The organism is Ferroplasma sp. Type II, assembly GCF_000496155.1.
Genome location: NZ_KI542722.1, coordinates 1825 through 45563, shown reverse-complemented (window position 1 = coordinate 45563; position 43739 = coordinate 1825). Strand labels below are relative to the sequence as shown.

General features: G+C 38.7%; 52 protein-coding genes and 1 tRNA gene. 18 read left to right on the top strand and 35 right to left on the bottom strand.

What is annotated here, in order from left to right:
- The 7 genes from AMDU4_RS07210 to AMDU4_RS07180 form a co-directional block, all read right to left on the bottom strand.
- Window positions 1–772, bottom strand: a 772-nt coding sequence (locus tag AMDU4_RS07210; protein WP_021787323.1) for a DNA methyltransferase, incomplete at its 3' end; no start/stop codon positions are given.
- A 57-nt stretch (window positions 773–829) separates the two neighbouring features.
- Window positions 830–1915 carry an AAA family ATPase gene (locus AMDU4_RS07205; RefSeq protein ID WP_021787322.1) on the bottom strand — a complete coding sequence of 362 codons (1086 nt, stop codon included), beginning with the start codon at window positions 1913–1915 and terminating at the stop codon, window positions 830–832.
- Window positions 1916–2178: 263 nt separating this feature from the next.
- Window positions 2179–2784 (bottom strand): recombinase family protein, encoded by a 606-nt coding sequence (locus AMDU4_RS07200; protein WP_021787321.1) that lies wholly within the window; start codon window positions 2782–2784, stop codon window positions 2179–2181.
- Window positions 2785–2871: 87 nt separating this feature from the next.
- Window positions 2872–3084, bottom strand: coding sequence for a hypothetical protein (locus AMDU4_RS07195; RefSeq protein WP_290704521.1), 213 nt, complete (start codon window positions 3082–3084; stop codon window positions 2872–2874).
- Window positions 3085–3250: 166 nt separating this feature from the next.
- Window positions 3251–3649 (bottom strand): hypothetical protein, encoded by a 399-nt coding sequence (locus tag AMDU4_RS07190; RefSeq protein WP_290704518.1) that lies wholly within the window; start codon window positions 3647–3649, stop codon window positions 3251–3253.
- A 122-nt stretch (window positions 3650–3771) separates the two neighbouring features.
- Window positions 3772–4044 carry a hypothetical protein gene (locus AMDU4_RS07185; protein WP_021787318.1) on the bottom strand — a complete coding sequence of 91 codons (273 nt, stop codon included), beginning with the start codon at window positions 4042–4044 and terminating at the stop codon, window positions 3772–3774.
- Window positions 4044–4796, bottom strand: a complete 753-nt coding sequence (locus AMDU4_RS07180; RefSeq protein ID WP_021787317.1) for a ParA family protein — start codon at window positions 4794–4796, stop codon at window positions 4044–4046. The genes AMDU4_RS07185 and AMDU4_RS07180 overlap by 1 nt, the downstream gene beginning before the upstream one ends.
- A 184-nt stretch (window positions 4797–4980) precedes the next feature.
- On the opposite strand from AMDU4_RS07180, the gene AMDU4_RS07175 reads away from it, so the two are divergent.
- Window positions 4981–5229, top strand: coding sequence for a hypothetical protein (locus AMDU4_RS07175; RefSeq protein ID WP_021792168.1), 249 nt, complete (start codon window positions 4981–4983; stop codon window positions 5227–5229).
- Between the two features lie 149 nt (window positions 5230–5378).
- Here AMDU4_RS07175 and AMDU4_RS07170 read toward each other — a convergent pair whose 3' ends face one another.
- The 10 genes from AMDU4_RS07170 to AMDU4_RS07125 all read right to left on the bottom strand — a co-directional run bounded on the left by AMDU4_RS07170 (window position 5379) and on the right by AMDU4_RS07125 (window position 10933).
- Entirely contained in the window at window positions 5379–5654 is a 276-nt protein-coding gene (locus tag AMDU4_RS07170) for a hypothetical protein (RefSeq protein WP_021787315.1), read from the bottom strand.
- A gap of 69 nt (window positions 5655–5723) precedes the next feature.
- On the bottom strand, window positions 5724–7466 hold the full coding sequence (locus tag AMDU4_RS07165) for a hypothetical protein (RefSeq protein ID WP_290704515.1): 1743 nt from the start codon (window positions 7464–7466) through the stop codon (window positions 5724–5726).
- 39 nt (window positions 7467–7505) lie between these two features.
- The gene (locus tag AMDU4_RS07160; RefSeq protein WP_021787313.1) at window positions 7506–7910 is read right to left on the bottom strand and encodes a hypothetical protein; all 405 of its coding nucleotides are present in this window, start codon (window positions 7908–7910) and stop codon (window positions 7506–7508) included.
- Between the two features lie 2 nt (window positions 7911–7912).
- Window positions 7913–8272 (bottom strand): hypothetical protein, encoded by a 360-nt coding sequence (locus AMDU4_RS07155; protein WP_021787312.1) that lies wholly within the window; start codon window positions 8270–8272, stop codon window positions 7913–7915.
- Entirely contained in the window at window positions 8265–8444 is a 180-nt protein-coding gene (locus AMDU4_RS07150) for a hypothetical protein (protein WP_021787311.1), read from the bottom strand. The genes AMDU4_RS07155 and AMDU4_RS07150 overlap by 8 nt, the downstream gene beginning before the upstream one ends.
- A 50-nt stretch (window positions 8445–8494) precedes the next feature.
- On the bottom strand, window positions 8495–9205 hold the full coding sequence (locus AMDU4_RS07145; RefSeq protein WP_021787310.1) for a hypothetical protein: 711 nt from the start codon (window positions 9203–9205) through the stop codon (window positions 8495–8497).
- Between the two features lie 18 nt (window positions 9206–9223).
- A complete protein-coding gene (locus AMDU4_RS07140) occupies window positions 9224–9433 on the bottom strand; it encodes a hypothetical protein (RefSeq protein ID WP_021787309.1) in 210 nt (69 codons plus the stop codon).
- A 10-nt stretch (window positions 9434–9443) separates the two neighbouring features.
- Window positions 9444–9656: a hypothetical protein gene (locus AMDU4_RS07135; protein WP_021787308.1), complete on the bottom strand. Its 213-nt coding sequence runs from the start codon at window positions 9654–9656 to the stop codon at window positions 9444–9446.
- Window positions 9631–10026 (bottom strand): hypothetical protein, encoded by a 396-nt coding sequence (locus tag AMDU4_RS07130; RefSeq protein WP_021787307.1) that lies wholly within the window; start codon window positions 10024–10026, stop codon window positions 9631–9633. The genes AMDU4_RS07135 and AMDU4_RS07130 overlap by 26 nt, the downstream gene beginning before the upstream one ends.
- A 25-nt stretch (window positions 10027–10051) precedes the next feature.
- The gene (locus tag AMDU4_RS07125; RefSeq protein WP_010917727.1) at window positions 10052–10933 is read right to left on the bottom strand and encodes a hypothetical protein; all 882 of its coding nucleotides are present in this window, start codon (window positions 10931–10933) and stop codon (window positions 10052–10054) included.
- 514 nt (window positions 10934–11447) lie between these two features.
- Between AMDU4_RS07125 and AMDU4_RS07120 the strand changes: the two genes are divergently transcribed.
- On the top strand, window positions 11448–12827 hold the full coding sequence (locus tag AMDU4_RS07120) for a transposase (RefSeq protein WP_290704512.1): 1380 nt from the start codon (window positions 11448–11450) through the stop codon (window positions 12825–12827).
- 52 nt (window positions 12828–12879) lie between these two features.
- On the opposite strand, the gene AMDU4_RS07115 is transcribed toward AMDU4_RS07120, so the two are convergent.
- The 9 genes from AMDU4_RS07115 to AMDU4_RS07075 form a co-directional block, all read right to left on the bottom strand.
- The gene (locus AMDU4_RS07115; protein WP_010917728.1) at window positions 12880–13089 is read right to left on the bottom strand and encodes a hypothetical protein; all 210 of its coding nucleotides are present in this window, start codon (window positions 13087–13089) and stop codon (window positions 12880–12882) included.
- A 3-nt stretch (window positions 13090–13092) separates the two neighbouring features.
- Window positions 13093–13344 (bottom strand): hypothetical protein, encoded by a 252-nt coding sequence (locus AMDU4_RS07110; protein WP_021787305.1) that lies wholly within the window; start codon window positions 13342–13344, stop codon window positions 13093–13095.
- 20 nt (window positions 13345–13364) lie between these two features.
- Window positions 13365–14012 (bottom strand): halocin C8-like domain-containing protein, encoded by a 648-nt coding sequence (locus AMDU4_RS07105; protein WP_290704510.1) that lies wholly within the window; start codon window positions 14010–14012, stop codon window positions 13365–13367.
- 292 nt (window positions 14013–14304) lie between these two features.
- A complete protein-coding gene (locus AMDU4_RS07100; protein WP_021787302.1) occupies window positions 14305–14559 on the bottom strand; it encodes a hypothetical protein in 255 nt (84 codons plus the stop codon).
- A gap of 9 nt (window positions 14560–14568) precedes the next feature.
- On the bottom strand, window positions 14569–15096 hold the full coding sequence (locus AMDU4_RS07095) for a hypothetical protein (protein WP_021787301.1): 528 nt from the start codon (window positions 15094–15096) through the stop codon (window positions 14569–14571).
- 7 nt (window positions 15097–15103) lie between these two features.
- Window positions 15104–15463 (bottom strand): hypothetical protein, encoded by a 360-nt coding sequence (locus AMDU4_RS07090; protein WP_021787300.1) that lies wholly within the window; start codon window positions 15461–15463, stop codon window positions 15104–15106.
- A gap of 191 nt (window positions 15464–15654) precedes the next feature.
- On the bottom strand, window positions 15655–16938 hold the full coding sequence (locus AMDU4_RS07085) for a site-specific integrase (protein WP_290704507.1): 1284 nt from the start codon (window positions 16936–16938) through the stop codon (window positions 15655–15657).
- A 55-nt stretch (window positions 16939–16993) separates the two neighbouring features.
- A tRNA-Ala gene (locus AMDU4_RS07080) sits at window positions 16994–17065 on the bottom strand.
- A complete protein-coding gene (locus AMDU4_RS07075) occupies window positions 17065–18021 on the bottom strand; it encodes a replication factor C small subunit (RefSeq protein ID WP_021787298.1) in 957 nt (318 codons plus the stop codon). Before AMDU4_RS07075 ends, AMDU4_RS07080 begins: the two co-directional genes overlap by 1 nt.
- Window positions 18022–18257: 236 nt before the next feature.
- Between AMDU4_RS07075 and purN the strand changes: the two genes are divergently transcribed.
- Window positions 18258–18866 (top strand): phosphoribosylglycinamide formyltransferase, encoded by a 609-nt coding sequence (purN, locus tag AMDU4_RS07070; protein WP_021787297.1) that lies wholly within the window; start codon window positions 18258–18260, stop codon window positions 18864–18866.
- Here purN and AMDU4_RS07065 read toward each other — a convergent pair whose 3' ends face one another.
- From AMDU4_RS07065 to AMDU4_RS07055, 3 genes are read right to left on the bottom strand one after another with little or no spacing between them, the layout of a single operon-like run.
- Window positions 18867–19430: a LysE family transporter gene (locus AMDU4_RS07065; protein ID WP_021787296.1), complete on the bottom strand. Its 564-nt coding sequence runs from the start codon at window positions 19428–19430 to the stop codon at window positions 18867–18869. It abuts the gene before it with no gap.
- Between the two features lie 30 nt (window positions 19431–19460).
- A complete protein-coding gene (locus tag AMDU4_RS07060) occupies window positions 19461–19760 on the bottom strand; it encodes a hypothetical protein (protein ID WP_021787295.1) in 300 nt (99 codons plus the stop codon).
- A 44-nt stretch (window positions 19761–19804) separates the two neighbouring features.
- The gene (locus tag AMDU4_RS07055) at window positions 19805–20350 is read right to left on the bottom strand and encodes a hypothetical protein (protein WP_021787294.1); all 546 of its coding nucleotides are present in this window, start codon (window positions 20348–20350) and stop codon (window positions 19805–19807) included.
- Window positions 20351–20434: 84 nt separating this feature from the next.
- Here AMDU4_RS07055 and AMDU4_RS07050 point away from each other — a divergent pair, with 84 nt between their 5' ends.
- From AMDU4_RS07050 to AMDU4_RS07015, 8 genes are all read left to right on the top strand, one after another.
- Window positions 20435–20749 carry a hypothetical protein gene (locus AMDU4_RS07050; RefSeq protein ID WP_290704504.1) on the top strand — a complete coding sequence of 105 codons (315 nt, stop codon included), beginning with the start codon at window positions 20435–20437 and terminating at the stop codon, window positions 20747–20749.
- Between the two features lie 5 nt (window positions 20750–20754).
- On the top strand, window positions 20755–21105 hold the full coding sequence (locus tag AMDU4_RS07045; RefSeq protein ID WP_021787292.1) for a hypothetical protein: 351 nt from the start codon (window positions 20755–20757) through the stop codon (window positions 21103–21105).
- Window positions 21106–21164: 59 nt separating this feature from the next.
- A complete protein-coding gene (locus AMDU4_RS07040; RefSeq protein WP_021787291.1) occupies window positions 21165–22271 on the top strand; it encodes a radical SAM protein in 1107 nt (368 codons plus the stop codon).
- Between the two features lies 1 nt (window position 22272).
- Window positions 22273–23001, top strand: coding sequence for an MqnA/MqnD/SBP family protein (locus AMDU4_RS07035; RefSeq protein WP_021787290.1), 729 nt, complete (start codon window positions 22273–22275; stop codon window positions 22999–23001).
- A gap of 237 nt (window positions 23002–23238) precedes the next feature.
- Window positions 23239–24594, top strand: a complete 1356-nt coding sequence (tcuA, locus tag AMDU4_RS07030) for an FAD-dependent tricarballylate dehydrogenase TcuA (RefSeq protein ID WP_021787289.1) — start codon at window positions 23239–23241, stop codon at window positions 24592–24594.
- Window positions 24587–25633 (top strand): citrate utilization protein B, encoded by a 1047-nt coding sequence (locus AMDU4_RS07025; RefSeq protein WP_021787288.1) that lies wholly within the window; start codon window positions 24587–24589, stop codon window positions 25631–25633. Before tcuA ends, AMDU4_RS07025 begins: the two co-directional genes overlap by 8 nt.
- Before the next feature lie 46 nt (window positions 25634–25679).
- On the top strand, window positions 25680–26777 hold the full coding sequence (locus AMDU4_RS07020; RefSeq protein ID WP_021787287.1) for a CofH family radical SAM protein: 1098 nt from the start codon (window positions 25680–25682) through the stop codon (window positions 26775–26777).
- A gap of 114 nt (window positions 26778–26891) precedes the next feature.
- Window positions 26892–29027, top strand: coding sequence for a helicase-associated domain-containing protein (locus AMDU4_RS07015; protein ID WP_021787286.1), 2136 nt, complete (start codon window positions 26892–26894; stop codon window positions 29025–29027).
- 38 nt (window positions 29028–29065) lie between these two features.
- Here the strand turns inward: AMDU4_RS07015 and AMDU4_RS07010 are convergent, their stop codons facing one another.
- Entirely contained in the window at window positions 29066–30883 is a 1818-nt protein-coding gene (locus AMDU4_RS07010) for a helicase-associated domain-containing protein (protein WP_021787285.1), read from the bottom strand.
- A 261-nt stretch (window positions 30884–31144) separates the two neighbouring features.
- Here AMDU4_RS07010 and AMDU4_RS07005 point away from each other — a divergent pair, with 261 nt between their 5' ends.
- Window positions 31145–32149 carry an aldo/keto reductase gene (locus AMDU4_RS07005; RefSeq protein WP_021787284.1) on the top strand — a complete coding sequence of 335 codons (1005 nt, stop codon included), beginning with the start codon at window positions 31145–31147 and terminating at the stop codon, window positions 32147–32149.
- Between the two features lie 91 nt (window positions 32150–32240).
- On the opposite strand, the gene AMDU4_RS07000 is transcribed toward AMDU4_RS07005, so the two are convergent.
- The gene (locus AMDU4_RS07000) at window positions 32241–32597 is read right to left on the bottom strand and encodes a glycosyl hydrolase-related protein (RefSeq protein WP_021787283.1); all 357 of its coding nucleotides are present in this window, start codon (window positions 32595–32597) and stop codon (window positions 32241–32243) included.
- Between the two features lie 491 nt (window positions 32598–33088).
- Here AMDU4_RS07000 and AMDU4_RS06995 point away from each other — a divergent pair, with 491 nt between their 5' ends.
- Together AMDU4_RS06995 and AMDU4_RS06990 are read left to right on the top strand one after the other, a co-directional pair.
- Window positions 33089–33442: a hypothetical protein gene (locus AMDU4_RS06995; protein ID WP_290704502.1), complete on the top strand. Its 354-nt coding sequence runs from the start codon at window positions 33089–33091 to the stop codon at window positions 33440–33442.
- A 51-nt stretch (window positions 33443–33493) separates the two neighbouring features.
- The gene (locus AMDU4_RS06990) at window positions 33494–35122 is read left to right on the top strand and encodes a S26 family signal peptidase (protein WP_021787281.1); all 1629 of its coding nucleotides are present in this window, start codon (window positions 33494–33496) and stop codon (window positions 35120–35122) included.
- An 87-nt stretch (window positions 35123–35209) separates the two neighbouring features.
- On the opposite strand, the gene glyA is transcribed toward AMDU4_RS06990, so the two are convergent.
- Together glyA and AMDU4_RS06980 are read right to left on the bottom strand one after the other, a co-directional pair.
- Window positions 35210–36511 (bottom strand): serine hydroxymethyltransferase, encoded by a 1302-nt coding sequence (gene glyA / locus AMDU4_RS06985; protein ID WP_021787280.1) that lies wholly within the window; start codon window positions 36509–36511, stop codon window positions 35210–35212.
- Window positions 36512–36562: 51 nt separating this feature from the next.
- Window positions 36563–37891, bottom strand: a complete 1329-nt coding sequence (locus tag AMDU4_RS06980) for a hypothetical protein (RefSeq protein WP_021787279.1) — start codon at window positions 37889–37891, stop codon at window positions 36563–36565.
- 102 nt (window positions 37892–37993) lie between these two features.
- Here AMDU4_RS06980 and AMDU4_RS06975 point away from each other — a divergent pair, with 102 nt between their 5' ends.
- The 4 genes from AMDU4_RS06975 to AMDU4_RS06960 are packed head-to-tail and all read left to right on the top strand — an operon-like array spanning window position 37994 to window position 42242.
- The gene (locus AMDU4_RS06975; RefSeq protein WP_021787278.1) at window positions 37994–38767 is read left to right on the top strand and encodes a D-aminoacyl-tRNA deacylase; all 774 of its coding nucleotides are present in this window, start codon (window positions 37994–37996) and stop codon (window positions 38765–38767) included.
- A 58-nt stretch (window positions 38768–38825) separates the two neighbouring features.
- Window positions 38826–39761 carry a pyridoxal-phosphate dependent enzyme gene (locus AMDU4_RS06970; RefSeq protein ID WP_021787277.1) on the top strand — a complete coding sequence of 312 codons (936 nt, stop codon included), beginning with the start codon at window positions 38826–38828 and terminating at the stop codon, window positions 39759–39761.
- A complete protein-coding gene (locus AMDU4_RS06965; protein ID WP_021787276.1) occupies window positions 39761–40789 on the top strand; it encodes a DUF1611 domain-containing protein in 1029 nt (342 codons plus the stop codon). Before AMDU4_RS06970 ends, AMDU4_RS06965 begins: the two co-directional genes overlap by 1 nt.
- A 37-nt stretch (window positions 40790–40826) precedes the next feature.
- Window positions 40827–42242 carry a hypothetical protein gene (locus AMDU4_RS06960; RefSeq protein WP_021787275.1) on the top strand — a complete coding sequence of 472 codons (1416 nt, stop codon included), beginning with the start codon at window positions 40827–40829 and terminating at the stop codon, window positions 42240–42242.
- Here AMDU4_RS06960 and AMDU4_RS06955 read toward each other — a convergent pair.
- Together AMDU4_RS06955 and AMDU4_RS06950 are read right to left on the bottom strand one after the other, a co-directional pair.
- Window positions 42233–42766 (bottom strand): DUF367 family protein, encoded by a 534-nt coding sequence (locus tag AMDU4_RS06955; RefSeq protein WP_290704500.1) that lies wholly within the window; start codon window positions 42764–42766, stop codon window positions 42233–42235. The two genes, AMDU4_RS06960 and AMDU4_RS06955, sit on opposite strands and share 10 nt — an antisense overlap.
- A gap of 397 nt (window positions 42767–43163) precedes the next feature.
- On the bottom strand, window positions 43164–43739 hold a 576-nt coding region (locus AMDU4_RS06950), incomplete at its 5' end, for a hypothetical protein (protein WP_290704497.1).

Here is a 43739-nt window from a genome sequence, read left to right as displayed (position 1 = left end):
AAGTATCCTCAATTGGATAACCCTCACCTTCGGGTTCAACTCCGTCTCTTCTTTTATACCCCTTGGGATATTTGATATATTGTTTATTAAAAATAAAGTCGTTTGGATTTTTTGTATAATATAAGATAACGTCGTGGTTTCTTATCCAGTTAGAAGCTTTTGACTTGTATCCAGAGATCCATCCAATTCTCCATATTATTTCACGTTGAAATTTTCCAGATCTGAAAACTTCATCTAAAACCACTTTGACGTAATGACTACGTTTTTCGTCAAGATGAATATATATACTACCATTATCTGATAATATTTCTCTCAAAAATATGAGTCTTTTTCTTAGAAATTCAACAAATTCTGCCCCGCTTAATTTATCAGAGTATGCTTTTTCCCCGTTTCTACCAGAGAAGTCTTGAGTCGTTGCAAATGGTGGGTCAATATATACAAGTTTCACACCTTCTGTCCCGTCTTTGTTTTTTAACTTGCCATCATATTTTAGCTTTAGCAAAAATTTCAGTGCTTGAAGATTATCTCCAGAAATAAGCATGTTATTCCAATCTTCATCTGATATTTTTCCGAATTGCATTACGGGCTGGAATGGCATTGCCATCGTGTCTGCTAGGATATCTTCTTCCCTTTCCTTTATGCCGTATTTTAACTCAATCTCTTTTGGCTCTTCTTTTGGCGGAAATAGTAAATTCTTGAAAGTCTCAGGTATCCTCTCGTTTTTCTCAATCCTAGCTATTAACTCTCTCTTTAATTCACCATCAAGCTGCATTTTATCCCTCTTTAAAGATCGGTCATCTATTCCTTATTTGAAATAGATAACCCATACTCATAGCCTCTTTCTTAGCTCTCCAGATACAATAGACTCATCCGATAATAATATTTGTGACTCCATTGTATAATATCTGCCTATCTTCTTCTTGATGAGCGTGATGAGACCAAGATTCTGCAGGTAGTTCACGCTCTGGAAGAACGTTGACTTGCTCACTCCTCTGAGGAGCATGTTGCCTGACGCTGAAACTTCGGAATATGCCCTGTTAGTATCCTGGTTCTTGATCAGGGCTGCCAGTATCAATAAGTCCCGGTCTCCAAGGTTCTTCAGTGTTTCGCCCTCCACTTCCACATAGGCCTGCTTCAGGGCAGTTCTTACGGAATCATCGTCCCACTTGTTCAGCCTGCCGATAATTTCCAGTGCCTTGATGCCTATCCTTGCATCGCTCCTGTAGTCCCTCACAAGCATCGCCGACAATAAACCCAGAGACTCCTTGTCGTATTTGTTAAGGCCCTCGTCAGCCCTCATCTTCAGTATCTCCCTGATCTCATCTGAACTGTATTCATGGAATACGATGTGATCCGGCTGCAAAGAGCTCTTGACGCTCTCATCGTTCATGTCTTTGTACCAGTACACCTTCTGCGTTAAGAGGATAAGATTGGCCCTGGTGTGTCTGGTTAAGTGATACAATATGTCATAGTCCTGGAGAAAATCGACTTCGTCAAGGATAACGATGGATTTTCCGGAAAGCATGGAATCGAACCTGCTCTTCACCTCATCGATGTCGTGGCCTCTGCTGTCAATTCTCGTTAGCTTGCGGTAAATCTTTATGGATGTGGGGTTTTCTCTTGCGTTTACGTAGAAAAACGGTATGGATTTGCTTTCCCTGAACGCAGATGCTATTGTCAGCGCGCTAAGGGTTTTTCCTGAGCCCTTGGAACCATATATGATTATGTGCCTTGGAAGGTTCAGGTTCACATAATCAGCAAGGTCGTTTGTTACCTTGTTCAGTTCACTTCTTATGAGGATTCTTGGCGGCTTGAAGTCCATGTCGAAGATTATTGCACTCTTTATGTTGCTCGTCTCTTTGGCTCTCTCCTTCACCTTCTCCTCCACAAACGATATGGGATCTTTCATGGACATTGGATTACCCTTGCAGCTATTTGATTGGACACGCAAAATTCTTAAGACTTCCGAACGAGCCGAATATCGCAGTGTTGCAAAATGGTAATTTCATATCTTGGAGAGAGAGTGTGAGAAAACGAGTGAGGCTTCCAGATAAGATGATGCTGTTCAAAAAATAACAAAATTCCATTTTTCTGGTATGTTATGTTCATTGTATCAGTTATATAATATATATAAGAAAACCGCTGACGCGTTCGGCGACTCTCTCTCTTTCTGGTCAGTTAGTGGTTTTCCCTCAGAATCCTCAGTATCGGAGTGGTGGAGCATTCAAGGGACTTCGCTATGGCTCTTGCTGATAATCCCTTTTGCTTTAGTTCGATTACTTTTCTTCGGTCTATGAAGGTGCCGCTTCTGGTCTTCAGGGGAGGTCTTCCGAATTTGACACCCCTGATCTGTGCCTGTTCCCTGCCTGCCTTTGTTCTGGAATTGATCATGTTCCTCTCAAATTCAGCGAATGCGCCCAGAATCTGCAGGAGGAGCCTACCATTAGGTGTTGTGGTATCTATGCCTGGGTCATTGACGCTGACGAATCCTACGCCATTCTGGTCAAGGTATTCAAGGGTTTTCAGCAGATCTGATAAAGAGCGGGCAAACCTGTCTATCTTGGAAACAATAACAATCTGGGGCATTCTGTCGAGCGATTTGAGCATCCTCTCGAATTCTGGCCTCAGCGTATTCTTGCCTGACTTCGCCCTGTCTTCAAATATCTCCAATTCGTAGCCTTTCTGGCCTGTATACTTGCTGATTGCCTCCTTCTGCCTCTCATTTGAGCCCTGCCTGACCTCTTCTATGGTGCTTGCCCTGACATAGGCAAAAGCAAGTGTCATTTAAATCATAGAATTTAGGGACGCATATGTTATTAAAATCCAGTGTTTAGTAGCGTTACTAAAATTACAAGTTTAGTGACAGTTATGTTATGAGCTATTGCTTTTCAAGGCTCTTCGTTTTGAGTATCTTCTTAGAAGCGCCAAAACTCCAATAACCCAGAGAGCAGCGTAGAATACAATGTTTACCAGTGAATTAGAGTTCATGTACTTAAACAGGTAGTAAAGGCCAACCGTCAAAGCCACCAGACCCAATACTGCGATGGAAGTGGAAATGACAAAGTATTCTCTCCGGTTTAACATTTGAGGCATAAACCCTCCCTTTCCAGCGACTTTGCGGTTATCTCAAGGTTGCATGAATTGTGTTGGCTGCACCATTCCTGACATTTTTTTACGTCTGACTTATACTTGTAATGAAGTTTGCAAATTTCACATTGGTAGATGCCTGATTGTTGCTCTTTCACAATTATCACTTGCCCATTTTTCCAAGGTTTTCCCTGGTTCCCTTTAGGGCACGAAAAATACGCTCCTCCTTTGGTGTATGCTCGCCTATTATTGAGAAAAATTCATCATCGGTGTCTATCTTTCCTTGGAGATAAAGGTCTGAGGCTTCCTTCAGCTTCTGTTTATATTCGTCAGTGTCGGAATCATCCACTATAGTGCTATAAGTGAACTTAGGTTTGGAGCTGGAAACAAAACTTCTGCCCCAGCCAGTCTTAAACCTGATAGACTGCCAGGTAATTACCACAGCAGCGAAGGTTAAAGCATCAAACAGATAGTAAAGCGGTGTGTAAAATGGTGATGAACTTGGTATGAAGTAGAGAACTGAAAAGAGGACAAAGAAGTCGACAACTGCCACTATTATCAACGGAATCCAGCGTGTAAATCTACCTGAGAATGTCATTATCTCCCCTCTACTCACATAAGGCATATAATGCCTTGATCGTTAAACACTCGATCATTTTAGAACTTTACGTTAGTGGTTAACCATCACTTTGTTAACCGTTTTCGGATTTCAGTTTCTACGATTTCCATGTCTTTGCCCTTCTCCTCAGATATCCTGTTAAGATCGTTGCGCCATTTCTTTATGAGTTCTTCATTCCCGAAGTATTTCGCGAACCTTCTGTACGTTTCATACTGCTTTTCAGTGACTTTAAAGCCTATAGTCTTCGTGTATCTCACCACTGCTTCGCTTGTTTCTGCACCAGAGTGCGTGTTCTGTGATATGAGACTGTCCAATCCTCTCTTCTTGATATCTGCCATCATTTCACCTTGACTATTCTTTCAATTTCCCTTGCAAGTGCAATATATGACTTTGAAGCAGGCGCGGTTTTCCGATATCTCACAACAGGAGAGCCTACCATTGTGGAATCCGTTATCGTCACATTCCTTGGGATAACTGTCTTAAGCAGGTTCTTTGAGTAGTGTTTCTTGACATCTTCAAGAACCTCTTTGGACGACCGCGTCCTTGAATTGAACATCGTAATAACCAAGCCAAGCAGTTTCAGGTTTCTTGATAGCCTCGAATTCACGAGTTCTATGACTCTCATGAGTTGGGTTAATCCCTCCAAAGCGAAGAATTCTGCCTGCACTGGTATAAGCACGTAATCTGATGCAACTAGCGAGTTGATTGTGAATATACCCAAGCTTGGTGGTGTGTCTATGATGATGAAGTCGTATTTTCTGGATATCCTCTTTAGCTCGTTATCAAGGATGTATTCACGGCCAATCTTTCCGGTTAGCTCTACCTCTGCGCCTGCAAGATCGATTGTGCTGGGAACTATATCGATTCCATCCTTTCGGATGATTGCATCCTCAATCCTGCCGTTGAGCATAACATCGTATATTGTGTGCTTTTGGTTCGCTTTGTTGATACCAAAATGAGTGGTTAGATTTCCCTGCGGGTCGATATCAACCAGAAGCACCCTGTGTTTCTTTGCAAGCAAAGCTCCCAGGTTCGCTGCAGTTGTCGTCTTTCCGCAACCTCCCTTCTGGTTGGCAATGGAGATGATCATTGATTGAACTTGGAAGCAAAGAGTTATAAGTTTATGGTTAACCTTTTTGGATTAACGGTTAGCGGTTAATTCATAAAACGAGCTTGTTTTATTCAACAGCATAGGTTCCTAAAATTCCTCACCCCGTTTGTATTTTCTGAATGCCTGGATACCACCTTGAATTACCAATCTGACAAGTCCAGCTATGAAGGAAAGAACTGCAAAGACGATCAATGGACCCCATACCACAAAGGTAGCATCCATAGAAATGGCTACCAAAGCGAGAGGAAAGAAGAACAAAGTTACTGCAAGACTCATAATCCCAGTCCTAAAGAACCATCCATATTCACGCCTCATAAGGAATAATGTGCCAAACATAATGGCAATCATTGAAAATACAATTGGGAAGACCAATGGAAGGCGAGCAATAAAAGAAGAGCTAAAATTTAGATGAATTGAAAGATATATAGATAGGTAAACTAGTCCCAACCCAATCAGATAAGACACCATCGCATAGAAAGGATGAATTTTATTGGTAGGGTGAATTGAAACCACTTAGATCAACTCTATTAACCTGTTTTTGCGTACGGTTACGATACCTGTTTATCTCTTTCCAGGCCTGTTGTTCCAAATGTTGCCTGCTCTTTCCTGCAACTTTCCACTCCTAGCTCCCAGAATTGTACCAACAAAAACTAATATCACGGATATAACGAATGCCAGCAATCCATACAGGAAGAAATTAGCCCAAATAACAGTTGCCAGATTTGAACTTCCATAGTAATTTCTGATTAACCAGCCTGACACCATTACAATCAATGACGCTATGAAGAGAAATGTCCCAACAGTCATTACCCGGTTTATAGGATGAAATCCAACCATTTATTCACCTATTCATGTTAGGTCTTTAGACTATATATATCCATAACTCAAGGAAAAGAGGATAGAAGGCTATGATAACACTCCCTTTTCAGGCTCTGTTAGCATCTCTCTTAATGAATCCATTGTCATTACCATGACTCTTTCTCCAAGTCCCTTATATTTGTCTATAAGCTCCCTGTTGGGAACAACAATTATCACCCTCAAGTTAGTTCCCACTATTCTTTCTTTCAAGTCTTCCATGCTATGCTTCAAGCCCGTCTCGATTTCCACCATGAAGAAATCTGTCTCTATGTCAAATGCTCCTCTTTCTCCGGTGGTCGATATCCTGTTTACGGATACACCAAGCTCGTTTAGGATGTCAACTGCCTGGCTCTGCATTCCTGTGTGGAGATTAGAGAGGTTGGGGCTCTTCGAATAGTACATAACGATTGGTTTGCCATCCCTGAGGTATTTGACCCTGCCAACTTCATTGTTGTTCTTCATTTCTTCAAGAATGGTCTTTATTCCGAGTTTTGCCTGATCCTTGCTGATTCCGTATTTCGCCGATATTTCCTTTCCCATTTCGGTTGCATAGGACATTCTTTCGCTGAGAATCTGCAGAATCTCCTCCTTGTAGTCTATGTCCTTCCCTCTCCCTCCGGCTCCCTCTTCCATCCTTTCTTCCCTGACCGCTGCAAGAATCTTCTGCGTTTCTCTGTATTCATTGCCGTCGGAAATGTATGTCAGCACCGGAGTGAACGCCTGGCTCTCAGGGAATTCTATGTCCGTGAACTGTCTAGGCTGCAGCACTGAGACGGAAAATCTTACAAGCTGGTTGTAGGACAGAATCTGCAGGTCTGCATCTCCCAACTTGAAAGTGAACTTCGTGCCGAAGTTTGCCCTCATCTCCGGCAGTATGTCGATAAGATTCTGCGTTATTATCCACAGCATTCCCTTGTCCCTTATCTCGCGGGACATAACATCAAGGATGGTGTGATATGACTTGGTAAGCCTGTGGGCCTCGTCAATGCATATGAGAGCGTCTTTTCTTTTGCGCTCTTCCATTTCCCTGTATATCTGCCTCAGCATAAGCTCGGCATAAAAGTTCTGGGCCTGCTTTGTCGGCAACGTTGAGAAGTCGAACACGGTGCTCTCATTCGCAAGTTCGACATTCCCCATGTCCTCTATGACCAGTGATTTGACGTTCTGCTCTATGGCGTTGAGCGTTTCAATCTGGTTCTTCGATGCGGATTTCCTCTTCTCGCCGATCGTTTTCATGAAGCTCCTCCAGTCTGAGCTCTGCGACGCTATCTCCTGCAAAAAGGCAGGAGTCTGCTGCAGCTGTATTCCGGAGCTTACTTTCTCACCGAAAAATGCCGTCATATAGGCCTCGGAGAAGGCGTTTATGTCCCTGAATGGATTTGGCAAACACTCTTTTGCATCTATCACTGGTATTCCAAGGTGTACCTCATGGTCATCGGGCTTGAATGAGAATATTATTCTCTGCCTGTCCTCGAATTTAGAGAGCAGGTGCATGGTGAGGTAGCTCTTTCCCTGTCCGGAAACGCCCGTAATTGATACGTTCCTGTTTCCCTTATGCTCAATGTAATCCCTGAGATTTGTCGCTTTTGCTGAGCATTCATCTCGCTTGAACTTGCCTCTTTCCATATCGGGAATGATGATGTATGCAATTGTTGTGTGGCCGGCAAAGCGCTTCAGTCTCCTTGACAGGTCGTAGAACATTCTTTCCTGATTCCTCAGCGGCAGCTCAATGAGGGGTTTGGAAAGCACCCTTCTTGCATTTATTAGCTCAGAGAAGCCATATTCTCTCATAACCCTATTCTGGTCTTCCAAATATTTATTCATATCCGGCTACCTTTTTATTATGTATCGTCTGTGAGGATTGAGCGTAATTGTGTAATGTTCCACCTTTACAGTGCGCGTTTCTACCAGGTATACGAGGGCAATGATCCCTATGATCCCTGCGAGAACTATGGAGTATTCCAGGCCCAGAACAAGGTAGACCAGGCAAGCGGGAATTCCGAATATCACTGCAAAAATGATGACGTATGCGAGGAGTACGAGAGCACAGTACAGCAGGACAAGGGCTCCTATGAAAGCCAAAATAAAGCCTGCTATTCCTATAGTCTCGTAAAACAGGTTTCCCGAAATTGTCATCGCAAGCAGCAAGGACCAGAGACTCTGCCATACCATGCCTGTTACAAATACGGCAACGGCGGTGATCAGGAATCCGAAGGTTGCTGCATCTTCGTCCATGATTACCTCTGCGCCCTGAATCTCCTGTTCGGGGTCAGCGTCGCGGATATTGAGGCTTCTTCGCGTTTAAATATGAGGCCACGTCTCGTTATCACTAGATCCATTCTCAATACAGGATTCGATTCGTATTCCACGTAGCTTATGTCGGGATTCCGCTCCATGAACTCCCTGATGGCTGCGATCTGTCTCCTGTCTTCGAGCTCATACTGGTTTACCGTGTTCCCGATTATGGTCTCCTGCAATCTCTCAAGAGTGCCTTTCTTTTGCGGATTGGCAATCTCATATCTTACTATTTCAGGCTGGGAGCCTTCAAAATATTCAGGCTCACTGCCGTTCACAACCACTCTTCTCATTTTACTCATTTTCATTTCCTCCATGGAAGAAAGCAAGCCATGTCTGCGCCTTTGCCAGGAATTCTTCTTTGGCAAGAATGTCCGGCTCTGAAAGCAGTACCCTGGTCAGCAGATGATCCGGGAATTTCTTTGCGAAGTTTGCCTTCAGTTTTGCAACACTGACTCTTCTGGCATCTTCCATACATATGTATTGAGAAGAGCGGCTTTATCCTCAAAAGATAGGATTAAATACTAGGGAACTGCATCTTTTCTTCTCTTCCCGTAGGCAAAAGGAAAGCCTTTCCAGTCTTTGTACTCGTTGGCATCAAGTTTTCTTCTGAAGAAACCGTAGTAGGTTCCGCAGTTCAGGCAGTAGTATTCAGAGGTTTCCATGAAATTTCTTGCAAAAAACAAGAACTCTGCCTTGTTCATATCCTTAAGGACGTTCTTGAACTTGCATCTTCCACAAAAAAACACAGTTTTCAGTCTTCTGCTTTCATCAGTGCCATAGTAAAGGTTGGCTACCTTAACCCACATTGAGAATAGCTCGGATATCTTCTCCTTTGTAAGGAGATCGTCATGTAGAATGAACTCCCTGTTGACAAAATACACTTTTTTGTTCTTATGGATGTCATACTCAACATTGAGCATTCTCCACTTCTTCGCGAGACCATTGATGTGGTTCCAGTAAAACTTTCTGTCCTTTCCAAATTCTTCCTGAAGTTTATCAATCAGCTTGGCTTGTATTGGTGTAATTCCAAGAAGGTTGAAAATATTGAGGATTCCAATAACCCTGGCATCCCAGATGTCGGGTAGAGTGTAGTAGAATATGCTCCGGAATCCTTCTACAAAATAGTTAGCCCATATCTCGTTCTTAGGAAGCTCTTTCGGTATCTCCAACTTGCTTGTTAAAACGGCATTTTCATTATAGTTTTTACGCTGAGAAACATGCAAAGATTTCATTGTGATCAGCAATCAAAATCAAGTTGACCTCTTTTCATCCTCAGCGCTAATACCACTTGATGAAATGGACAGTGCAACAAAATGAGCACTGTTTCCAACTACATAGGCCATGTCGAAAAAGTAGAGAGAGTCAGAGACGTTCTTTGACATGAATGCCATAATATTGATTATCAAAACAACAAATGATACGGTGATCACAAGAATGATATGATATTTGTAACGATTCATAAGTGCTCTCTTAGTCTTTTGGTCGTTTGTTCCTTTTGACCAAGTATGCATCTAGAAGGAAATATATTCCCGCAAGAATGGAGAACGATGCAATTACCGTTCCAAAAGACTCACTGTTATGAACGATAAATAATGAGGATAAATCTGCAATACCTGAGATAAGGAATATGCCTCCAAGAACTAAAAGAAATACTGCCCTAATTCTTTGCTTTTCTGTAAGCACTTAAACCACCCTGAATGAATAATCTAACCATCGCAGCGAAAATTAACATTATACCAATTACAAATGAACCTGCCCATACTAAGGATTTTACTCCCAAGTAAAATGCTAGAATACCGAACGAAAATAAAGTGATTCCACCAACTAAACTCATCATGCCAGTTCTGAAAAACCAAGGGGAGTCTTTTTCCATTATAAAAATAACTGCCACACCAATAGAGGCTATGGAAAAAACCAATGGCAAAACTATTGGCAATGCCGATATGAAATTTCCATTAAACTTTAGGTTGTTAGATAGAAATATTGACACATATAGAAGAGCTAAACCAACAATATAAAAAAGAAGGGACTTATAGATGTTCTCATATCGCATATTTACTTCCCTTTTCTCAATCTTATTAAGCCCCAGTGCAACATTGAATTACATTATACGCATCCTCAGTGCACTCTCCTGCTTTATAAATACAATAGGCACACGCAAGAACATCAAGACTAAAGCATATAAGACAAGCAGGCAACGTTAAAAAATCAAAGCAAGCTGCAAGACAATCTGGTAAAACTAGACACTCTGCGCATATCTCCTCAATGTCAGGAACACTAAGAACGCAATCCGTGAGACTCAATGCATTCTCCAGGCAACATGTAAAATTAAAATCCATTAAGGTCACCTTGTAAGATAGTTCCATCACATCAATTGCCTTCAATTTATTTCGATTGCTTTCATATGCTTCAGGAAATGCGCTCAGAAGAGACTCCATTTTACTGTAAATCCACTTTCTCTTTTCTGAGGCACCATTATCTAATTTATTTATAACAAAACTTAAGTCCTTTGCAACCGATAAAAAGTCTCCGTTATAATTTATGCTTATAGGTAAAGCGAAAAGGTCAACATGGGTTGGGTCCTTTGGTGAAACGTTGATAGATAGAAACAATGCACCTTTGTTGTTTTCAAGTGGAACTATATTCCCTTCTAAGTATATTATGGCCTCATCATCGGCAATCTCAAAGTATAATGAATAAGCTTTTCCAGACTGAGATATTTTTTTCTCTGAAAGTTCATAATCCATCTCTCGAAATGATAGGGTGTAATTTTGAGTTTTATCAGAAAAAATTAGAGAAATGTTTTTCACACCGCTATTAGCAAACGTTTGAGGCGTTTGAATTTTTGGGGAGATCTTTCTAGGTTTCTTGTAAGTAATAACCTCAGTTTTTATTTCATCTTTATCCTTTGTCACTCGTACTACTTCTGACATTGTGAGTTCCTGCTTTCTGCTACCCATAATAAAAGAAGCAAATCATCTTATATAAATATATTCACATTTATTAGCAAACCCTGTGGTTCAGAGCATTTTTTAATATATAGAAGATGCGCCGGGATTTGATTAACGTTTTGAGGGGATACTTACCAAAATAGCACAATCTGCTCTGTAGCACATTAGTCACATTTCAAAGGTTATTACAGGTATTACTTGTTACAAGTGTAACATTTTGGGGGCAGTGTCTTTTAGTTTAATAGGAATTACTGCTCTTCCAGAAGCTCCACCATCTGCTTATTGATTCCTTTCCTATCCTCCCGTTCATTTCGTGAGAAAACGTGAGACCGCTGTACTTCATTCCAATAGTCATAGTCTATTCTGCTATTCCTCCTTTCTTTTTTGATTAATCCTTAACTCCACGTTTTTTGTGTAATAGGGAGCACATATTCCCGTACTTCAATATCCGTAGAATGCCTGTTGTATGACTTCTCTGCTTATTAGCGGAAGATTCATATACATATTACGTATACTACGTAATATGGCTGAACTACCGGAATGGGTTAGAAAATACAAGACAAAGGGTGTTGAGATCCGGGTTTCCGGACCGAATTACTATGCCTATGAGATGAGCAGTAAATGGAATCCGAAGAAGAAGAGGGCGGACAAGATAACTGGAGAGTATCTCGGTGTTGTTACCAGGGAGGGAATCGTTAAGCCCCGTTCCATAGGAATGGTCAGAACAGATTACGAGTACGGGAACATTGCACTTCTCCATGGAATAGCAGATAGGACAATCATACCTGTCCTCAAGGAGATATATCCCACCATGTGGGAACGCATCATCTCGTATGTCATATTGAGGAATATACAGCCATTGCCCATGAAATCCATACACTATCTATACGAGAAGACATACCTCTCTAAAATTATGGGTGAGAGCATGTCTCCAGATTCACTGTCAAAAATGCTCTCTTCGCTTCCGGAAGATCAGAGCATAAAGGTCATGCAGAGTCTGACTGAGAAGGGTGAATACGTTCTCCTGGATTCAACAGCAATATTCTCCCGTTCAGAAAACCTGTCATTCCTTGAACTGGGACACAATTCAAAGGGCATGCATCTTCCACAGATCAATGTGATGATGCTCTTCTCATCAACGAGAACCATGCCCACCTTTGTCAGGATACTGCCGGGATCCATAGCGGACGTTTCCGCCATGGCAAACACAATTGACATGGCCGGTGTTGAAAGATGTGTCATAGTCGCTGATAAGGGATTCTTCTCTGCTGATAATGTGGACAAACTTAAGAAGAGACATCTCAGCTACATCATACCCCTGAGGAGAAACTCATCACTCATACCGGAACCTGAACACTTCATGGGTGTGTTCAGCTATGACGGGAAACCCGTGAAGTACTGGAAGCGTGAGAATGATGTTTACGTGTTTGAAGATCCTGTTCTGCGATCTGAGGAGGAGAAGGACTTTCTCCTGAGAATTGAAGAGAATAAAAGAAGCAAGAAACAGTATGATGAAAACGAGATCAATTTTGGAAAGCTGTACCTTTTTTCAGATCTCAATGAGGAACCTGAGAGAATATATCGCCTGTATAAACAGAGAGAATATGTGGAATACGCATTCAATGTGTACAAGAATGATCTGGAGGCGGATAGATCATACCTCGGGGATGACCACATGCTTTTCACATACATGTTCCTCAATCTTCTGTCGCTGTACCTTCACTTCCAGATTCTCAACATACTGGATGGAAAATACAGCGTCAGGGATGTTCTGCTGATACTGTCAAGGATCAAGATGTACCAAATGGAAAAGAGTGAGATCATGAGCGAGATACCTAAAAAAGCAAAAGATCTGGTATCATATCTGAAGATTGATCTTAGCATATTACGTAAAAATGCTTGAGTTAAGGATTAATACCATCTATTTCCACAACCCCTCATACTTTTCTTTCAGGTTATTGAGTTCCTGTCCTCCGCTCAAATTTGATACTGTTTTCAAGATAGCGGTAAACAAAGGCAAGAGCAATCATTATCACTAATGAAGGCAACGCCGCATACAGTGCAAAGTCCCTGAAACTAAGATAGGCATTTGCTACAAGCACATAAACTATGAAAAATATGGCCATCCCACCTATGATATACCTGTGAACGTGTTTTGAAACCATTTTTCACTTCCTCTTTGAATTTTCAAAGAGTTCTCTCATTCTCTCTTGTCTTGAACCGCTTTTTAGGCTTTTTATATATCCGACTGTTCCCACAATTACGATTACCGGTAACAAACCCAGATCAATAAAGGCCAGAACATGTGAATGTATGACCATTATCGCAATTGCTCCGATTAATAAAAACGCTATGAAGAGGAAACCTGCGATAAGACTCAAATAACTAACTGGTTTATGATATTTTACCACTATAATCATCCCACGTTAATGTAAACTATCTAGCATACACCTACCTTTTGGCATATGTACTCGGCTCCCACGCTACAACCGTAATCTGTTATTTCCTCTATTGCCAGGGCGCAGAGAGAGGCACAAATTGATAGACAGATAAGGTAACCGATTAAGGTTTCAACAAATAATAAGCAAATATCTCCTGCTCCCGCAACACATACGTCCGCACATATCTCATCCGAAGGTATGCCGTCTGCCAATTCCTCGCATATTTCCTTAACTAATGCCTGACAAATGTCGCATTGAATAGATGGATCATTGCTTGAGTATGTTTTATTTGATACCACTAATGTTGTGTCTATCGGTTTACTATTCCCGCAACAAGCTTTTCCCTCACTAATTCCTACAATTTTTAGCTTTGAATCATTTATATTCTTTTCCATTGTATTTATGGAGTATGTTGCTTTCCCAATATTTTTTCCATCGAATATAGTATAGTTGATTGTGTGATTACCGTTTACATCTCCTTTCAATACTTGCGTTCCTTGAATTAGTTTTGGTTTCTCTCCCTCAATCTCTATAAAGATAGAGGCTTGCTGGATTCTTGCTCCCTTTTCCGTGCTTTCATCAAAATGAAGCACCTTTACGCTCTTAATTTTCTTTGCCATAAGGCTAATAATCAAATCATCATACATATATATATTCCTATTTTGTATGCGGTCAGTCTTTTGTGACATACCCTTATGTCCACTTCATACGGAGCCTTGAAATTAAAGGAAATAGTAACAAAATAGAAGATTTAGTTTTTGCTTAATTGAATTTTGCCCAATACATAACAAGAAAGTCGGTGAAATACAAGCTACACGTACGAAAATAGCAAATTCATTTATTGGGAAATAGTAGTAAGCAACTTGGTCATAAATGAAAACGGCTATAACGAAAGTGAGTATGATGTATCGAGGTAAGTTTGATTGCATCCAGTTCGCCCTACTGTTTTTTCCCAGATTTTCCAAATATTTCACTTGTTCTCTTTTGGAGTTTACCACTTTTTGCTCCTAGGATAAGGCCTATAGCGAGAACTACCAATGAAATCAGGAATGCCAGTCCTCCGTAGAGAAATGTATAAGCAAGAACAGTTCCGTTGGAGTGAAAGACTGCCCCGATTGCCAAAACTACAAGGGATACAATAAAAAGTACCGTTCCTACGGTAATTGTTCTATTTATAGCATGAAATTTTACCATCGCATCATCTCATTTATAATCATTCTTGAATTTCTTAATGAAGTCAAGCATTTGTTCCTCCTTCGATCCATGCTTTCCAATATAGTTGTAAAAGCCTTCCTCGTCTAATTCTCCGGCGATATACTTATTCGCAGCTTCGTTAAGTTTTCTTGTATGTTTTGTTGTTCCGTAAGGCTTCCTGATGAACAGATTACTGTATTCTACGGTCTTTCCGTCAGGGGATTTTACCGCACCTGGCAGATCAGAGAGAATATCGTGATCAGTTTTCCACATTCTGGTACCCTGAATCCTATTTTGTCTCACCACTCTTGTGAAGCCCCCTGAGCCGAGTATTCCAATAACCGGATTTACTCCATAATCTCGAGTCCTGAAAGCACCATATAAAAGAAGTGAAAGACCTATCCCAAATGGTACAAAGAATCCAAGAAAAGAACCAAGATAACTGTATATTAGTATCTTTGGATACTTTAGAGAGACCACGAGATCGACGATCATTATTGCGATACCAACACTCACGTATGCCAGCCTATATCTCATCGAGATTTCACCTTAAATTATATGAAAGATCTTTGTTAGCAGTTGTAACCCTGCCATTTGAGTTCAGTCCGCTTCCCTCAACATGGACAATTTTCTTCCCATTGATTGTGTCAATGTACTTTGTCTTGAATTTATTGGTTATTGTTTTCCCGCTATGCTGTATTACGTATGTAATCGAGGCATTTGATGAAGTTTCTCCTTCGATAATATACTTCCAGTTAAGGATTGCTCCAGGGCCCTCTTTAAATTGCACGACCGTAACTCCCTCGGTTACGTTTGTTGCTCCTACCTTGTAGGTCTCAGTATGTGGCACGCTTATTTTAGTAATTTTCCTGCCTTTTGCATCAAAACAATTACTGCAGCTCATAATTTATGAAAAAAATCATTGTATAAAAATGTTTTCATATTATATATTGCGGCATAAGAGCATAGAAATAATCGCATGTTTCTGCTTTTGTCACTTTAGCTAAAGGAGTTATGTTTATTACTTTCATGCATAATGCGAACGAGAGCCTATAACTCTATGTACTTTCATTTATCGAAACCTATATAGTCGGACTAAAACGGCATTTTCATTATAGCCTTTCCGTTGGGCAAAACAGCCTGAAACTCGTATCCTTCGCCGAGGAGCTTTTCTATCTCATTCATGGGAACGAGCTTCTGCTTTGAGCCATTGCTTGCCATTGCTCCTGCGACCTTGTCCCTGAGGAGCTTCTGGAAATCCTCTGTGCTTGTCTCTGCAAGATTCATCTTGTCGATTTCATCCTGCCTGTATCCTACAGCAGAAAGCAGTTGCTGCTGCAAATACAGCCTTGCGTTTTCCTCGGATACATCGCTTATCCTAGTTTCAAGAAACTTTGTGGATTTGCTGTAAGATTCCCTAATTTCATCGATGATATCCGGCGGCAATCGCTTGTTTGTTGAATAGCGGGCCTCAATGTCGCCCTTGTGGCCCATGATGAACTGTCTCCAGGGATGCGATATGAGGCCTCTTGACTCTGCAATATCCAGAGCTGTTGAGAAATAAGCTCTCAATACATAAGGACGCATCATCAACCCTGCCTGCTCTATGGCTTCCCTTATGTCCCTCGTTACAAGGGTTGTCCTCAAAAACGCATTCTTCTTGACGCCTCTGACATCGAACTGCAATAATGGAGATTCATAGGTAATCTCTTCTCCATGCTTTCTTCGCTCTTCTAGATATTCCTTTATGTAAGTCGTACCTTCTTCTCCGATGAAGCTGAAATACTGGTGTCTGGCCTTGCTCAGCTTGCTCTTGACCATAACAGTAGCGGGAATCTTGTCAAACTGTATTTCATCTGACAGCTTCAGTTCCTTGAGGTCACCAAGCCTGAGGCCGTCCGTGCCTTCATAGTCGCCAAGAGATTCCGGCCGTAGCCCGGAGAATGCCATGATTGCTATGGCTACCCTGCCTCTTGAGGTAGCCTTCCTCAGTATCCTTGCCAGTTCCTCCTTGCTCGGAACTCTCTCGTTAACGATTGTGGGTGTTTCGTTTTCCCCGGATATGTTAACGGTTAACTGCAAACGGATATCGTTAAACTTCAGCCATGATAAAATGACCTTCTTGAACCTTGCAATGTATGATCCTGCCTTGCCCTCCTTCTCAAGCTTCCTGACAAAGTCCGTGAATTCATACCTGAAATCCTTTTCATTAGCTCTGGCTTTCTTCAGGATTTCCTTTGGTGTTATATTGGTAAGCTCGCAGTAATGTCCTAAATTCCTCAAAGCTACTGTTGCCGTTAAGACAGATTTCGCTTTCAGGTTCTCAAACCATCTTCGTACATCATCGTCCAGAAGCAGTTCTCTATACTTCGGTTGCATGGTCATGAGAACATAACGAATAGTGGCATAAAAGGTATTCGATTAATAGATTAAATGGACCGGTCGGGATTTGAACCCGAGCCCTCTTGCTTGCGAAGCAAGCGATCTACCGCTGATCTACCGGCCCTAGTTGATCTCACTGCCGATATATGACAATTTGGCCAGAAGTGCATCCATCTGTATATTGTCTGTGCCCCCTTCAACTATCCTGAACTCAGCCTCGGCCAGTGCCATTATGATTTCAAGCTTCTGCTTATATGCAATCTGCTCGCTTCTTATGGATGAGTGCATACCTTTTATTATATCTATTCCTGATAAACCATATTCTATGAGCATCTTGTCAAGATAGTTCCTGGCATCGTTGAAATTGCCCTCTATGGCCATATTAATAAGATTCTTATACTCGTCCCTGTTAATTTCCCCGGATATTTCATAGATTGTTGTTGCAGTAATTTTGCCAGATAATTTTACGGCCTGCAGGATATTTATGGCCTTTCTCATATCCCCGTCTGAAATTTCATATATTGCATCAAGGGAATCGTCATCGATTTCAAAACCCTCATTTTTTGCTATTTCTTTCAGCCTGTTTTTCATTGATTCCCGGTCAATGGGCCTGAATCGGAGTACAACGCATCTTGACTGTATGGGCGGTATGATTTTTGATGAATAGTTGCATGAAAATATAAAACGGGTTGTATTGTAAAACATTTCCATGGTTCTCCTCAATGCTGCCTGGGCATCTCCTGTAAGGTGGTCTGCCTCATCCAGAAATATAATTTTGAATCCCAGATCATTGGATGGCCGTATCTTGGCAAAATTCTTTATATTGTCCCTTATAATATCAATACCACGGTCATTTGATGCATTTAATTCCATAAAATTTTCCTTCCATGAATCACCGAAGAGTGAAATAGCAAGGGCTATGGCAGTGGACGTTTTACCTGTTCCCTGTGAACCTGCAAATATAAGATGAGGTATATTTCTATCCTTTACATAGGCATTCAATCTGCTAATGTTTTCTTTTTCGCCTATGACATCCGAGAGTTTATTTGGCCTGTATTTTTCCGTCCAGATATTTAACATACTTTTTTTTGATAATTACTTTACTTATAAATCTATCTATACGCCAGAAGCACTATTTCAACGTGCTAGTGACTATTGATAAATATACGTTTCTCACACCTTCAGTCTTCTCTATTTCAGATATGCACTCATTCGTTGTTTTTCCACATAATTCCAATGTAACTATGGCTAAATGATGACTGAATTAACATTGTACCATATGAAATAATTTTTAAAACAAAAGGCAATGACATGCCATGTATAATATTGTTGTGCTTGCCTCCGGAAATGGATCAAATTTTCAGGCTGTCATAGATGCAATAGACCATGGTGTCATAAATAATGCAAGGATATCTAAATTAATATGCAATAACAAAAGGGCTTATGTACTGCAGAGGGCAAGGGAAAATGGCATAGCCTCCGTTCTTGTGGATACTAAAAAGGGAGATTACAACAGCATCATATCCGCTATACTCAGTGCCGAAAATCCAGATCTTATACTCCTGGACGGTTACATGAGAATAATTCCTGATTATATAATAGATGCTTATCCATTTAAAATCATTAATCTTCATCCATCACTCCTGCCTGCATTCGGGGGCATGGGATATTACGGAAGCAGAGTCCACGAGGCTGTCATAAATTCTGGAACAAGGTATTCAGGATGCACAGTACATTTTACCACAAAGGATGTTGACAACGGGCCAATAATAGACCAGAGGGTGGTAGAGGTATGTGACCATGAAACACCAGAATCACTGGAAAAAAAAATACATGAAGAGGAGCACAAATCACTGGTATTCTCAATAAATTTGCTCATCACTAAAAGGTATACCATAAATGGGAAAAGAGTTATAAGGGAATAATTATCCTATAATCAGTACTGTTCCCACGTATAGTATATAAATGGCAAAGCCGAATATTATGGTGGCAGAGCCAATTTTAATGTACTTTTCATATCCTGTCCCGAAACGCCATATTACATAGGGAAATATGGATATCCAGATAACTATTCCAGAGAATAATCCTGTGACCGAAAATATGCTCAGCTCCTTCAAAAGGAAAAATCCTGCGGTGAACCACCATATTATCTGAAAAGGATTTGTAAGCCCCATTGAAAGCCCTAAAAAGTAATTCCCCTTTCTTGTTTTTGATGGCATTCTGGATCTCAGGACAGATAATCCAAGGTAAAGCATAAATATGCCACCTATGATGTAAATAACCTTCAATATGGCCTCAGTTATAATGCCATTCGTAAGATATACTATGAAAAAAAGAATTGAATCCGCAGTCATAGCACCAAATCCCACTCCCATGCCGTGAAGGCGTGATTTGAGTGATTCATTGGCTATGACGGAATTGACAGACCCGGGAGGTCCGGCAAGTGATAGGCCCAGTAAAATCCCAAGACCGTATTCGTAAATAAACATCTGTGGAGATATTATAACACTATTTTAAAATTATAGTAATGCCATATTTTTTAAAACAACATATCCTGCTGCAAGATCCTCAAGGCCAATACCCAGGCATTTAAAAACCGTTTTGTTCCTATTGTACTTATCCGGATTTACCACAAACTCACCCAGTGTGATTATTTTCTTCCTGTCCCTTATATCGCTTATTTCTGACGATTCCATTTCAGACTGTGCTGAATTTTCCTCTATTAGGATCTGGGAGTTTTCCATTACGTCCTTATCTGCTTCTCGGGATCCAAGGACATTGGAACCTATAAGATTTATATGATATTTCTCAGGCAGCATTGAATAGTTGAATATGGGTTTTTTTGTGTCTGTAGCAGACGCAATTACATCCGAATCCAGAAGGCAAGAAAGGTCTTTACAGGTTCCACCTTAATGGAAGATTTCTGTGCAAATTTCCTTGCATGGTCAAAAGTTCTGGAGTATACATATGCATTTTCCAGATGATAAAATTCTGAAATTGAACTCAGTTGTGATTCGGCCTGAAACCCTGAGCCGATAATGGTGTAATTAATTGCTTTCTTTTTTACCAGCATTGATGTGACCATTGCAGAAATAGCTCCTGTCCTTATCTGCCCCAGTACATTTGCATCTATTGCATAAAGCCTCTGAGGGTCTGCTGTATCAAATATAATGACAAAAAATCTGTACCCATTTTTCCCGAATATGTATGTTTTCAAACCGGCTATTCCACGTTTTTCATAGAATGCGGGCATGGTGCTGAACACAAAGTCTTTTCCATTTATCCTGTCACGTGGGCTTGAATCAGATTCTCCTTTACCATATGAAATGAAGGCCTCCCTGAGTTCATCAGCACATTCTCTTACAGGAAGGTTGTTTTTAACGTCACTGTCATCTATATAGGTTATCATGGATTAACATAGAATTTTTATATTAAAAGTTTGCCGGCATATTGATTTGTAATATCTTAATTAATGTTGGGGCAATAATAATACATGATCAGGGTGGGCATGATAGTACCGGCCAACAACGTGGCGCTGGAATATGATATGTACAGAATGGCATCTGAAAACATGAGTTTCCATTCCACAAGAATGAGGCCTTCCAGAAACTGTGAGCCCGATAATCCTGAAAAATTCAGGAATGAACTAAAACAGGCCTATGGATTATTGAAAAGGTCATCAGATGTGATAGTTTATGGCAGGACCTATGGAACACACAAAAATGCGGGAATAATAAGAGAAGTATTCGGCATGGATGTCATCATACCGGAAGAGGCTGTAATAGAATATCTTCAGGAGTCTGAATAAAAGCAATGTGGCTCGGAACTCCATACATAAAAGAAAGAACAGATGAGGAAAAGGCGTATTTTGCCGGGAAGGGGTTTAACGTTACAGGATCCTGCGGCCTGAATAAGGTATATGCACTTGATATAGCAGATACAGAATTAGATGAAATCAGGGCAATGATAGATAAAAATATTGATAGTGTTAAAAATTCCGAAATAATTTATATCTCATGCACTGCAATGACCACCTCAAAAATTCTGGATAAATTAAGTATAATATACAGAAAACCGGTTATATCAGAAAACTCAGCCATACTGTGGAAGATATCCCGGATAACCGGAAATCCAGTAAAAATACCAGGATTGCAGTATATTTGATTTAATGCTAAATTATTTTACTATGAATAATTATTTATTTTTAGTCACGATATGATTCTATGTCAATGGCTTATAGTAAGGATTACTGGTATGATTACCTCAAAGATAAGGAGATAAAGGAGAAAGATGCCCGTGAACTGCTTAATCTGGATATTTATTCATTAATGTCCCTTGGTGATTCACTCACATCATTGGAAGTTGGAGACAAAGTTTCATATGCTGTCTCATACAACATCAATTATTCCAATTATTGCACGGCCTCATGTCCCATATGCGCATATTATGTTCCATACAAAATAAAAAAACACAACCCTGAAAAAGGCTTTGAGCTCTCCGTGGAAGATGTCCATAAAGAAGCAATGAAGGCAAAGGATCTAAATGTAACCGAAATACATATAGTGGGCGGATTCAATCCTGATTTAAGTATAGAATACTATGAAGATATTTTCAGGGAAGTCAAGAAAGTTCTCCCTGATATTACACTGAAAACATTCACAATACCGGAAATAGATTTCATTGCAAGAACTACAGGAAACTCAATTCCAGAGATTATAGAGAGATTCAGGAATGCGGGGATGGATGCACATACAGGTGGTGGAGCTGAGATATTCAATGAAAAGGTCAGGGAACAGATAACAACGCCTGAAAAAATATCTGGGGAAAAGTGGCTAGAAGATGCAAAGCTCATACACAGCCTTGGGGTAAAAGGAAATTCCACAATGACCTACGGTACAGTGGAAGACTATGATGACATAATAAACCATATGATAAGGCTAAGGGATAACGAGCTTGAACAGCCCGGGTTCCTGTCATTTATTCCATTAAAGTTCAGCATAGAAAATACACCACTGTACAAAATGGGAAAGATAAGGATGGCTGCCTCAGGAGACAAGGATATCAGGGTCTATGCACTTGCAAGGGCAATTCTTGGCAAATCCATAAGAAATGTGAGCGTATACTGGGTTGCCCTGGGTAAAGAACTGGCACAGGTTGCCCTAATGTCCGGTGGCAGCGACCTTGTTGGCACTGCCTTCAGTGAGAAAGTCTTCGGTGCAACAAACAGGCATACTTCCGGAAGCGTGGAGGAACTTAATCATCTTATAGAGGAAATTGGAAAGATCCCGGCACTCAGGGATACGTTCTATAACATAAAGGAGTACTACTGATATGATAGGACTTATCAATATTTCACACTCTGACCCGCTCAGCATGACATTTTCACAAGAAGAAATAGTAAGGAAAAGTGCTGCCGACAATTATGTTTATTTGAAAAAAGGAAAAACTGAAATAGGCATGATATCGCTTGTTACCTACCTGAAAAATAAGGATACCTTGAATATCGTAAAAACTATGAACATACATACAAGGGCAAACAGCATCTCAGCCATACTTGTTTCCAGATTCAATCATATTAAAAATAATATTAAAGTGAATGTAACATCACTGACAAAAACTAGTGAATTTTATATGAAATTAGTACTTGAAAAAATTGGTATATCATATGAAATAAATGAATCAGAATATAGTGACTGTGAAAATCTTCTTGAAAACGCCGATTATGCCCTTGTAATAGGTGATGATGCAATTAGGGCTTATTCAGGTTATGCTAACATACTTATGGATGTGGGCCTTGAGTTCTCAAAACTATATGGACTGGAGCCGGTTTACGCCGTTTCAGCAACTCGAAGTGATATAGAAATCAGTGAGACCAGGATTAAAGATTTAAATCGGCATATAAAAGATTCCAGAAACTATATTTCAGAATGCGTTGAAAAAAACTATTTAAAATTCCATGTAAAGAGAGAACTCATGGAGGAATATTACAGGGTTATGGACTACTCCTTCACTGATAGCGTCATGAAAACCATTGAATTTGTAGAGAGTTTAATGGACTGAAAAATTTTATGGCTTTTGAAACTATATGTACATTTTGTCAATTGCGGTTACAAGTGTATTATGCAAACACACAGCCATACTAGCGTATTGGTGAGAAAACAGGGCAAAAAGGATCCTGGATGGGTAGCTATTTTTTCATTCCACCGTACTGGATGCCCAATACAGCACAAAAACTAACTCAATTCTGAAATACTGTGCAAATCGATAATGATATTAGGAAACAGGCAATAATAATAGGTGCATCAAAAAGTTATCATTGTTGGTGGTGGCAATGCCGCCCTTAGTGGTGCCATAGAATGTGAAGAAAGAGGCGATGACGTAACTTTATTTGAAACGTCCACAGCGGCATTGAGAGGTGGCAATTCCAAATATACACGAGATATTAGATATGCGCATGAAGAAGATGAATTTACAGCGGGTGGATACACAAAGGATGAATTGCGGAAAGATCTACTGGGTGTGTCTGGAGGGTTTGATAATCCTGAAGTTGCAGAACTTGTTATTGATAGGTCACAAGAGATGGCGGAATGGATGCGAAAGCATAATATAACTTTCAAAAAAGAAATTAGAGGTACTTTAAGCCTATCAAGAACCAACGCATTTTTTATGGGAGGAGGACGAGTTTTAGTAGATACCTATTATAAGTTAATAAAAAGATTACATGTTAAAATATTCTATGAGGCACCTATTGTCTCTATCAGCATAGCTAATGGCGTAGTAAATGGTATTACTGCCATGATAGACAATAGAGAAAAACAGTTCACTGCAGACAGGTACATTTTCGCTTCGGGAGGATATGAAGCAAATAAACAGTGGCTTTCAAAATTTTGGGGTGAGAGTGTTAAGAATATTAAAATCAGAGGATCCAGATATAATACTGGAATTCCACTCAGATCACTGATTGAAAACGGTGCATTAATGTGCGGATCAGAGAAAGCCGGGCATATGGTCGCCGTTGACACAAGGAGTCCTGAATTCGATGCTGGCATCGTTAGCAGGATTGATGCTATTCCCTGGGGAATAGTGATAAATAAAAATGTAGAGAGATTCTATGATGAGGGTGAAGATATCTGGCCTAAGCGATATGCCATATGGGGAAGACTCGTGGCAGAACAGGATTCTCAGTTGGCTTATGCCATTATTGACAATAAATCAATTGGAAAATTCATGCCCACGGCATATCCATCCATAGATGCATATTCAATAGACGAACTCGCAGATAATATTGGCTTAAAAGCTCAAGATTTGTCCCATTTGATCTCTGACTTCAACGGAGGCATTGTAAAAAAAGATGATGATGTTTTCAACTGGTCAAATCACAAATTGGCAATTCCAAAGTCCCACTGGGCCGTTCCTATTAATACCCCGCCCTATCATGCATACCCGCTATCGCCTGGCCTCACATTCACGTATCAGGGCATACGGATTAACCGGACAGGGAGAGTTGTTCTGAAGGACGGTGAACTAGAAAATGGATTTGCAGCTGGTGAAATTGCATCCGGGAATGTATTGCGATCTGGCTACCTTGCTGGTTTTGGGTTAACTATTGGTACCACTCTTGGCAGACTTGCAGGCGGGTGGGAAAATGATTGAAGGAAATAATTCTACTCCAGAGGCAATAAGGCAGATGTCAATTTGCAATGCATGTCGTTACTGTGAGGGATATTGTGCTGTCTGGGATGCCATAGAATTCAAGCCTGTATTGAATAAAGGTTATATTTCACATCTTGCCAATCTGTGCCATGATTGTAGAGATTGTTTTTATGCATGCCCTTATAACGACCCTGATCATGAATTTAAGCTCAATATCCCCAGGGTTTTAGGACAAGTCCAAGTAGAGACCTATTATGCAAACATCAGGCCAAAATTTATGAAATTCGCTCTGGAAAGGCCTATTTTATTTACATCCCTTTCTGCCTTCATTGCAGTTATCTTAGTTATGGTCTATTCATCACTGTTATTTGGATTAAACAAAATATCCACCCTTCCAATGACTACTATTATTCCTGTTTCTCTTTTTAAACCGGCCACAATAGCAATATATCTTTACACTCTGGTAATCTGGTCCTGGGAAGCGCTTTCATACTGGTCTGAAATCAATGAGGGGAAACGTTTTACCGCTTCCGGAGTCATGAGGGGAGTGTATGATGCTTTCTTTTATAGAAATTTCCTCGGTGGTGGAACGGGTTGCAAGGTTCCGGGGGAGAATAATAAATACTTCCGTTTAACCGCACACTCTCTAGTTTTTTTTGGCTTTATCGTTGCCTTGATCTCAATTTCATTCTACCCGAATATTTTTGGATATGTTGGAATTACATATTTCCTTGGGTCCCTCGCAATATCCATAGGTACTGTTGCATTAATTTATATCCACATAACAGAAGATAGAGGCTCAAGAAGCCAGAAACAGTCATCTCTGGATTATGCTTTCACAGTCCTGTTATTTTTTGCTGGTATAACTGGTCTCTTGATTCCCATATCGACTGGTACGAACTGGTTTAACTGGAATTTTTTAATACATGACGCTCTGATAGCTGTTGTATTTCTGATTGCTCCTTTTTCGAAGTTCATACACCCGGTTTTTAGGCTTATATCTTTAATCAAATACAGATCTGATTCATATAGACTGTAAAAATTATTTTTGGATACATATTTATTTTAGAAAGTGATAATATATTATGATTTCTTATGGTTACCTGGACAGCATCGAAAGCAAGATAAAAGAGGGGGAAACGCTGGATGAGAACGAAATAGTTTCCCTCTATGATTCTACAAGCCTCAGAGATCTTGGAAGGCTTGCAAGGGGAATAACTGATAAAATTTCAGGAAATAGAGTATCCTTTGTTTCCAACCTGATCTTAAATTATACAAACATCTGCAATGTGCACTGCCATTTCTGTGCCTTTTACAGGACACAGGGGGATAACGATGCATATACACTTTCTATAGATGATGTGATAAAGGAGATAAAAACATATTATGAACCATATGGAATAAGGCAGCTTCTTATACAGGGCGGAGTCAATTCTTTCCTTGACCTTGATTACTATACCGACCTTTTCAGGAGAATAAAAAAAGAGTTTCCTGGCCTGGGAATACACGGGCTGTCAACTTCTGAATTACACTTCATATCTGCCAAGGCACATATTCCCATAAAAGATTTACTCATAAAATTGAGGGAAAGCGGTCTTGAAACAATACCTGGCGCCGGCGGTGAAATTCTTGACGGAAGTGTCAGGAAAAGGATGGGAAGGCCAGAAGCCAGCGGAAGACAGTGGCTGGAGATTATGGAAGAGGCACACAAGCTTGGAATACATACATCTGCAACTATGATGTTTGGCCATCTGGAAACATCTCTTGACAAGGCGCATCACCTACTTTCCATACTTGAATTGCAGAAAAAATATCATGGATTTCTATCCTTTACACCGTGGAATTTCGAGCCGGGCAATACAGAACTTGCAAAGGAAGGCTATAAATATAGATCCGGAGGGGTATCGGTACTGAAGAATATAGCAATAGCCAGGATAGTGTTCAACAATGAATTGCCAGTAATACAGAGTTCGTGGCTTACAAACGGTATGCAGATGGCTCAGATGGCAATATTATTTGGCGCAAATGACTGGGGAGGAACCATATACGATGAAAAAGTCATACCTGCAACGGGAAAGCAGGTGGGCAACCTGAGGAAGGAATATATAATAAATTCAATTAAACAGATTAATATGGTTCCCATTGAAAGAGACAATATGTATAACCCTGTGAAAACATATTGACATGGATTGAAATATCTCTTATTAAAAGTATGACCATTAAAACTTTTTATTTTTTCGATCCATATTATAATTAAATTTATAAATACAAACAATCTATCCATTCGGTGACTTAAATTGACTTCTGATGAGAATCTTTATGCATATACAATCTCGACGATATTAAATAATGTTGATAAAGACTATCAACAGTTTATTATAAGCGAATTATCAAAACAGACGCAACAGAAAATACCTCGTGGAAAATCTTTTTCCGAAAACATAGAAAAAATAAAGGACATTCTGACAAATGAAAAATATTTTCTTGAGAGATTCTATTCACTTAGCAAGGATGCACAGGGATTCTGCAGGTCTCTTTATTTAATGGGGCGGGTAGGGATACCTTTGAAAGACCCGGAAAAAGAAGCTGAATATAAAATTAATAAAGAGGTTTCTGAATGTCTTGACAAACTTATGGTCTTTGCCATTCCATCCAGAAGCAATCCGGAAGCCTTGATCATGCCTGTTGATTATGCAATGATAAGCAGTTTTCAATGGCCTACCAATGATAATCTTTTACTGGTGTTTCCACTCAGAAATTACCCCATATCCTTTTTAAACATAATTGCAAAATTTTATGGCGTGAAGTATGGTGCACACAAAAACCTTGTTGCAACTGAAATTTACAGTAATATAATGAAGAACATTCAGGAAACAATAAGGAATATGAGCAAAAAGGAAAGGGAAATCATAGACTATATAATGCTCAGTGATGGTGTAACTTTGTTTGAGAGTCTAATTAAGCACTTCGATATGAAAAAGCAGTCTTCCTATTTCTATGGACTTAGCTTCGATAGCATTTTTTCACCTATCTCTTACTACAATGGGGAACCATTAATATCAGTAATGACGAAGGGGCTTGTTTACTGTGCCAAGGGGTTGTATTACAATGAAATAGAATATGTATTTATCCCGGATGAAATTGCAAGTGAAATCAGAAATATAAACAGGCAGGAAAAAAAGCCCTCAGATACTGGTAAAAAACAGGAACCTGAAATTCTTCCCTCCGATCTGAATAACTATGGGGTCGATTACGCATCAGAGATGAAAAAAATATTCATTGCACTTCACTATCTTGAAAGCAGATCAAAGAGGCGCTCTGGCGAAGCCCTTGAAAAATTTCTTTCAATCCCCTTAGCTGATATTGAGATAACATTAGAACATTCAAAAATAGAGGGCTGGATAATTGGAAAAAATTCAAATCTGTCCATTACTGAGGAGGGATTAAAATTCATAGAAGATAGAAATTTCCCTTCAAAACTCAAGCGGGAGATATTTGACCGGCATATATTCTCTGGATTAAAAAAAGGGTCGTATCAGGGTGAGGGGGCAAATAGCATGAGAACATTTTTCCTCGAGGTTCTTTATCAGTTGAAGTCTCCTGCAAGGATTGTGGATATGGCAGATGAAATGAAATTAGACGAAAACTTTTTCCGTCTTAGAAGGAAATTAAGAGTTTCAGTGATCGAAAGCGGGAGATTAGGTATTTATTCGGATTCTCCCGAGAAACTTAACCAGGCTATGGAAAGCCAGCTGTTTGAAATAATACTTCAAGCGGCTTATTTCCTCAAGATTTATGGGCTCATAAAACTGTCATCGCAGGATATCACCACAACGACATACATATTTCCAGAACAGGAATACATAGACATATTTAATAGGGAAGGGATAGTTGATTATAAAAATGTGGAAAAAAATACCGCAAAACCTTTGAAGGTACTTCCAAATAATGAAATACTCATCAACATAGATGCTGATTTCGTTGATTTTAAGACACTTTCCGATTTTTCTGAACTCATAAGTGCCGATATATTATGCACATTTAGAATAACAAAATCCTCTCTTTCTGTTTATCTCAATAAATCCGGCAAACTTGAAGATATAATATCTTTCATGGAAAAGAAGAGTTCTGTTCCAATTCCAGACACAGTTCGTCACCTTATAAATGACATGGAAAAGAAAGAAAATGAGATAAGCATAAGGAAATGCCAGGCTGTTTTACAGGTAAGTGATAGAACAGTTATTGATGGAATAATGAGAATTAAGGGTATATCTGATATGGTAGAAACGCGTATTTCACCTGAAATCCTGGTTATAAAGGAAGGAGTGAGCCTTTACAAGTTTGTAACTGAGATAAGAAAGAAGGGTTATATAATTCCCATGTCAATTGAAAAAGAGAAAAATAGAACACGCTCCACGTGGTCAAGATATTGAATACTGTAACCCTGGTGCTCCTTTTACCTGGAATTAATCTAATTCTCATCTGTGGCCGAGTAAAGATTCCTCAGCAGATCACCGTGTTCCAATATATTGTATTTGTATCCCCTTTCTGTGAGGAACATCTGGCGCCTCATTGAAAAATCCTGGTCAACAGTATCCTTTGTAACAATGGAATAAAAGTTAGCCGATACACCAGATGATTTTGGCCGCAAAAGCCTTCCGAGCCGCTGGGCTTCTTCCTGCCTGGATCCAAATGTTCCTGAAACCTGTATAGCCACATTGGCATCGGGCAGATCTATTGCGTAATTCGCTACCTTTGACACTACAAGTATTTTTTCCGAGCCTTCCCTGAAATTCGAATAAAGTTTTTCTCTCATTGAATTTCTCATTTTTCCTGTGATCAGTGGAGCATTGAGGTTAGAAGCAATGGCCTCCAGCTGTTCTATGTAATCCCCTATAATGAGAACTGAATCATCGCCGGAAAGCCGTGAAAGAATAGATTTGAGGGCGTCAAGCTTTGTTGGGTTTTCTGCTGCAATCCTGTACTTGACCCTTGGTGGTGCAACAGCATATTGAATCTTGAGATCCTCACTGGGAAAATTAACTCTCACCTCATGGCAGAATGCAGTTGCTATCCACCCCTGCCTTTCGAGGTCTTTCCACGGTGCATCGTATTTTTTCGGTCCTATGAGCGAAAATGCATCTTCCTCTCTGCCATCCTCCCTGATAAGTGTGGCAGTGAGCCCAAGCCTTTTCTTTGCCTGTATCTCCGTTGTTATACGGAATACAGGTGCTGGGAGAAGATGAACCTCATCATATATGATAAGCCCCCAGTTTCTGGCCCTGAATATTTCAAGATGGGGATATCGCCCCAGATTGAACGACTGCTCCTCCGTAAAATTTCCCGGTGACTCAGCGTCCGGGTCCTGTGTCCCATCCCCATCGGCATTTTTTTTTCTTGGCGAATATGTAAGTGTCTGATATGTTGTAACGGTAACTGGCAGAATTTCCTTATTATCTCCAGTATATTCACCCACAGTCCCGGGAGAAAGGCTAGTCTTGTCAAATAGTTCTGAAATCCACTGTCTTACAGCTACAGTTCCAGTGGTTATTATAAGGGTATTCTCTTTAATTCTGTTCATCACAGTCATCCCCACAACTGTCTTTCCAGACCCGCTTGGAAGTACAATTATGCCACTTTTGTTTCCATGCATAAAAGATTCCATGGCCTCTTTCTGATATGGCCTTATTGAAAGCTCTTTACCCTTCAATGTTACCTTTCTCAGGTCGAAAACAATAGGATCCCCTGGGAGATAACCGACCATGTCTTCCACTGGATATCCAATCTTGATCATTGCCTGTTTGAGTCTCCCCCTGTATATTGATCTCAATTCAAGGCATGAGGGTGAAATTTGGGAAGTTATATACTGTGCAATAGATTTCCTGCTCAAAAGTTCCTGGATTAGCGTGTCATCGTCCGATACAAGATATATGGAATCGGGGATTTTATCAATATGATCCGTTTCTTCCGGCTCCTCCCAATTTCGAACCAGTTTGACCTTGCCATATCTGCTGTACCAGTCTCTGATATTTATTTCTATATTTGGAGGAATACTGTACTTTGAATAATTAATCAGCACATCCATGATATCGTCCAGTGAAATTCTGGATGAAGCAGCGTTCCAAATTGCAAGGGGTGTTATTCTATATGTATGGACATGTTCGGGGGATTTGATAAGCTCTGAAAATCTAAGAATACTGTCCCTGCATAAATGATCCGGGTCGTGTTCTACCTCCAGGAATATGGTTCCATCGCCCTGCACAATCAAGGGCTTCTGTTCAGCGGACATATCTGGTATCCCTCCTATATAACATTAGTTTCAATTGCTAGCATGTATATAAACATTTTACTTTAATAAAATTGTAAAATTTCGCTGATAATTTGAAAATTGGAAATATTCTGATATAATTGCCTCAAGTAGAAACCATACTATTCCAAAGTTAAAATGAATACCAATAAGATTGCTAAAACCCCTATTCAGCAAAAATTAGCAAAGAGTTGAAAATACTATTAATGCAAAAATTTATGAAACATACTAAACTTGACATTAATGGAATACAAACACATAGGAGGAATGGAAGTTTCACAATTTGCACTGGGGACATGGCATCTTCCTCCCTCCGATAAGAAGTATCCGGATGGAGTACTGTACGTTGATGTTGAAAAGTCCAGTAAAATATTCAAAAAAGCAATGGATCTTGGAATAAATTTCTTTGATACGGCAAACACCTACCATGGAACCATAAGCGAAACACACCTTCATCCTGAAAAGTCTGGAAACGCAGAAAGGATACTGGGATATTTTCTGAAGGGTTATGAGAGGGAATCCTTCGTCGTTGCAACAAAGGTAAGGGCAGAGGTGGCCAGGTTCCATAATGGAGGTGGCCTTTCCAGAAAACATATATCATGGCAGATCAGGGAAAGCCTATCAAGACTACAGACTTCCTATGTTGACCTGTACCAGATTCACTGGCAGGATCCATATACTTCTCCCACAGAAACAATGGATATACTGAATGATCTTGTACACAGGGGATTTGTACATTATATTGGTACAAGCAACCACCCAGCTGCAGTGACTAGTGAAATGTTGAAAGTTGCCGGTGAACGGGGATGGGAAAGCTTTGTAACGATGCAGGAATCCTATAACCTCATAAACCGCAATTTTGAGGTTGAGAAGGCAGATATTGCAAAAAAGAATTCAATGACGCTCCTCGCTTATGTGCCACTGGCAGAAGGCATACTTTCAGGAAAATACTCCGGCGGAATCAGGGAAGGTACCCGGGGCAGTTATATAGAAGGTTTTAAGGAAAGTGTGGATAAATCAAGGGATGCGGTGGAAAAGTTTCTGGAACTGGCAAAAGAAATGGATTTGAAGCCCACACAACTGGCTCTTGGGTGGATACTCAAAATGCAGGACAAGCTTGGGATAAACATCATACCAGTACTTGGAGCCACTGACGTTTCCCATCTTGAGGACAATGTAATGGCCCTTGATGTTAAGATCCCTGATCACGTCTTCAAGGAACTGAACGCACTGGTTAAGGTTCAATGACACTCTGTGCCAGTGACACATTTCCAACTTAAATTTATTTTATTTCTCCATTATCTCTCTGGATATCAGCAGGATACTTTTTGACTCCTTCTCAGATCTCAATGTTCAGTGTTACAATCTCATTAGCTTTTATATTTCCTATTATCCTGAAACCTTCAAGAGAAAGATTCCTGTATGGGTTATCCACAGGCTGTTCAAGAAGATCAGTTTCTATCACTTTTCTGTATTTCCAGGTAACAGAAATCTCGAATTCATTGTCGTGTCTGTCTAGATTAACTATCCTCAATACTTGGTTCCCTGAATCTTCTGCTTTTTTGATTGAACCTAAAATAGTCTGATGGTATTTCATATTACCATTATTCTGAAATGATGCAATATGTTCACCACCCATGACGAGCATGTTTTCTACAGTTTTGTTACCTGCCAATTTCCTTACGTTTCTTCTCATCGGATGAATAAACGTTAAGAGTTTTTCTATATATTTCCAATAAATTCCGTACTTCTTTAACTTTCATTGTTAACAATATATATTATATGAAGGTTAAATTTCATTAATAATTTATTATAGACTTTACGTAATATCTAACTGACAGGGCTCAGATATTGATAGAAGAGAGAATGTTTGCAGCATAGAATAACATTAAATCGTACAATAGACATCTAGATTTGCCCTATGGCAATTATATGATGACTGTGAAATAATTATTTTGTACATCATTTCTTATTGGAAATACCGGGTTCTAAAGAGTACATGTTGTATGTAGTAATTGGCGTTTTATGAGAGGGAACCTTATTAGACTGTTGAGATGTATAAAAGCAGAGAAACACTTAATCTTCAGAAACACGAAAATTATGCATGTTAATGTGCGTCAATCCATGGATAACTGCCATAGGATTTGCCGAAATATATATATATATACTTGGGGTATTATTATTTATATGGATAGCAGATTTACCATTGGATTAGATAAAAAAGTGGTGTATTTTACACTGTCCTTATTTATTGCTGGTTTGTCATTGATTTTGATTACCACCAACTTTGGCGTAAGTCTTGGAGGTAGTGCAATAATAATAGCATACTCAAAGGGGTTAATAAGTTTTCATTCGGCAGCTTTGGGGTTAACAGCTCTATTTGGTAATTCGGGATTAGCTGTAACTATATTAAGTAAGATTACTGTAGGGAATGTATTAGGAGAGGCTGCAGCTGAAGGAATAGCCGACGAAACAATACTAGCATGGTTAGGGCCTTGGGGGTTAGTGATTCTTGCCAGCGTAATAATTACATCTTTATAATGTAATTGCGGAAGTTAGTTTAATATCAATAATAAAAATCTCTTGATTATAATGTCAGTAAAAGCATACACATTGATATCATTTATAGCTAAATATTTTTCTGTATTATTTTTCACTCTTATTACTCTGGAATATTTGTCTATTTTTCCTATAATATACTTAAACCAACTTCTTAGATATTCAGTAACAGGAGTGATAATGCTTTCCTTATTTGCATTAATAAATAGCAGGGAATACTTTAAAAAAACAAATCATTTTAACTTGAAAATGGTATTATTGTATTCCCTTTTTGATTTAACTTTCATAATCCAGTTAATTCTGATTATTAAATCAAAAAATGGTCATGAAGTTAATTCATCATTTACTAATAAAATATTTTTAATAGGAATCTCAATTTTCCTTCTATTCTTTATTTCATATGCGTTATTTAGCTTAATAGTATTCCATTACCCATTTATATTGAATCAAATATTAAAGGAAAATGGCAATTTTCCGACGAACCCTAATATAAAAACTGATACTTCAATTATAATAATCAGGAATTTAATATTCCTTGCAGAGATATATTTAGGGTCCTTTTTATTTTTAATTCCAACCATCGGTGTTATTATCAGTGACAGTTTAATAACCACGCCTATTTTCATGCATCTAATAATAACAGGTAAACTAAGTATCATATTGCCGCAACTTATACTTGAAATACTGGGTACTGCTATTGCCTCAGGAACCGCATTCCTAATATTTTATATTATGATTAACTCGGTAATAAATAAAAATAGAAATATACATTATTTTCATGAAAAAAATTATTCGGTAAAACTAACAATATTGGGATTTTTATTGTCGATTTATGCATTCCTAGTAGCATGGCCTATTGAGATTAATTTGGTTGTAAATCATAGTGTGATCTGGTATCATGCTGTTTATCTATTTGATTTTATTATGGTCATGGTATATATTGCATTTTTTTATAATGTAATATTGAAAAAAATTTTTCAATTTGATGAATTGGTATTTTCGTCATTGGGTGCTGGAGTTGTGTTATTTATTGTAATCGCTGGCAGTGGAAACATAACAATTGATGAAATATTTTATCTGGTTTTTATTTCTACAATAGCATTAGCCTATCCCATAATGATAATTATGAAAAATATTAGATCGTCTTATTATAAAAATACTAAACTAAAGCCATTATATGACTATCTTGATGATAATAGTTTAATGATGACACAAACAATTGGGAATAGCATGAAACCTGAATTGTATGCGAATGATTACATAATTGTTAAGTTAATAGACTCAAATTATGTTTATAATGCAGGAGATATAATAACCTATGAACCATCGATACTTTATAATGCTATACCCAAAGGCAGATTTGTGACACATAGAATAGTTGGATTTAAAAAAAATAGAATATTAACCAAAGGTGATAATAACCGTTTAGTAGACCCACCAATAAAACCTCTTCAAATTTATGGCATAGCAATAGCAAAATATTATTCAAAAATTTCTGCATTTGAAAAATTAAGAAATGATGACAACACAGAGATTATCATTAAAAATTTAAATAATAAATTTAATAGTAATTATATGAAATTTGGTAGGTGTAATATTATTTATCGATTTTTTATTCCAGTTTTAATTTCATTTGTAATTGCATCAATGTTTTTATTGTAAGCATTTGCGTATGTTTAAAACTATTATTGTAAAGAACAAAAATGATATTTTCTATGTAATTTAATAAAAAATAAAATCAGATAAAACTTATTTAAAAAGTTCAATGTACTGGTATGGCCTGAATTTCCCAAAGCAGTACTTTACCTCATCAAACTGTGATTTGAACTCTCTGACCTTTTCTCTCATTTTTTCCGGGTCCTTTTTCTTTATTATTATATCACTAATTAGTTCGGCAACGTATTTTATGTCCGATTCCTTGAAGCCGATTCTTGTGACCTCCTGTGTTCCTATCCTTATTCCGCTAGGATTCATTGATTTCTTGTTGTCATCAAGTGGCAAAAGATTTTTGTTCAGAACTATGTTGCAACTTTCCAGTTTCTCAGCAACTTCCTTTCCGCCACCATTACTGGAAACATCTATTGCCAGTGTATGTGATTTTGTGTACCCGTTCTTTTCTCCCAGAACCTTGAAACCGTAGCTGCTCAATTCCGATCCCAGTATCTGGGCATTCGTTATGATCTGTTTTGCGTATGATTCACCGAATTCAAGATGCTCTGCAAGTGTGACTCCCAATGCGGCCATTGCATTAAGATGATGATTGCTTAATGTTCCCGGAAATACGCCCCGCTGAACTTTTTTCCATTTTTCCTCATCTGTTTCCCCAACTATTATGCCATGCTGTGGGCCAGGAAGTGTCTTATGAGTACTCCCGGTAATTATCTGCGCCCCTTCTCTCAATGGATCCTGGAACTGCCTGCCAGCTATCAAACCGAGTACATGTGCGGCATCATAAACCACTGTAGCACCTATTTCATCAAGGGTTTCACGGAGTTCCTTAAGTGGAGTGGGAAAAAGGAATACAGATTGACCGAACCATGCAAGCTTGGGCTTTACCTCCTTAAGCAACTTTATTGTCCCGTCCACGTCTATGTTCATTTCATCCACATCAAATGGGTAATTACGTGTCTTAAGCCCTCTGAAACCCACTGCTCCGAATGGTGCCGAGCTTATATGGCCTCCCCCTGAAAGGGCAGGTGTCGTTATTGTCTCTCCGGGCTTCGTAAAGGCGTACAGAACTGCCATGTTGGAGTTTGTTCCTGAAAGCGGCCTTGGATCCACGTATTTTGCATTGAAAAGCGCTCTGCCCAGATCCGTTACCTTGTCCTCTATAATATCCACTATCTGGTTTCCCTGGTAATATCTTTTATGTGGCAATCCCTCAGCATACCTGAATCCAAGGTCGGTAAGGAGCATTTCCATGGCCATGGGGCTCATTATGTTCTCTGAAGCTATAAGTGGAATGCTTTCCTCAAAAAATTTATTATGCTTCCTGGCCAGTTCTCTAATAAAAAGTGCATCTTCAAGAAATTCATCACTTCTATTTAACATTAAATAGATAATATAAAAAGGTATATTTACCTTTAGTTTAAATTATAAAAATTATTTCTTTTTCTTGATAACATATGCAGCAACACCGATCAGTGCCAGTACCGCTATGATGCCTCCTCCTATGTAATACTCCGTGTAGCTACTGTTCTTGAAAGGTTCATTTGATACCACCATAGTATGGTTCGAAAAATGGGGTATGTACATAAATACATACATTCCTGAAGATGTGTTTGTGTATGAATAATAGGCATGTGTAGTACTTGTTTCATTAACAAGAGCGGACATGGTAACATAGGTTGCAATCTTTCCATCAAATTTGACATATGCATGTCCAGTGTTCTTTGTCATATTATTGCCTATGAATACTGCCACTATGGTATGGTGGTTAACACTAGAGTTTACATCAAAGGAATTCGTTGAGCTTGTGTGGCCTGTGTACATGAAGTGTATGGAAGAGTTGTAATTGATTGTACTGTTTGCAATCGTTCCATTAACATAGTTTAAAGCTATTTGTGATGATATTTTCCCCTTCATGATATTGTTAATTACCATACTGTTGTTGGACGTTTTCTGAAGTCCGGGTGGAACTACCATGTTGACGAGAACTGGTCCATGTGAAGCGGTGGAATTTATTATTATTTCGTTCTTTGTTATTTTAAAATTCCCGTTATGCACGAACAGCATTGCAACTGTCCCATTGTTGTCTATCATTATCATCTTCCTTCCAGCATTTACAACGTTATTGAAATTGATCATTGTATGATCTGCGAAGTTTGCATTTTTGAATACTGATGCGTTTGCCTGTTCATTCATATTCATATCTGCTGATGCACTGGCCTGAAAGTTATCTGTTGTGTTGTATATGTGTGCGGTGGATGGAACATATAGATACAGGGTTCCATTGTTTACCATCATATTGCTCTGAAGGGCGGGATTATTGTGCATTACAAAGAATGATGTTGTGTTTACGTACAGAAACATGCTTCCAAATGCGCTTGCATTAATGGACGGAGTGTGGCTAGAACCAATGAATGGGAAGTTTAAACCTGTTATTGAGGTCCCGTTAGCATACATTTTGCTTATTATAGTTGTAGATGTAAGGTTATATGTCACGTTTGAGAATACTCCTGTTGTGCTGTTGAAATTTGCAGTGAGGTATTTTCCCGTTATATTCCCGGTCGTTGTGTTATATGAAAGCCGTGCCCCATAATTGTGCATGTGCTGAAAATGGTTATTTATGCTTCCACTTAGATTCATACCAAAATTAGCCGACGTCCCAGAAGGAGCCACTTGGTTTCCTGAACTCAGGGGTACCATTGCTGATACCGATAAGACTATCACCAGTGTTGTTATAATTGCTATTAGAGCTTTGTATCTCATAAAAACCTCACTGAAATTTAAGTATTTAATTATTACTTCTACAAAAAATAATACATAAAAATGGCATAATAAATATTATAATGGATTTTTTAATGGCAGTATATGATTTTGCTTATCGCCTCGAAGAAAGATGGATCAAGCATGGAAATGGCGTCCAAATTACTGGAGATATATAGCTTTAAAAAGATAAATGACAGTCTTTATGAATATAAAAATTATAATTTAAAATTTATTGATATTCTTCATATATATCAGAACATGGAAAACCTGGGCGATGATGTTGAAAAGGTAATTTTTCTGTCAAAGCATTCATCCCAGGCCGATGTAAAATCATTGACTGTACACCCTATAGGGAATTTCAGGAAGGCAGAACTTGGAGGGCATGACAATGCAATAGTTCCTTCAGATCCGGTAGGCATGGGTTCCTCATTAAGATTTATAAAAGCCAATTATTCCGGAGATTATTTTGAAATTACATTTGAAGCCACACACCACGGCCCATATATGGAGAAACCTGCATATTTTATAGAGATCGGCACAAGCGAAAAGGAATGGAAGCAGCCAGGCATAGCCGATCTAATGGTAAAATCCATAATTGAGGGGGAGAAGAAGGACTTTGGAAACTTTGTGGGAGTTGGTGGAGGTCATTATGCACCTAAACTCAGCAGCTATTTCTTTGAAAATCAGATAAACATAGGGCATATTATACCGAAATACGTGCATGGAATTATTTCAGAATTTGAAGTTGAAAACGCTGTGAAGAAAACACCTGAATGCAAAGGGTTTCTGATGGACGCACATGGTACGAAGGGAAGGGCAAAGGATATGATTGCCAGAATAGCCGATACATATGGCCTTGAGATATTGAAAATCTGATATATAAATGCCCAATGTTTATATATGAATTTTAGCTATTACTCTATTAGTGAAAAAAATGGAAATAGAATCAGAAGACAAGCCACCAGGTAGTCCCTTAATCAGGGATTTTGACATGGGAAATTACCTCGGAAGAAGCAATTTTTTTATAAAATATGAGGGCGCAAACCCCACGGGAACACAGAAGGACAGAATTTCCAGGAAACATGTTGAAAATGCCATAGAACATGGATATACTGAGATTTCAGTGGCAACATGCGGGAATTATGGAGCCTCAATAGCCTATTATGCACGGGCAATGGGAATAAGGGCCATAGTAGGAATACCTTCAGATTATTCAAATTCAAGACATGCGGAAATTGCAGCCTACGGTGCAGATATAATAGAAAAACCATTAAAATATGAGGAAATAGTTGAATATATAAGGGATGAGGCAAACAAAAATAACTGGTATGATGCAAGTCCTGGATCACCCAATAAAAGCATAGATGTTTCTGGATACAGTGAAATTTCATATGAAATTTACAACCAGCTTGGTTTTGCTCCTGACTATGTATCTGTTCCTGTGGGCAACGGTACAACATTTTACGGCATATATTATGGATTTCAAAAATTATACAGGGAAAGAAGAACAGACAAAATACCAAAATTCATTGCAGCCAGCACAGTTGCCGGAAACCCTGTTATATATTCCTACATAAATAGATTCAGGAATATAGTTGAACTTGACCAGGAAAAAATAGTTGAAACATATGTTAATGAACCATTGATAGCCTACAGGTCATACGATGGGCAGAAGGCACTGGAGGCACTGTATAAAACACATGGAAAGGCGTTATATGTTTCTGACAATGATATGATAAAATTATCGGATGGTTTCAGGAAGATAGATAATTTATCCGTCCTGCCGGCATCCGCCTCTGCTGCTGTAGCAGCCCTGAAATTTGCGGGGAATAACACCTGTGTCGTTGTATTAACTGGAAGTGATAAATAATGGAAAAGGCAGTAGTACTTTCTGAGGGCTGTTTTGCCACCACCTATGGAAAAACGGCCAATGGGCTTGTAAGATACAGTAAAAAATATGAGATTATCGCAGTCATAGACTCCAGGTACTATGGAATGGATGCAGGGTATGTCCTTATGGGAAGGCAGAATGGCATCAGGATAATCAGTACTGTGCAGGAGGCAAAAACAATGGGTGCCACAACCCTTATAATAGGCGTTGCCACGGATGGGGGTTATCTTCCGGTGGAATACAGGAAATACGTCTCTGAAGCCATTGAAAACGGAATGAACATAGTAAACGGGCTCCATCAGTACATAAGCAATGACAGTGAATTCAAGAGGCTTGCAAAACAGTACAGTGTGGATATAACCGATGTCAGGAAGATTTTTAATAGTTATGAATACTCATTCACGGGAAAGATAGAAGAGGTGAAGTCCAAAAAAATTGCAGTGCTTGGAACAGACAGTGCCATTGGCAAAAGGACAACAGCAATATATCTCAATGATGCCATAAACAGGCAGAAAAAACATTCTGAACTCATAGGCACCGGGCAAACATCATGGATGCAGGGATTTCCATATACAGTTGTAATGGATTCTATCATAAATGATTTTGTTGCAGGTTCACTTGAATATATAACATATAAGGCATGGCAGGAGAAACATCCTGAATATATGTTCCTGGAGGGACAGGGATCTATTCTGCACCCTGCATATCCTGGAGGATTTGAGATAATAGGGGCCATGCGTCCTGATGCCATAATACTTCAGCATGCACCTAAAAGGAGATTTTACGATGGATTCCCGGAATACCCAATTGAGCCTCTGGAGAAATATATAAAAGTCCTTGAACTGGTTTCAAACAAGAAGGTCATAGCAATATCCCTAAATACAGAAAATATGGAAAAATCAGAAATAGGGCAGGAGAAAACAAGGCTGGAGAAGAAATACAACATACCTGTATTTGACCCACTCCAGGAATTTGAAAGTATCACAGGAGTTATAACAGATTTATGAACCTTTATTGCATTATCTATTGAAGCGGTGCCGGAACATGTACATTGACAGTGTGATTTCATTCGATAATATTGAAGTAAATATAGCGGGCATTGAAAAAAGAAGAATAATCGGAAACATAAAATTTGATGATTTTTCATACAGATTGATTTTTACATATGCCGAAGATATTGATGTGGACAGGAATATAGCAGGGCTAATACTTACCATGCCTGTCATAAATTTCACCTATTTCTCAAGGAAGATCACATTGAATTTTCCCGTATCAGACAATGATATTGAGCTGATAAAAAATTTTATGAAAATAAATGCCCATGAAGTGTTTATAAATAAGATAATAAACAGGAGATATGACTACATAAAACCAGAATTTATACCATCTGAGGAGGATATCAATAGTGCCAATGCAGATGGTGTAACGGAACTTGTTTGCCCTGAGAAATATAATGGTGAAAACCACTGGAATACTTTCAGGGACAGGGTAGCCATCATGTCTTCTGGGGGCAAGGAAAGTCTCTTGGCCTTCGGAATTTTCAATGAAATAAACAGGCCAGAGAATAATTATTCCTTCTATTTTGAGGAATCCGGTTCCCACTGGCTCACTGCAAAAACGGCCTACGATTATTACAGGGAAAATTTCAAGAATGCAATGAAGGTATGGTCCAATACAGACCGCTTCTACCATGAAATGCTTAAGCACATAAAAATAGTAAATTTGGAAAAGATAGACATACTATCCGATGATTACCCGATTCAGGTTTTCATTTTTCCTGTATACATATTTTTATTGCTGCCGCTGCTCAAAAAATATTCCATTGGAAATATCATCATGGGTGATGAGTTTGATGATCCACGGGAAATGACAGATTATAAAGGCCTGAAATATTACTATGGAATCTTTGACCAGACCTATGATTTCAATAATATGCTTTCCATTTACTTCAGAAATAAGGGCATAAATGCCGAGGTATATTCCATAGTTTATCCAGTCACAGGATACCTGGAGGAGAAAATACTCATGGAACGGTACAGATATTTATTCCTGCGGCAAAGGTCATGCCATTCATGCCATGAAAAGAATGGGACAATATACCCCTGCGGAAAATGCTCTAAATGCCTTGGCATATTGTTGTTCATTGAGGCTTCTGGTGGAAAGCCCCAGGACATACTGTATTCAGACAATGATATAAAACTCCTGAAAAATAGAATTTCAAAGGCCAGGCTCCGGCTTGACCCCGATGAAAGAATTTATGCTGAATCACGTATTGGCCTTTATTCAGGAAATAGTGAAAATGTGGAACACGTTGCCGGATTGCATATTATGCCATATGAAAATTTCCTTATGTCAATAATGCCGGATAATTTTAGAGAACCCATTAAAAAAATATTTTCAGAATATGCTTGTGGAACATATGAGTTGAAAGATGGACAGTGGAAAGCTGTTCAGAAATAGTAACCCTGGATCCTTATACAATCACTGTCACAGGTACATTTCATATAGTCATTCAAGGGTTCAATGTTTGTCTTTATAAAATTCTGTGCCCATGAATACTTTGAAATTACATCTTCTGCAAGTTCTGAGTACCCCATGATATAGAGGGCTGCAGCCAGGGCCTCCAGTGAGGATAATTTTCCAGGCTTCCCATAATTTACAGGATTAACAGGAAGAAGGAGAGGCAATTTTTTCCCGTTTTTGCCCTTAAGGTTTTCTATTGTGTTTATCCTGTTCCATGATCCATCAACAACAACAAGTCCCTTTTCCTCGAACAATTTTCTGTGGGAATTGACCAGAAAACTGTCAGAATAGGGCGTAAGGTAAAGTTTGTTATATATTTTATTTAATGGTATTTGAATGGCCAGCCCATATCTTTCCAGCTTTTTCATGGTTGATTTCTTTGGGTCATCCTGACTGAGGTACACGTAAAAAATTGTTCCCATATAATCTATAAGCATCCATGAAAATATAAAAGTTGGCATAACTGAAAACATATGGCCGGTTTAAATATTGTTTTTCAGGTTATGCAGGCAAACCATATGAAATCTGATGTAAATAGCCTAATAACAGTGAATCTACTGACATTTCAGTGAACCCTGAGTTAAACTTTAGATTGCCGCTGTGGAAGTATATTGCTTTTCTAAAATCTTCTCTATTATGGTATCCACAAGCCATCTTTTGAATAGCTGCTATCGAATTTCCTGTAAATTTATTATATTATCGTGTAAAAATGCATCGTTTACGTTATTTCATCATATAACCATACATAAAGAACTATATAGATGAGCGGAAAGAAGATAGTGTGTAAATTCATCTGGAGACGTGGAAATAAAATTATTTGAGGTGAAAAATTAATATTTCTTGCATTAAAAAATAAAATTACTTAAAATTATAAAGTATTTTCCACTTAAAATACATAAATAACATAAGAGCAAGTATTATAAAAACTATAAATAATAACGGCATAAAAATTAAATTAGATATATTGTATCCTGCTTTAAAATGTAATAATAACTGAAAATAATAAAAAAATGGAAATAATTTTAATACTGTTTTTATTGATATGCTGCTAAGTGCAATAACTAATATTATTAAATAGTAGAATATTGTAATGATTTCAGATAATATATTAAATCTTGACAATGTAACTGATATAAGCCCTATGGATATTATTGAAAATATTATATAAAATGAATTAAAAATTAGTAATTCCAGCACTTTAATATTCATATACCCTATAATAAAAAATGATGTTATAGAGCCAAAAATCAATATAATTATATCCATAATTATGAAGATCACTAATTTAGAAAATACATAGTTTAATGTAGAAAATGGATACGTGATATATGTTTTAATTAATTTGCTATCCTGGTCATTCTTTACACTTTCAATAAATGCTATTGACATTATTAATCCAATAAACACAAAGGAAACTAGTGATAAATTAAGAAA

Bases quoted from the DNA above. Each gene is read 5' to 3' on its own strand.
- AMDU4_RS07205 (WP_021787322.1), bottom strand. From the start codon at position 1,915: ATGTCCATGAAAGATCCCATATCGTTTGTGGAGGAGAAGGTGAAGGAG.
- AMDU4_RS07200 (WP_021787321.1), bottom strand. From the start codon at position 2,784: ATGACACTTGCTTTTGCCTATGTCAGGGCAAGCACCATAGAAGAGGTC.
- AMDU4_RS07195 (WP_290704521.1), bottom strand. From the start codon at position 3,084: ATGTTAAACCGGAGAGAATACTTTGTCATTTCCACTTCCATCGCAGTA.
- AMDU4_RS07185 (WP_021787318.1), bottom strand. From the start codon at position 4,044: ATGGCAGATATCAAGAAGAGAGGATTGGACAGTCTCATATCACAGAAC.
- AMDU4_RS07180 (WP_021787317.1), bottom strand. From the start codon at position 4,796: ATGATCATCTCCATTGCCAACCAGAAGGGAGGTTGCGGAAAGACGACA.
- AMDU4_RS07175 (WP_021792168.1), top strand. From the start codon at position 4,981: ATGAAGGAAAGAACTGCAAAGACGATCAATGGACCCCATACCACAAAG.
- AMDU4_RS07170 (WP_021787315.1), bottom strand. From the start codon at position 5,654: ATGGTTGGATTTCATCCTATAAACCGGGTAATGACTGTTGGGACATTT.
- AMDU4_RS07165 (WP_290704515.1), bottom strand. From the start codon at position 7,466: ATGAGAGAATATGGCTTCTCTGAGCTAATAAATGCAAGAAGGGTGCTT.
- AMDU4_RS07160 (WP_021787313.1), bottom strand. From the start codon at position 7,910: ATGGACGAAGATGCAGCAACCTTCGGATTCCTGATCACCGCCGTTGCC.
- AMDU4_RS07155 (WP_021787312.1), bottom strand. From the start codon at position 8,272: ATGAGTAAAATGAGAAGAGTGGTTGTGAACGGCAGTGAGCCTGAATAT.
- AMDU4_RS07150 (WP_021787311.1), bottom strand. From the start codon at position 8,444: ATGGAAGATGCCAGAAGAGTCAGTGTTGCAAAACTGAAGGCAAACTTC.
- AMDU4_RS07145 (WP_021787310.1), bottom strand. From the start codon at position 9,205: ATGAAATCTTTGCATGTTTCTCAGCGTAAAAACTATAATGAAAATGCC.
- AMDU4_RS07140 (WP_021787309.1), bottom strand. From the start codon at position 9,433: ATGAATCGTTACAAATATCATATCATTCTTGTGATCACCGTATCATTT.
- AMDU4_RS07130 (WP_021787307.1), bottom strand. From the start codon at position 10,026: ATGCGATATGAGAACATCTATAAGTCCCTTCTTTTTTATATTGTTGGT.
- AMDU4_RS07125 (WP_010917727.1), bottom strand. From the start codon at position 10,933: ATGGGTAGCAGAAAGCAGGAACTCACAATGTCAGAAGTAGTACGAGTG.
- AMDU4_RS07120 (WP_290704512.1), top strand. From the start codon at position 11,448: ATGGCTGAACTACCGGAATGGGTTAGAAAATACAAGACAAAGGGTGTT.
- AMDU4_RS07115 (WP_010917728.1), bottom strand. From the start codon at position 13,089: ATGGTTTCAAAACACGTTCACAGGTATATCATAGGTGGGATGGCCATA.
- AMDU4_RS07110 (WP_021787305.1), bottom strand. From the start codon at position 13,344: ATGATTATAGTGGTAAAATATCATAAACCAGTTAGTTATTTGAGTCTT.
- AMDU4_RS07105 (WP_290704510.1), bottom strand. From the start codon at position 14,012: ATGTATGATGATTTGATTATTAGCCTTATGGCAAAGAAAATTAAGAGC.
- AMDU4_RS07100 (WP_021787302.1), bottom strand. From the start codon at position 14,559: ATGGTAAAATTTCATGCTATAAATAGAACAATTACCGTAGGAACGGTA.
- AMDU4_RS07095 (WP_021787301.1), bottom strand. From the start codon at position 15,096: ATGAGATATAGGCTGGCATACGTGAGTGTTGGTATCGCAATAATGATC.
- AMDU4_RS07090 (WP_021787300.1), bottom strand. From the start codon at position 15,463: ATGAGCTGCAGTAATTGTTTTGATGCAAAAGGCAGGAAAATTACTAAA.
- AMDU4_RS07085 (WP_290704507.1), bottom strand. From the start codon at position 16,938: ATGCAACCGAAGTATAGAGAACTGCTTCTGGACGATGATGTACGAAGA.
- AMDU4_RS07075 (WP_021787298.1), bottom strand. From the start codon at position 18,021: ATGTTAAATATCTGGACGGAAAAATACAGGCCAAATAAACTCTCGGAT.
- purN (WP_021787297.1), top strand. From the start codon at position 18,258: ATGTATAATATTGTTGTGCTTGCCTCCGGAAATGGATCAAATTTTCAG.
- AMDU4_RS07065 (WP_021787296.1), bottom strand. From the start codon at position 19,430: ATGTTTATTTACGAATACGGTCTTGGGATTTTACTGGGCCTATCACTT.
- AMDU4_RS07060 (WP_021787295.1), bottom strand. From the start codon at position 19,760: ATGCTGCCTGAGAAATATCATATAAATCTTATAGGTTCCAATGTCCTT.
- AMDU4_RS07055 (WP_021787294.1), bottom strand. From the start codon at position 20,350: ATGATAACCTATATAGATGACAGTGACGTTAAAAACAACCTTCCTGTA.
- AMDU4_RS07050 (WP_290704504.1), top strand. From the start codon at position 20,435: ATGATCAGGGTGGGCATGATAGTACCGGCCAACAACGTGGCGCTGGAA.
- AMDU4_RS07045 (WP_021787292.1), top strand. From the start codon at position 20,755: ATGTGGCTCGGAACTCCATACATAAAAGAAAGAACAGATGAGGAAAAG.
- AMDU4_RS07040 (WP_021787291.1), top strand. From the start codon at position 21,165: ATGTCAATGGCTTATAGTAAGGATTACTGGTATGATTACCTCAAAGAT.
- AMDU4_RS07035 (WP_021787290.1), top strand. From the start codon at position 22,273: ATGATAGGACTTATCAATATTTCACACTCTGACCCGCTCAGCATGACA.
- AMDU4_RS07025 (WP_021787288.1), top strand. From the start codon at position 24,587: ATGATTGAAGGAAATAATTCTACTCCAGAGGCAATAAGGCAGATGTCA.
- AMDU4_RS07020 (WP_021787287.1), top strand. From the start codon at position 25,680: ATGATTTCTTATGGTTACCTGGACAGCATCGAAAGCAAGATAAAAGAG.
- AMDU4_RS07010 (WP_021787285.1), bottom strand. From the start codon at position 30,883: ATGTCCGCTGAACAGAAGCCCTTGATTGTGCAGGGCGATGGAACCATA.
- AMDU4_RS07005 (WP_021787284.1), top strand. From the start codon at position 31,145: ATGGAATACAAACACATAGGAGGAATGGAAGTTTCACAATTTGCACTG.
- AMDU4_RS07000 (WP_021787283.1), bottom strand. From the start codon at position 32,597: ATGAGAAGAAACGTAAGGAAATTGGCAGGTAACAAAACTGTAGAAAAC.
- AMDU4_RS06995 (WP_290704502.1), top strand. From the start codon at position 33,089: ATGGATAGCAGATTTACCATTGGATTAGATAAAAAAGTGGTGTATTTT.
- AMDU4_RS06990 (WP_021787281.1), top strand. From the start codon at position 33,494: ATGTCAGTAAAAGCATACACATTGATATCATTTATAGCTAAATATTTT.
- glyA (WP_021787280.1), bottom strand. From the start codon at position 36,511: ATGTTAAATAGAAGTGATGAATTTCTTGAAGATGCACTTTTTATTAGA.
- AMDU4_RS06980 (WP_021787279.1), bottom strand. From the start codon at position 37,891: ATGAGATACAAAGCTCTAATAGCAATTATAACAACACTGGTGATAGTC.
- AMDU4_RS06975 (WP_021787278.1), top strand. From the start codon at position 37,994: ATGATTTTGCTTATCGCCTCGAAGAAAGATGGATCAAGCATGGAAATG.
- AMDU4_RS06970 (WP_021787277.1), top strand. From the start codon at position 38,826: ATGGAAATAGAATCAGAAGACAAGCCACCAGGTAGTCCCTTAATCAGG.
- AMDU4_RS06965 (WP_021787276.1), top strand. From the start codon at position 39,761: ATGGAAAAGGCAGTAGTACTTTCTGAGGGCTGTTTTGCCACCACCTAT.
- AMDU4_RS06960 (WP_021787275.1), top strand. From the start codon at position 40,827: ATGTACATTGACAGTGTGATTTCATTCGATAATATTGAAGTAAATATA.
- AMDU4_RS06955 (WP_290704500.1), bottom strand. From the start codon at position 42,766: ATGCCAACTTTTATATTTTCATGGATGCTTATAGATTATATGGGAACA.